General features: G+C 72.9%; 54 protein-coding genes (2 of these 54 cut by a window edge). 19 read left to right on the top strand and 35 right to left on the bottom strand.

All coding sequences use genetic code 11. The annotated features are described in order from the left end of the window. The 5 genes from AB0B02_RS24210 to lanKC all read right to left on the bottom strand — a co-directional run. Window positions 1-135: the start of an ABC transporter ATP-binding protein gene (locus tag AB0B02_RS24210; RefSeq protein ID WP_357303719.1), read on the bottom strand. Its footprint begins 1533 nt before the window's first position; the window shows 135 of its 1668 coding nt (coding positions 1-135); the start codon lies at window positions 133-135; the stop codon falls past the left edge of the window. A 64-nt stretch (window positions 136-199) separates the two neighbouring features. Further along, window positions 200-319 carry a SapB/AmfS family lanthipeptide gene (locus AB0B02_RS24205; RefSeq protein WP_091302793.1) on the bottom strand — a complete coding sequence of 40 codons (120 nt, stop codon included), beginning with the start codon at window positions 317-319 and terminating at the stop codon, window positions 200-202. Between the two features lie 41 nt (window positions 320-360). After that, on the bottom strand, window positions 361-480 hold the full coding sequence (locus AB0B02_RS24200; RefSeq protein ID WP_091302793.1) for a SapB/AmfS family lanthipeptide: 120 nt from the start codon (window positions 478-480) through the stop codon (window positions 361-363). Window positions 481-521: 41 nt separating this feature from the next. Beyond that, the gene (locus tag AB0B02_RS24195; RefSeq protein ID WP_281940840.1) at window positions 522-641 is read right to left on the bottom strand and encodes a SapB/AmfS family lanthipeptide; all 120 of its coding nucleotides are present in this window, start codon (window positions 639-641) and stop codon (window positions 522-524) included. A gap of 75 nt (window positions 642-716) precedes the next feature. After that, complete coding sequence (gene lanKC, locus AB0B02_RS24190) at window positions 717-3266, bottom strand: class III lanthionine synthetase LanKC (protein ID WP_357303714.1); 2550 nt, start codon at window positions 3264-3266, stop codon at window positions 717-719. A gap of 307 nt (window positions 3267-3573) precedes the next feature. On the opposite strand from lanKC, the gene AB0B02_RS24185 reads away from it, so the two are divergent. Then, complete coding sequence (locus AB0B02_RS24185) at window positions 3574-4176, top strand: hypothetical protein (RefSeq protein WP_357303711.1); 603 nt, start codon at window positions 3574-3576, stop codon at window positions 4174-4176. Between the two features lie 51 nt (window positions 4177-4227). On the opposite strand, the gene AB0B02_RS24180 is transcribed toward AB0B02_RS24185, so the two are convergent. The 3 genes from AB0B02_RS24180 to AB0B02_RS24170 all read right to left on the bottom strand — a co-directional run bounded on the left by AB0B02_RS24180 (window position 4228) and on the right by AB0B02_RS24170 (window position 6838). Then, window positions 4228-5400 (bottom strand): helix-turn-helix domain-containing protein, encoded by a 1173-nt coding sequence (locus AB0B02_RS24180; RefSeq protein WP_357303708.1) that lies wholly within the window; start codon window positions 5398-5400, stop codon window positions 4228-4230. After that, a complete protein-coding gene (locus AB0B02_RS24175) occupies window positions 5390-5554 on the bottom strand; it encodes a hypothetical protein (RefSeq protein WP_281940831.1) in 165 nt (54 codons plus the stop codon). The genes AB0B02_RS24180 and AB0B02_RS24175 overlap by 11 nt, the downstream gene beginning before the upstream one ends. A gap of 135 nt (window positions 5555-5689) precedes the next feature. Beyond that, a complete protein-coding gene (locus AB0B02_RS24170; protein WP_281942652.1) occupies window positions 5690-6838 on the bottom strand; it encodes a helix-turn-helix transcriptional regulator in 1149 nt (382 codons plus the stop codon). 597 nt (window positions 6839-7435) lie between these two features. On the opposite strand from AB0B02_RS24170, the gene AB0B02_RS24165 reads away from it, so the two are divergent. Continuing rightward, window positions 7436-7975, top strand: a complete 540-nt coding sequence (locus AB0B02_RS24165; RefSeq protein ID WP_281940829.1) for a hypothetical protein — start codon at window positions 7436-7438, stop codon at window positions 7973-7975. Between the two features lie 88 nt (window positions 7976-8063). Here the strand turns inward: AB0B02_RS24165 and AB0B02_RS24160 are convergent, their stop codons facing one another. The 8 genes from AB0B02_RS24160 to AB0B02_RS24125 form a co-directional block, all read right to left on the bottom strand. Next, a complete protein-coding gene (locus AB0B02_RS24160; RefSeq protein WP_281940826.1) occupies window positions 8064-8501 on the bottom strand; it encodes a VOC family protein in 438 nt (145 codons plus the stop codon). A gap of 73 nt (window positions 8502-8574) precedes the next feature. Continuing rightward, entirely contained in the window at window positions 8575-9990 is a 1416-nt protein-coding gene (locus AB0B02_RS24155; RefSeq protein ID WP_357303703.1) for a DNRLRE domain-containing protein, read from the bottom strand. A gap of 140 nt (window positions 9991-10130) precedes the next feature. After that, window positions 10131-14417 carry a discoidin domain-containing protein gene (locus AB0B02_RS24150; RefSeq protein ID WP_357303700.1) on the bottom strand — a complete coding sequence of 1429 codons (4287 nt, stop codon included), beginning with the start codon at window positions 14415-14417 and terminating at the stop codon, window positions 10131-10133. Window positions 14418-14515: 98 nt separating this feature from the next. Further along, window positions 14516-17401 (bottom strand): discoidin domain-containing protein, encoded by a 2886-nt coding sequence (locus tag AB0B02_RS24145; protein ID WP_281940819.1) that lies wholly within the window; start codon window positions 17399-17401, stop codon window positions 14516-14518. Window positions 17402-17557: 156 nt separating this feature from the next. Continuing rightward, on the bottom strand, window positions 17558-19183 hold the full coding sequence (locus AB0B02_RS24140) for an alpha-amylase family glycosyl hydrolase (RefSeq protein WP_357303696.1): 1626 nt from the start codon (window positions 19181-19183) through the stop codon (window positions 17558-17560). Between the two features lie 58 nt (window positions 19184-19241). Further along, window positions 19242-20129 carry a carbohydrate ABC transporter permease gene (locus AB0B02_RS24135; protein WP_357303692.1) on the bottom strand — a complete coding sequence of 296 codons (888 nt, stop codon included), beginning with the start codon at window positions 20127-20129 and terminating at the stop codon, window positions 19242-19244. 3 nt (window positions 20130-20132) lie between these two features. Further along, window positions 20133-21092 carry a sugar ABC transporter permease gene (locus AB0B02_RS24130; protein WP_281940814.1) on the bottom strand — a complete coding sequence of 320 codons (960 nt, stop codon included), beginning with the start codon at window positions 21090-21092 and terminating at the stop codon, window positions 20133-20135. 57 nt (window positions 21093-21149) lie between these two features. Continuing rightward, window positions 21150-22526, bottom strand: coding sequence for a sugar ABC transporter substrate-binding protein (locus AB0B02_RS24125; protein ID WP_357303689.1), 1377 nt, complete (start codon window positions 22524-22526; stop codon window positions 21150-21152). Between the two features lie 230 nt (window positions 22527-22756). On the opposite strand from AB0B02_RS24125, the gene AB0B02_RS24120 reads away from it, so the two are divergent. Next, window positions 22757-23161, top strand: a complete 405-nt coding sequence (locus tag AB0B02_RS24120) for a VOC family protein (RefSeq protein ID WP_357303686.1) — start codon at window positions 22757-22759, stop codon at window positions 23159-23161. Beyond that, window positions 23158-23439, top strand: a complete 282-nt coding sequence (locus tag AB0B02_RS24115; RefSeq protein ID WP_357303683.1) for a helix-turn-helix domain-containing protein — start codon at window positions 23158-23160, stop codon at window positions 23437-23439. Before AB0B02_RS24120 ends, AB0B02_RS24115 begins: the two co-directional genes overlap by 4 nt. Here AB0B02_RS24115 and AB0B02_RS24110 read toward each other — a convergent pair. Further along, window positions 23436-24446: a LacI family DNA-binding transcriptional regulator gene (locus tag AB0B02_RS24110; protein ID WP_281940809.1), complete on the bottom strand. Its 1011-nt coding sequence runs from the start codon at window positions 24444-24446 to the stop codon at window positions 23436-23438. The genes AB0B02_RS24115 and AB0B02_RS24110 overlap by 4 nt on opposite strands. 218 nt (window positions 24447-24664) lie before the next feature. Between AB0B02_RS24110 and AB0B02_RS24105 the strand changes: the two genes are divergently transcribed. After that, complete coding sequence (locus tag AB0B02_RS24105) at window positions 24665-26683, top strand: glycosyl hydrolase family 28-related protein (protein WP_357303680.1); 2019 nt, start codon at window positions 24665-24667, stop codon at window positions 26681-26683. Window positions 26684-26744: 61 nt separating this feature from the next. Here the strand turns inward: AB0B02_RS24105 and AB0B02_RS24100 are convergent, their stop codons facing one another. From AB0B02_RS24100 to AB0B02_RS24085, 4 genes are all read right to left on the bottom strand, one after another. Next, window positions 26745-27554 carry a SigB/SigF/SigG family RNA polymerase sigma factor gene (locus AB0B02_RS24100; protein WP_357303677.1) on the bottom strand — a complete coding sequence of 270 codons (810 nt, stop codon included), beginning with the start codon at window positions 27552-27554 and terminating at the stop codon, window positions 26745-26747. Between the two features lie 128 nt (window positions 27555-27682). Then, window positions 27683-28288, bottom strand: coding sequence for a GerMN domain-containing protein (locus AB0B02_RS24095; RefSeq protein ID WP_357303673.1), 606 nt, complete (start codon window positions 28286-28288; stop codon window positions 27683-27685). Further along, on the bottom strand, window positions 28285-29634 hold the full coding sequence (locus AB0B02_RS24090) for a HAMP domain-containing sensor histidine kinase (RefSeq protein WP_357303670.1): 1350 nt from the start codon (window positions 29632-29634) through the stop codon (window positions 28285-28287). Before AB0B02_RS24090 ends, AB0B02_RS24095 begins: the two co-directional genes overlap by 4 nt. Then, window positions 29631-30305: a response regulator transcription factor gene (locus AB0B02_RS24085; RefSeq protein WP_357303666.1), complete on the bottom strand. Its 675-nt coding sequence runs from the start codon at window positions 30303-30305 to the stop codon at window positions 29631-29633. Before AB0B02_RS24085 ends, AB0B02_RS24090 begins: the two co-directional genes overlap by 4 nt. 149 nt (window positions 30306-30454) lie before the next feature. Between AB0B02_RS24085 and AB0B02_RS24080 the strand changes: the two genes are divergently transcribed. From AB0B02_RS24080 to AB0B02_RS24050, 7 genes are all read left to right on the top strand, one after another. After that, entirely contained in the window at window positions 30455-30826 is a 372-nt protein-coding gene (locus AB0B02_RS24080) for an STAS domain-containing protein (protein ID WP_281940799.1), read from the top strand. Window positions 30827-30835: 9 nt separating this feature from the next. Beyond that, window positions 30836-31150 carry a hypothetical protein gene (locus AB0B02_RS24075; RefSeq protein WP_281940797.1) on the top strand — a complete coding sequence of 105 codons (315 nt, stop codon included), beginning with the start codon at window positions 30836-30838 and terminating at the stop codon, window positions 31148-31150. Further along, window positions 31147-31683 (top strand): STAS domain-containing protein, encoded by a 537-nt coding sequence (locus tag AB0B02_RS24070; protein WP_281940796.1) that lies wholly within the window; start codon window positions 31147-31149, stop codon window positions 31681-31683. The genes AB0B02_RS24075 and AB0B02_RS24070 overlap by 4 nt, the downstream gene beginning before the upstream one ends. A gap of 23 nt (window positions 31684-31706) precedes the next feature. Further along, window positions 31707-31997, top strand: coding sequence for a BON domain-containing protein (locus AB0B02_RS24065; protein WP_357303753.1), 291 nt, complete (start codon window positions 31707-31709; stop codon window positions 31995-31997). A 135-nt stretch (window positions 31998-32132) separates the two neighbouring features. After that, window positions 32133-33569, top strand: coding sequence for a cellulase family glycosylhydrolase (locus AB0B02_RS24060; RefSeq protein WP_281940794.1), 1437 nt, complete (start codon window positions 32133-32135; stop codon window positions 33567-33569). A 75-nt stretch (window positions 33570-33644) separates the two neighbouring features. Then, window positions 33645-34307 carry a YdcF family protein gene (locus AB0B02_RS24055; protein WP_281940793.1) on the top strand — a complete coding sequence of 221 codons (663 nt, stop codon included), beginning with the start codon at window positions 33645-33647 and terminating at the stop codon, window positions 34305-34307. Window positions 34308-34367: 60 nt separating this feature from the next. After that, on the top strand, window positions 34368-35129 hold the full coding sequence (locus AB0B02_RS24050) for a glycosyltransferase family 2 protein (RefSeq protein ID WP_281940791.1): 762 nt from the start codon (window positions 34368-34370) through the stop codon (window positions 35127-35129). A 66-nt stretch (window positions 35130-35195) separates the two neighbouring features. On the opposite strand, the gene AB0B02_RS24045 is transcribed toward AB0B02_RS24050, so the two are convergent. Beyond that, window positions 35196-37772: a discoidin domain-containing protein gene (locus AB0B02_RS24045; RefSeq protein WP_281940790.1), complete on the bottom strand. Its 2577-nt coding sequence runs from the start codon at window positions 37770-37772 to the stop codon at window positions 35196-35198. Between the two features lie 171 nt (window positions 37773-37943). Further along, a complete protein-coding gene (locus AB0B02_RS24040) occupies window positions 37944-39020 on the bottom strand; it encodes a DUF4037 domain-containing protein (RefSeq protein WP_357303659.1) in 1077 nt (358 codons plus the stop codon). Window positions 39021-39118: 98 nt separating this feature from the next. Here AB0B02_RS24040 and AB0B02_RS24035 point away from each other — a divergent pair, with 98 nt between their 5' ends. After that, on the top strand, window positions 39119-40042 hold the full coding sequence (locus tag AB0B02_RS24035) for a 5'-3' exonuclease (RefSeq protein ID WP_357303656.1): 924 nt from the start codon (window positions 39119-39121) through the stop codon (window positions 40040-40042). A gap of 106 nt (window positions 40043-40148) precedes the next feature. Here the strand turns inward: AB0B02_RS24035 and AB0B02_RS24030 are convergent, their stop codons facing one another. Together AB0B02_RS24030 and AB0B02_RS24025 are read right to left on the bottom strand one after the other, a co-directional pair. Next, a complete protein-coding gene (locus tag AB0B02_RS24030; protein ID WP_357303653.1) occupies window positions 40149-41102 on the bottom strand; it encodes an MHYT domain-containing protein in 954 nt (317 codons plus the stop codon). A gap of 165 nt (window positions 41103-41267) precedes the next feature. Continuing rightward, entirely contained in the window at window positions 41268-44048 is a 2781-nt protein-coding gene (locus tag AB0B02_RS24025; RefSeq protein WP_281940785.1) for a DEAD/DEAH box helicase, read from the bottom strand. A gap of 86 nt (window positions 44049-44134) precedes the next feature. On the opposite strand from AB0B02_RS24025, the gene AB0B02_RS24020 reads away from it, so the two are divergent. After that, entirely contained in the window at window positions 44135-44899 is a 765-nt protein-coding gene (locus AB0B02_RS24020) for an HAD-IA family hydrolase (protein ID WP_281940783.1), read from the top strand. A gap of 99 nt (window positions 44900-44998) precedes the next feature. Next, window positions 44999-45925 carry an EamA family transporter gene (locus AB0B02_RS24015; RefSeq protein WP_357303649.1) on the top strand — a complete coding sequence of 309 codons (927 nt, stop codon included), beginning with the start codon at window positions 44999-45001 and terminating at the stop codon, window positions 45923-45925. On the opposite strand, the gene AB0B02_RS24010 is transcribed toward AB0B02_RS24015, so the two are convergent. Then, window positions 45888-46814 carry a diacylglycerol kinase gene (locus AB0B02_RS24010; RefSeq protein WP_281940781.1) on the bottom strand — a complete coding sequence of 309 codons (927 nt, stop codon included), beginning with the start codon at window positions 46812-46814 and terminating at the stop codon, window positions 45888-45890. The two genes, AB0B02_RS24015 and AB0B02_RS24010, sit on opposite strands and share 38 nt — an antisense overlap. A 95-nt stretch (window positions 46815-46909) precedes the next feature. On the opposite strand from AB0B02_RS24010, the gene AB0B02_RS24005 reads away from it, so the two are divergent. Then, window positions 46910-47656, top strand: coding sequence for a hypothetical protein (locus AB0B02_RS24005; RefSeq protein WP_281940780.1), 747 nt, complete (start codon window positions 46910-46912; stop codon window positions 47654-47656). A 56-nt stretch (window positions 47657-47712) separates the two neighbouring features. Here AB0B02_RS24005 and AB0B02_RS24000 read toward each other — a convergent pair whose 3' ends face one another. Both AB0B02_RS24000 and AB0B02_RS23995 read right to left on the bottom strand, forming a co-directional pair. Beyond that, window positions 47713-48363 carry a fasciclin domain-containing protein gene (locus tag AB0B02_RS24000; RefSeq protein WP_107155602.1) on the bottom strand — a complete coding sequence of 217 codons (651 nt, stop codon included), beginning with the start codon at window positions 48361-48363 and terminating at the stop codon, window positions 47713-47715. 103 nt (window positions 48364-48466) lie between these two features. Then, window positions 48467-49165 (bottom strand): hypothetical protein, encoded by a 699-nt coding sequence (locus tag AB0B02_RS23995; protein ID WP_281940779.1) that lies wholly within the window; start codon window positions 49163-49165, stop codon window positions 48467-48469. A 151-nt stretch (window positions 49166-49316) separates the two neighbouring features. Here AB0B02_RS23995 and AB0B02_RS23990 point away from each other — a divergent pair, with 151 nt between their 5' ends. Next, on the top strand, window positions 49317-50201 hold the full coding sequence (locus AB0B02_RS23990; protein WP_281940778.1) for an ABC transporter substrate-binding protein: 885 nt from the start codon (window positions 49317-49319) through the stop codon (window positions 50199-50201). A gap of 80 nt (window positions 50202-50281) precedes the next feature. Here AB0B02_RS23990 and tatC read toward each other — a convergent pair whose 3' ends face one another. The 5 genes from tatC to AB0B02_RS23965 all read right to left on the bottom strand — a co-directional run bounded on the left by tatC (window position 50282) and on the right by AB0B02_RS23965 (window position 54028). Further along, complete coding sequence (gene tatC, locus AB0B02_RS23985) at window positions 50282-51235, bottom strand: twin-arginine translocase subunit TatC (protein ID WP_281940776.1); 954 nt, start codon at window positions 51233-51235, stop codon at window positions 50282-50284. A 20-nt stretch (window positions 51236-51255) separates the two neighbouring features. Beyond that, a complete protein-coding gene (tatA, locus tag AB0B02_RS23980; RefSeq protein ID WP_281940775.1) occupies window positions 51256-51576 on the bottom strand; it encodes a Sec-independent protein translocase subunit TatA in 321 nt (106 codons plus the stop codon). A gap of 188 nt (window positions 51577-51764) precedes the next feature. Then, window positions 51765-52013, bottom strand: a complete 249-nt coding sequence (locus AB0B02_RS23975) for a hypothetical protein (protein WP_281940774.1) — start codon at window positions 52011-52013, stop codon at window positions 51765-51767. A 9-nt stretch (window positions 52014-52022) separates the two neighbouring features. Then, window positions 52023-53033, bottom strand: coding sequence for a YafY family protein (locus tag AB0B02_RS23970; protein WP_281940773.1), 1011 nt, complete (start codon window positions 53031-53033; stop codon window positions 52023-52025). Further along, window positions 53030-54028: a WYL domain-containing protein gene (locus AB0B02_RS23965; RefSeq protein WP_281940772.1), complete on the bottom strand. Its 999-nt coding sequence runs from the start codon at window positions 54026-54028 to the stop codon at window positions 53030-53032. Before AB0B02_RS23965 ends, AB0B02_RS23970 begins: the two co-directional genes overlap by 4 nt. 126 nt (window positions 54029-54154) lie before the next feature. Between AB0B02_RS23965 and AB0B02_RS23960 the strand changes: the two genes are divergently transcribed. Together AB0B02_RS23960 and AB0B02_RS23955 are read left to right on the top strand one after the other, a co-directional pair. After that, window positions 54155-55144 (top strand): cation diffusion facilitator family transporter, encoded by a 990-nt coding sequence (locus AB0B02_RS23960; protein WP_281940770.1) that lies wholly within the window; start codon window positions 54155-54157, stop codon window positions 55142-55144. 44 nt (window positions 55145-55188) lie between these two features. Continuing rightward, window positions 55189-56274 (top strand): DUF3866 family protein, encoded by a 1086-nt coding sequence (locus AB0B02_RS23955; protein ID WP_281940768.1) that lies wholly within the window; start codon window positions 55189-55191, stop codon window positions 56272-56274. Between the two features lie 20 nt (window positions 56275-56294). Here AB0B02_RS23955 and AB0B02_RS23950 read toward each other — a convergent pair whose 3' ends face one another. After that, window positions 56295-56519: a hypothetical protein gene (locus AB0B02_RS23950; RefSeq protein WP_281940766.1), complete on the bottom strand. Its 225-nt coding sequence runs from the start codon at window positions 56517-56519 to the stop codon at window positions 56295-56297. Window positions 56520-56579: 60 nt separating this feature from the next. After that, window positions 56580-56860, bottom strand: the end of a protein-coding gene (pafA, locus tag AB0B02_RS23945; RefSeq protein WP_107155591.1) for a Pup--protein ligase. Its footprint extends 1078 nt past the window's final position; only the last 281 of its 1359 coding nucleotides appear in the window; its start codon lies off the right edge, out of view — the gene reads right to left on this strand; its stop codon occupies window positions 56580-56582.

Genomic DNA, 56860 nt, shown 5'->3' with positions numbered 1-56860 from the left:
GTCCACCGCCCGACCCAGCACGGCGGGAAGCGCGAGCTGGGCCGCCGCCTCCGTGACGGCGAGCACCGCCAGCACCGGCGTCCACCAGCCGGCGAACGCCACGGCGCGCAACGCGAGCCGGTCGGCGGGGGTCATCGGGCCTCCCACGGGCGCGGGCCCCGGACCGGCGTGAGCCGGCCCGGGGCCAAGCGACTGATCGTCAGTGGCAGGTGGTGACGCTCAGCGAGCTGTCGCCGCAGAGCAGCAGGCTGGCCTGGCTGCCACCACCAGTACGCTCGGCGGCCGGCAGTTCCATCCCCTGGAGGTCGAGCAGAGCCATGTCGCTTCCTCTTTCTCTCGTGACGTCGATGATCGGGTAGGTCAGTGGCAGGTGGTGACGCTCAGCGAGCTGTCACCGCAGAGCAGCAGGCTGGCCTGGCTGCCACCACCGGTACGCTCGGCGGCCGGCAGTTCCATCCCCTGGAGGTCGAGCAGAGCCATGTCGCTTCCTCTTTCTCTCGTGACGTCGATGGTCGGATGGGTCACTTGCAGGTGGTGACGCTCAGCGAGCTGTCGCCGCAGAGCAGCAGGCTGGCGTTGCTGCCACCGCCGGTACGCTCGGCGGCCGGCAGCTCCATCCCCTGGAGGTCGAGCAGAGCCATGTCAATTCACCTCATTCCACGTCTCGGGTGGTGGCTTCGGGTCACCCCGGGGGAACCGGGGGGTTCGGTGGCCGTTCAGTCCGCGCCCGCGACGCGCGTCGCGCCGGGCAGCGGGGTCAGGAACGGCAGGTGGAGCGCGTCGTCCGGCCGGGTGGCGGTGAGCGCGGCGAGCACGCCGGCGGTGCCGGTGGCCAGGTCCATGGAGAGTCGCAGCAGTTGGTCGCCGGGGAACGCGGTCCGGTCCCGGTACGGCAACGCGTGCCAGCCGAGCAGCCGGGCCTGCTCCCGGGCCGCGTCCCGCTCCCCCCGCTCGGCGAGGTACGCGACGATCCCGGCGCGGCCGGCGAAGAGCCCGGACTGCGCGTAGAACGGGAAGTCGGCGCAGCGGCGGATCGCGGTGGCCTGGTCGCGCAGCTCGTCGTCGGGCCGGTGCCGCAGATAGTGATCGAGCACCAGCCCGATGCCGACACTGCCCTCGGCCAGGTAGGGCATGGTCCGCCACCCCTCGTTGACCTCCAGGTGCCCGGCGTCGCGGCGGACGCAGCGGCGGAGATCCTGGCGCAGCGCGGTGCCCGCGTGGTCGAGCAGCTCGGCGTCGCCGTGCCGCTCGTACATCCGCAGCAGCATCAACGCCACGCCGGCCCCGCCCCGGGCCAGCCCGGCGTACGGGTGCCGCCCGCCGCTGATCTCGGCGACCGAGTCGACGTCGCCGAGCCGGCCGACCACCACGTCGACGGCCTGCCGGGCCGCGTCGGCGTAGCGCCGCTCGCCGGTGAGCGCGCCGAAGTGGGCGAGGTTGAGCGCGACGCCGGACAGCCCGCCGGTCAGGTCGTCGCGCAGTTCGGTCCAGGGCTGGTCGAGGCAGAGGTCGAGCAGGCGCAGCGCCTCGTCCCGGTGGCCGAGCAGGTCCAGCACGTACGCGATGCCGTGCAGCCCGTCGTAGAAGCCGAGCCGGCTGCCGGAGGCGGGGTGGCGGACCCGGTCGATCAGCCACCGTTCGTGCGCCGGGTCGGTGCCGGCGCCGCTGACGTGCAGCGCCCAGAGCACCCCGGCCGCGCCGTACGCGAGGTTGAGGCCGCCGTCGGCGCCGGCGAACTGGCGGATGTCGCCGGGGAAGAGCCGGTCGTCGCGCTCCGGGGTGGCGCTGGCGGTGATCGCCTCGGCGAGCCGGTCGCGCAGACCGGGCCAGTCGTCCGGGTCGATCGTGACCGCGCGGCGCAGGTCCGTCGGTCGGCCGCCCCCGATCACGTCGACCGACTCGTCCAGCAGCTCGCGCGGCACCGGGAAGTTCTCGGCGATCACGTCGGCCAGGTGCGCCGCCTTGGCCGGAGCCAGCCGCAGCATCGCGGTCAGCGGCAGGAACAGGGCGAGCCGCAGGCAGGCCAACGCGTACCTGTCGACGTCGACGCCGGTGCGGTCGCGGGGCGCGGCGAACGCCTGGTTGCGCAGCGCGGGCCGGGTCGCCTCGGCGACGTCGGCGGCGACCTCGAAGTCGATGAGCGTCACCGCGCCGTCGTCGCCGACCATGATGTTGAACATGTGCAGGTCGCCGTAGACGACGCCGTGCGCGTGGATGGCGGCGACCGCCTCGGCGACCTGGCGGTGCACGTCGAGCGCCCAGCGGGTGTAGTCGGCCCGGTCGGCGTCGAGGTGCACCAGCGGGTACCGCTCGACCACCACCTGGTTGAGCGGCCGGCCCTCGACGTACGCCAGGGCGAGGAACTCGTGCCCGCCGAACTCGAACTCGTCGTGCACCCGCACCAGGTGCGGCACGTCGGCCAGCCGGCGCAGCGTCTGCGCCTCGCGGCGCAGCCGGGTGACCGCGTCGGTGCCGGTGGCGTCCAGTCCGGCGTGCGGCCGGGCCTCCTTGAGCACCACCCGCTGGTCGGTCCGCGTGTCGCGGGCCTCGTAGAGGCCGCCGCCGTTCGAGAAGTGGATCACCTTCTCGATCCGGTACGGCAGGTCGGTGGTGCTGGCCGCGTTCCGGGCGGCCAGGTGCGGGGCGAGGAAGTCGGGCAGCGTCACCCACTCCGGCACGTGGAACACCGGGTCCCGCCGGTCCGGCACCAGCGTGCCGTCCGGGGTCTCGATCGCCGGCACGGTCTGCCCGTCGTCGGAGACGCAGTAGCGGGCCGCGAAGCCGCCGTAGCGCAGGTGCACCGGGCCGTCGCCGTAGCGCAGGTCGCTGAGGATGTACGGCCCGGTCTCGCCGTCGAGCAGGTCGGCGAGTTCCTTGGCGGTCAGCTCCAGCTCGGCGTCGTCACGCGGGTAGACGGTGACGAACTTCCCGCTGGCGCCGCGCCGGGCGTACTTGCTGTTGCGCATGAGCAGCAGCCGCGGGCCGCGCAGGTGCTTGAACGCGATGCCACGGGGTCGGCAGTAGTCCACCACCCGGGCCAGCACGCGCTCCGCGTTGTCGAGCCGCGCCGACACGTGGATCTTCCAGCCCTGCGCGGGGAGGGTCCCGCCGACCGGGCCGTGGATCAGCCAGTCGTCCTTGACCTCGCACTCCCAGCCCTCCGGCACCGGGCCGGTCGGGTAGGCGTCCGCGTCGGCCGTGGTGCCGGCCAGCGAGTCGTAGAAGAGCGGATCGACCGCGCAGTACGAGTCGTACCGTTCGTCCATTTCGGTTGCCTCCACCGGCTGATCGGTTGACGTCAATCCTGCGGATGGCGGAGGCGCGGGCCCAGTGCGACAAGTCACGACCCACCGATGAGTTTCACCCTGCGAAGTCGTGACAACAGCGGAGTTTGAACTCACGAATGCCGCGTGACCAGTCCCTGCGCGGCCCGCTTTCGTCGATCTTGGACTTGTGGTGCCACGGTTTGCCGGTTTCGCTCCTTATCGGAGGTGCCACAACTCCAAGATCGATGAACGGCTACTGTCCTACCCCAACAACGGCGCCGCACCGAGCGCCGTACGCTCCACGGACGTGACCGCGATGTCGAACACCACCAGAAGACCGTCCCGAGCGTTCGGCGCTGTCGCGCTGCTGGCCACGCTGTTCCTGGCCGCCGGCTGCGCTTCGGAGCCCGCCACGCCACGGACACCGGCGGCCCCGTCGTCACCCGCGCAGCCCGTCCGCAAGCTCCGGATGCCGGACACGCTGCTCGGCCTGCCGAAGAGCATGAGCCGCGTGGCCACCGGCGCGGCCAAGCAACACCTCGACACGTTGAAGCGGGACGTCGCACCCGTGACCAGCGCCGTCGGCTGGGCGTACGGCAACGACGACCCGGACGCCGACATGGTCTACATCACCGGCGTCTCCGGCACCGTCACCGACGGGCCCGGGCTGATCGACCGTTCCCTCCAGCCGTACCGCATCGAGTCACCCAAACCGGTCGAACCAGGGGAACTTGGCGGCACGGCCCGATGTGGCCAGGGACGCTCCGGCGACGGAAGCCATCTCGTCGTCTGCGCCTGGGCCGACGACCAGACCCTGGGCATCGTCGCCTTCGTCTCGTCCCGACCACAGGGCGACCGGACGGCCCAGTTCCACGAGGTGCGCAGCGCCATGACGGAAACGGCCGCGTGACGCCCGGGTAGGCATCGCAGGGAACCACGGTGGTCGGGCTCCCGGACGGGCTCAGCGCATGTCAAGACCGTGCGCGAGTGGTGCGATCACCGGCACCGCATCCGGGTGACAGGCGACCCGCGCGGCCAGGTCGCGCGCCATGGGGCGGTGGCGGATTTCGGCCGGCGCGAGGCGCTCCGCTTGGGCCAGGGCCTTCGCCGCGCGCTCGGCGTCACCCACCATGAGGTACGCCCGCGCGGCGTCCACCAGATGCGCGGCGCGATGCTCCAGCGGCAGCCACCGCCACCCCTCCCCCGCGATCGCCGCCTCGTGCCGGGCCACCGCCTCGGCACCATCGCCCCGCTCCACGGCGGCGACCACCCGCGCCACGTCCACCGCGGCCGGCCCGAACGCGGTCCGACAATGGTCGTGCCCGTCGCCCACCCGGGCGGCCATCTCCGCCGCCTCGTCCAACAGGTCACCGGCGGCACGCCCGTCGCCGGCCCGCGCCGCCGTCAACGCCGCCTGCGCCAGCAGCGTCCCGCACAGCGACAGCTCCTGCGGCGTACCCGAATCGCTGTCGCGCGGCACGACCCGGTACGCGGCGGCCAACAGCACCGACCGCGCCCGCGCCGACGCCCATAGCACCGGCCCGAGCTGCACCGCCGCGCAGGCCAACAGGACCCGGTCCCCCGCCGCTGCCGCCATCGCCCGGTCGGCGGCCAGCCACGCGAGACTGGCCTCGTCCAGCTTGGTCAGCAACGCCGCCGCCACCCGGTACGCGTCCACCACCGCCGTCCGCCCCGCCTGCGGATTCCGCGCCTGCCCGCGCTGAACGTCGGTGAGCAACGCCGGGAGCTGCTCCATGAGCTGCGGATAGCGGGCGTGCCGATAGGTGTCCCAGGCGTGCGCCACGGCCTGAGCCAACCGGTCCGGCGACGTGTCCGGGCCGGCCGTCATCCCGTACGTGGACAGGGCCGCCCGGATGCGCGCCACACCCTCGCCGCGCTCGGCCACCTCGGCCGGCCGGACGTCGTGGCCGAGCAGCGTCGCCGCGTCGACCCGCAGCACCGCCGCGATCTCCCGGATCGTCGACACCCGTTCCAGCGAACGTACGCCGCGCTCCACCTTGTCGACCCAGCTCTTCGACTTGCCCAGCCGGTCGGCGAACGTCTGCTGGGAGAGCTTGCGGCGCACCCGCAGGTAGGCGACGCGTCGGCCGATCGGCACCCGCTCACCGGTCACGACGCCACCGCCGATCCGGCACCGCGCGGGTGGTGTCCTCGACGGGTGTTCGGTCCGCCTCGGCCTGCGCGATGATCCGCTGCCGAGCGGCCTCCTGCTCGGCGGCTTCCGCCTGCTCGCCTCGGCTGTCTCCCTGATCACGTCGGTTGCCCATCGGTGGTCCCTTCGATGAGGGCACGGCGATGGGCTCGCCACCGTCGCGCCGGAAGGAGACGCGAGCGGATCACCGCATCCCTGTGATCGGGACGCTACGGAATGTGTGCGGATCGACTGGAACGCCTACGCACCACTACTGCGTCGTGAGGCTCATTCGTTCACAGAGGCCCCGCAGCTCGGGTGATGCTGCTCCCCTGCGCAGCAACGACCGCGCCGTCTCGCGGGCGGCGACCGACGAGCGAGCGTGCTGCGGGCCGACGCGCTCGGCCGCGAGCAGCATCCGCACCGCCTCACGATCCCGGCCGACCGCCTCGGCAGCACGTCCCATGTCGAGCCAGAAGTACACCTGCCGCACCGGCGGCAGGCCGGTCAGGTCCACTCCGGTCGCCGTCGCCATGGCCGCCTCCGGGCGGCCCGTGTCGAGCAGGAACGCCATTCGCCACAGCGCCACGTTCCGTGGCCCCCAGGCGAGGTCCCAACTGTCCGTCTCCCCGGTGCGCGCGGCGATCAGCCCCGCCTCGACGAGATGGTCCTGCGCGCCGGCGGGGTCACGTAGGCCGGCGAGGTGCAGTGCCCGCGCGAGGTGCAGGAACCCCAGCACATCCAGCGCCCCCTGCGCCGCACTGCCCGCGAGGTCGGCCGCCGCCGCGTCGCACCATGCCCGCGCCGGTCGGTACGCCCCCGAGTAGGCGGACACCCGCGCCCGGTTGGCCGCCGCCACGCCGACCGCGACCGGGTCGTCGAGCAGCCCGGCGGCTTCGGCACACCGCTCCGCCGCCAGCCAGGCATGTGCCGGATAGCTCACGTTGAGCAGTGCGCCCATCGCGACGCCGTACAGCGGGACCATCTCCGTCAACGCGGCCCGGCGATCGGCCAGACCGTGCATGGCCGGCACCAGATCGACGAGCCGCCGCAGCGCGCCCGCGTAGTCGCACCGTCCGTACAGGTCCCGCACAAGGGCTGCCTCACGGCGCACCTGCTCGACCACGGCCGTGGTGTCGGAGCGTACGCCCATGGGATTGTCCATCATGGCCCGCCACAGGCGCTCGGCGTCGATGCGCGCGGCGTCGAGCTGCCGGTCGGCCGGCGTGTACGCCTGCCCGGTCAGGTCGACCGCCGAACATTCGAGCGCGGCGGCCAGATCCACGATCATGTAGCGGTCGGTGCGCTGCTGACCCCGCTCGATCCGGGACCAGGACGTGTGCGAGATGCCGGCGCGGCTGGCCGCGTACCGGATGCTCCACCCGCGCAGCTCGCGGCGGGCTCGGATGCGGTCACCGATCGACGGATCGGCGGGGATCGGACGACGAGGCATCAGCGGCGCTCCCACACGACAAGCGACCATGCCACAACTTGGTGGCGGGCTGGCAACAGTGGACGGTACACCGAATGCGCCGACAAGGGTCACATCCACGCAGTGGTGTGGAGCCGCGAGTCTGTGCCCGTGGAGGGAACCGATGTCGTCGCCGGGTGAAGCTGACGTCTTCGTCGAGGCTAAGGCGGTCGCGATCAGGTTTTCGGAGCGTCGTGGAGGATGGTTACGGCGTGGAACAGCAGGTCACTTAACCCGAATTATCCCGCCAGCCCAGGCAATCATCATCCTCCGTCGCACGCCCGGTGCAACCAACACTATAGGACCAAAAAGAACTCCGCCGAATGGCTTCTTCTGGCCGGCTGAACAACGGTCAGCATTTGATAGCGGGCTTTGGACCAGCAAAGATGTGGGTCGATCATCGGCGAGCCGGATAGGACGGTGTTCTCGCCGCGGCCGTACCGATCAGAATCTATTGCTTTTTCGAAAATGGCGGCGATAGCCTACGTCTCCGATCACGCGCCACGGGGGTCGATTTTTCTCGGGCGTCCACCGACAGGAGATGACGTGCTCAAACGCTTTGCAACCGTCGGAATCGCCCTGCTGGCCTGCCTCACGGCCACCGGCGCGGTAACAATGCCGGCGCACGCCTCGGAACCCGACTGTTCTCTCAACTGCGACGGCGGGGGTGGGGGCGGGACCGGCGATCCGGGCCCCGGCACGCCGCCGCCTCCGTCCTCACCGGCGTACAACCTGCAGGGCGTCATCGAACGAGAGAGCGTCGGCCACGAGGGAGCCTGGCCGTTCCGCGTCGGCGGCGTCAAGGTCCGTGCCTACTCGCGGCTTGCCACCTGGAGCAACGACCGGGTGGACGCCAACTACATCAACGTCCGGTGCTCCGCCACCGTACTCAGCTACTCCACCAACGACTATGACTCGGAGAACAACGGCGCGCTCGTCGACGTGACCTTCTGGTCGCCGACCGTCCCGGTCAGTGGGGTCCCCGCCCAGTCCCGGACGGTCACCGTGAACTGCACCCACCACGCCGAGAAGAACGGTGTCAACTACGACACCACAAGCACCGCCCAGTTCGTCATCCCCGAGTGATCCTCCGGGGTGGCCCGGTCCGGACCGGGCCACCCCGCCGTGCTCGGCAACTCCCCGCCGACCTCGCCCGCTACCACGCACGAGGTCGTCAGAGGACGTCGAACTCGTTGCCCTCCGGGTCGGCCATCGTCACGTGGTCAGGCGTACCGTCCGGTTCGTCCACCCGGAGCACCACCCCGCCCGCCGCCACCAGCTTGTCGACCACCGCCTGGACCCGCGGCCAGCGCACCTCCAACGGTTCCTGCCGGCCGCCGCCGACCTGGATGTCGACGTGCATGCGGTTCTTGACCACCTTCTGCTCCGGCACCCGCAGGAACGACACGCGGGGCCGAACGCCGCCCGGGTCCGCGATGACGGCGGCGTCGTCCCACTCGTCCTCGGGAACCCTGACATGAATCAGCCACGCCTCCCAGGTGTCGAACCCTTGCGGAGGTGAGGCCGGGACGTACCCCAGCGCCAGGCACCAGAACGCAGCCAGTTCGCGCGGACGTGCGCAGTCGACGGTCAACGACCATTGTTCGGACATCGCCACTCTGTAGGGCCGCTGAGTCCCGGTGGAGGCCGGCCAGCCGCTGGTTCGTGAACATGGCTGCCCGGGTTCAGTGGCAGGTGCCGCTGCCGCCGTCGGTGAAGGTCTGTCCGGTGACCGGCAGGAAACGCCAGTCGTATCCGCCGTTGTAGAGGGTGAGCCGCAGGACGCCGTAGGTGGTGCCGTTGCGTACCTCGCTGTTGGGCACCACGGTGCCGAAGTTCGACTGGAGGGAGCGGCCACCGGTGCCCACCACGAACTCTCGGATGCCCCGGGCGGGGTCGGCGGTCCGGTCCGGTGACTGGGGGGCGAACCGTTCGTACTGGTGGGCGTGTCCGTTGAGCACGATCTCGGCGCCGGCGTCGTAGAGCGCCTGGAACAGCGGCAGCACGTTGGGCGCCTGCCGTTCCCCGGAGCTGAACAGGGGGTGGTGCCAGTAGGCCAGGGTGCAGCGGCTGGGGTGGGCGGCGAGGTCGGCGCGCAGCCACCGTTCCTGGGCGGAGCCCGCCTGGCAGCCACCCACCTTGGCGCAGTTGGAGTTCAGCACGACGATGTGCCAGTCGGAGGAACCGGCCAGGTCGTACGAGTAGTAGCCGAGTCCGGCGGGGCCCGCAGCCGCCCCGAAGTAGGCGAAGTAGGGGGCGGCGTTGGCGGTGAGGTACTCGTGGTTGCCCACCGCCGGACGGGTACGGGCCTTGTGCCGTCCCCAGGTCGGCTGGTAGCAGTTGGCGAACTCGGCGGTGGTGCCGGACTCGTAGACCGAGTCGCCGAGCGTGGCCACCGTGCCCGGTTGGCGGTCCAGGATCTGCGCGGTCTCCTCGTCCCGGTTGGTGGTGCAGCCCGCGATGTCCCCGGCGGCCAGCAGGATGTTGTCGGGGCTGGGGGGCACGCCGGTGTCGACCGCGAGCCGCGGCCAGTTCTCGGCGCTCTCCCGGGCGTCGTAGTAGGCGCCGTCCGGGTCGCTGGAGGAGATGGCGAAACTGACCACCATGTTGTTGGTCACCGCGACGGTCACGTCGGTCTCGTACCAGCGGTCGGGCTTGACGATGCCGAACTTCGACAACGGCGCACCGATCGTGGGCGGGCGGTTGGCGTAGGTCAACGTCGTCTCGACCCAGTTCGCGCCGGTGCGCTCGATCGTGCCGCCGGTGAGGCTGCCCGCGTAGCTCGCGCTGCTGGTGTGCATCACCAGCCGGGCGTGCACCACCGGTGCGGTCAGACCGGTGACCGTGAAGCTCACGTACGAGATCCGGGCCGGACCCGCGGCCACCGCCAGCCGCGGCGACGTGTCGTAGTTGGTGGTGGGCGCGGCGGCGTTGACGTAACTGTCGTTGGTGGCGGCGAAGACATGGGTCGTGATGGCGGCCTCGGCGGGCGAACCGATGGTCAGGAGAGCACCGACCATGACCGGGCTGAGGATCGCGGCGAGCAGGACGCGGGGGGTTCCGGTGGTCCGGGACGGAACGAGCCAGGTACGCAGGCGCATCCGTGGAGTACACCCGGACCGCCGTGAGCGGGACGTCACCACGTCGACCGGCCCCGGTGACGCTCGAGTGCGTCCCCGCTGGGCGTGTGAGAAGGGGCCCCTTCTCTGCCGGAGGCGTTAGGAAGGGGCCCCTCCTTACATCAGTTGCGGGTGATGGTGAATGTGGTGGTGGTGTTCTTGATGTCCTGGTAGTTGTCGGTCAGGCGGAGGTTGGTGAAGGTGGCTGCGCCGACGGCCGGGCCCTGGCCCGCCTCGGGCATCTCGTTGACCCAGATGCCGAAGCCGGACTTCGCGTCGAACGCGTCACCGCTGCGCCGCGCCCCGGAGATCGACACGTTGGTGAGCACCGTGTCGGTGATCGGGTTCTCTGGCTGGCTGCCGGTGTACTTCGTCTGGAACATGATCCCCGAGTACGTCGGGTCCACGATGTCCACGTCGCTCACCCGGATGCCCCGGAACTCCTTGGACGCGGAGAACAACCACATCGCCGGGAACGTCTGCGCGCCCCAGAAGTGCCCGCCGGAGCGGATCAGCGAGATGTTCTCGAACCGGGTGGGCGGGCTGGCACCGAACCCGACGAACGGGTAGCCGAAGTCCAGCGAGCTGATGGTGACGCCCGAGTACGTCAACTGGTCGGCGATGTAGAGGTTGCGGAAGATGTTGTCGTAGCCGCCGTACACGGCGAGGCCGGCGGCCCGCCAGGTCAGCGTGGCGGTCAGGTTCTCGAACACGTTGCCGTGGTTGCCGCCGGAACCGCCCTGGTCGGTGGCGGAGAACAACGCGAACGCGTCGTCGCCGTTGGACCGGCCCTCCGTGTTGGTGACAAGCGCGTTGGTGCTGCCGTTTGTCATGTTGACCCCGTCGGCGAACGTGTTGCGGAACCGGCTGTCCCGGATGGTCAGCCCGTCCACGCTCACCCCCCAGTACGCGCAGACGGTGTGCTCCACCCAGACGCTGTCCAACGTCAGGTTGTCGACGTCCTTCAGCTCGCCCCACACCTTGCCGGGTCCGTCGATCCGGTTGGTGTAGTTGCCGAAGAACGCCAGGTGGGCGAAGGTCGACCCGCTGGCCGAGGACTCGACCCGGAACCCGGCGTCGGTGTTCTGCTGGTTCGTCGGGGTCTGGAAGCGGGTGTACCACATGCCCGCGCCGACGACCTTCACCGCCTTGCCGTACACCTGGAGCTTCTGCGCCGTCTCGTAGGTGCCGGCGGGCAGGTAGACGCCGACAAGCGTGCCGGTGGTGTCCATCCGCACCGCGTCCAGCGCGTTCTGCACGTCCTGGTGGCTGAAGCCGGTGGGCACCTTGTACCGGGTCGGGTCCGGGTTGGCGCGCGGCGACACCAGCTCGGTGTTGACGAAGTCGATCGCGTACGTGGTGCTGTTCGCCGGGTCCTTCTGGAGCCGGATCCGGCTGCCCGCCGGGACGGTGGAGTTCAGCAGCACGTTCGCCTCGTCGTACAGGTGCCGGGGAGCGCCCGCGCTGGGCGAGTCGCTGGGAGCGGCCTCCGCGCCGTAGAGCCAGATGTGCTTCGAGGTGAGGCTGATCGGCTTGTGCAGCACCCCGTTGACGTAGACGTTGAGCGTCGAGTCGATCCCGCCGCCGCCGGACGCGTCCGGGATGGAGAAGCGGGTGACGAGCGCGTTCGCGGCCGACTTGGTGGTCCACTCGACGTACGCGCCGGTGGTGTTGAGCGTGACCGCGCGCCGGCCGGACGCCTCGCCGGCCAGGTCGCCGATGGTGCGGTTCGGGCCGATGACCTGCGCGCCGCCGCCGACCGAGCCGTCCTCGGCCTCGTACATGTCGTACGCCAGGTTCGCGCCCCGGCCGACGAACAGTGCCCGGTCACTTGTGTTGTTCTGCCGCTTCACCGGCAGCTCGTTGGCGTCGTCGGCGAGCACCACCCGGACCGTGTAGCGGCCGTTGGCGGCGGTCCAGGTGCCGAGCGACACCGGGCCGGCGGTGGCCCCGGCGGCGATCGTGCCGGAGTACGAGCCGGTCAGCGTGCGGACCACGGAACCGGAGTCGTTGAGCACTGTCAGCGTGATGCCGTGCGCGCCGCTCGCCGACGCGATCGTGCCCTGGTTGCGCAGCGTCACCGCGAAGCTGACCGTGGCGCCGGCGGCCGGCGTGCCGGGCGACCAGGTCACCGCCGAGGCCACCAGGTCGGAGCTGGCCACCGGGCTGACCGTCAACGCGGTCGGGTTGGTGTAGGAGTTGTTCGCCTCGTTCTGCTCGATCACCGTGTTCGACTCGTCGACCTTCGCGGTGAGCTGGTAGCTGCCGGCGTCGCGTGCGCCGATGGTGGCCGAGACGGTGGTGGACGCGCCGGCCGCGAGCGCGCCGACGGCGGCGGTGCCGACCTTCGTCGTACCCAGGTAGAGGTTGACGTTCGTGGCGGCGGACGCGGCGGTGCCGGCGTTGCGCACGGTGGCGGACAGCGTGATCGCGTCGGTCTCGACCGGCGCGGTGGGCGAGGCGGTCAGGGCGGTGACGGTGAGGTCCGGGTTGGCCGCCGGCACGCCGATGACCTGGAACTCCGCGACCTGGCCGTTGGACGAGCCGGAGTTCGCGGTGAACTGCAACCGGACGTCCGCGGCGGTCGCGGAGACCGGGACGGTCACCGTGTTGCTGGTGTTCGGGTTGAAGGAGTACGTCGCGGAGCCGACCAGGCTGGTGAACCCGGACGCGGACTGCTCCCGTCCGAGCACCTGGAACGTCTGGGTACGCGCGCCCCACGCCGGGTCCGGGTTGAGCTTCACCACCACCGCGCTGATGCTGGCGTTCGCGCCCAGCGCCACGGTCAGCGTGCTCGGGTACGCGCCCGGCGCGCCCTCCCAGTAGGTGATGACGTCGTTGTCGACCGCGTTGGCGGCGTTGAACACGTGCACCACCGACGACGCGGTGGCCGGCTTGCCGACGGCCAGGTTGGTGCCGCCGGTGGTGCTGCCGGTGCGGGTGACCGTGTTGCTGTTCGCGGACACGTTGCCGGCGGCGTCGCGGGCCCGTACCTGGTAGGAGACGGTGGCGCTGTCCGGCTGGCTGTCGGTGTACGTCAGCGTGGAGCCGCCGACGGTGGTCCGCAAACTGCCGTTGGCCCACACCTCGTAGCCGGTGACGCCGACGTTGTCGGTGGACGCGGTCCAGGTCAACCGGATCTGCCCGCTCGCCGGCTGGGTGTAGGCGAGGTTGCCGGGCGCGGTCGGCGCGGTGGTGTCCCCGGTGTTGCCGGTGCGGGTCACCGTGTTGCTGTTGGCGGACACGTTGCCGGCGGCGTCGCGGGCCCGCACGTAGTAGGCGACGGTGCTGCCGGCGGGCTGGGTGTCGGTGTAGGTCAGCGTGGTGCCGCCGACGCTGGTGCGCAGCACGCCGTTGGCGTAGATGTCGTAACCGGTGACGCCGACGTTGTCGGTGGACGCGGTCCAGGTCAGCCGGACCTGGTCGGTGGCCGGCTCGGTGAACGCCAGGCTGCCGGGCGCGCTGGGCGCCTGGGTGTCACCGGTCGCCGCGCCGTAGATCTCCAGCTCGGAGAGCTGCCCGGCGGGCCAGGCGCTGTTCGCGGTGAACAGCAGCCGCAGGTAGCGGGTGGACGCGGTGGGCACGGTGACGGTGACCGTGTTGCCGCCGGCCGGGTCGAACGCGTACGACGCGGACGCGACGAGCGTGCCGAACGTGGAGCCGTTGGTGCTGCCCTGCACGGTCAGCGTCTGGTTGCGCGCGCCCCAGCCGGTGGGCAGCCGCAGCACCAGCCGGTTGACGCTGGTGGTGGCGCCCAGGTCGGCCTGGATCCACTGCGGGAACGCGTTGTTCGGGCTCTCCCAGTAGGTGCCCGCGTTGCCGTCGTTGGCGTTGCCGGCCCCGTACACGTCGGAGTGGCCGCTCTCGGCCATCGTCTTGCCGAGCGCCAGGTTGGTCGAGGAGCTGGCGGTGCCGTAGACCTCCAGCTCGGCGAGTTGGGCGGCGGCCCAGCCGGTGTTCGCGGTGACGACGACGCGCAGGTAGCGGGCGTTGGTGGCGCTGAAGCCGAGCGACACCGCGTTACCGGCGGCCGGGCTGAACGAGCGGGCGGCGGACGCGACGACCGTGGTGAAGCCGCTGCCGTCGGCGCTGGCCTGCACGGACAGCGTCTGGTTGCGGGCCTCCCAGGCGGCGGGAAGCTTGAGCACCACCTGGTCGACGGCGCGGCTGGTGCCGAGGTCGACCTGGGCCCACTGGGGCAGCGCGCCGCTGCTCTCCCAGTAGCTGCCCTGGTTGCCGTCGGTGAGGTTGGCGGCCACGAACGAGCCGTTGACGCTGCTGGCGCTGGCGGGTCGGCCGGCGGCGAGGTTCGGGCCGCCGGCGGCCAGGGCCGGCGGGGCCGGCGCCGCGGTGACGGCCAGGCCGACCGCGGCGAGCACCGCGACCATTCTGGTACGGAGTCTGGACATGGTGAACGGACACCTTCTTCCCGGGGGAGGTGGAGAGGCGTTGACGGGGGTGGGGGTGTGGTGCGGCGGGGACCCGGGCGGGTCCCCGCCGCGCCGGGTCAGGAGGCGTAGACCTCGAACTCGGAGAGCTGGCCGGCCGGCCAGCCGGTGTTGCCGGTGAACGTCAGCCGCACGAAGCGGCGGTCACCGGAGGGCAGCGCGATCGACACGCTGTTGCCGGACGCCGGGTCGAACGTGTAACCGGCCGCCGACTTGAGCGTGGTGAACGACGAGCCGTCGGTGGAGCCGAGCACGGCCACCGTCTGGGTGCGGGTCTGCCAGGCCGCCGACGGCGGCAGCTTGAGCACCACCCGGGCCACCGGCCGGGCGCTGCCCAGGTCGACGGTCACCGACTGCGGGAACGCGCTGTTGGCGCTCTCCCAGTAGGTGTTGGCGTTGCCGTCGACCGTGTTGCCGGCGCCGTAGACGTCGGCGTGGCTGGTCTCCGCGACCGGCCGGCCGGCGGCCAGGTTGCCGGTCGGCGGCGCGGTGGTCGGCGGCGGGGTTGACGGCGGCGGGGTGGTGGTGGGCGGCGGGGTGGTCGTGCCGCCGCCGTACACCTCCAGCTCGGAGAGCTGGGCCGCCGGCCAGCCGGTGTTGCCGGTGACGGTGACCCGGACGTACCGGCGGGCGCCGGACGGCAGCGCGATCGAGACGCTGTTGCCGGCCGCCGGGTCGAACACCCGGCCCGCCGACGAGGCGAGCGTGCTGAACGAGGAGCCGTCGGTGGAGCCGAGCACGGACAGCGTCTCGGTGCGACGCTCCCAGCCGGCCGGGAGCTTGAGCACCACCCGGTCGACCGTGCGGGACGCGCCGAGGTCGACGGTCACCGACTGCGGGAACGCGTTGTTGGCGCTCTCCCAGTAGCTGCCCGCGTTGCCGTCGACCGCGTTGCCGGCCGCGTACGTCTGGTTGACGCTGGTGGCGGTCGCCGGCCGGCCCAGGGCCAGGTTCCCGCCGGTCGGCGGCGGCGTGGTCGGCGGCGCGGTGGTCGGCGGGGCCGTGGTCGGGGGCGCGGTGGTCGGGGGCACGCTGGTGGACGGCGGGCTGGACGGGCCGTTGCCCCACTGCGGCTGCGGCCACGGCCCGCAGTACGGGGTGGCCGTGTACCAGCCGGAGTTGCCGGTGCCCTGGGTGATCTGGAAGCCGCTGCCCACGCAGTTGTGCATCGGGTTGGCCTGGGCGATGTTGGTGGCCCGCACGTTGGTGAAGCTGACCTGGCTGGGCGCCTGCACCTGGAGCGCGTACGTGCCCGCGCCGTCGATCCGGACGTTGTTGAACGAGATGCCGCTGGTCTGCCCCTCGATCCAGTGCAGCGCCGCGTACGAGCTGTCGAGGATGTCGGTGTCGGTGACGTTGATGGCCGCGCCCTGGATCGGCTCGTTGAGCGCGGAGAACCAGATCGCGCCGACCCCGAACTGCCAGTTGTAGTCGGAGTTGCCGTTGCGGATCAGTGTGTTACGGGCGACCGTGATGGTGCCGGCCACCGCCGTCGACCCGGTCACCCCGGGATAGCGGTTCGCGACGTGGATGCCACCGCCGTTGGTCACCGAGTCGGCGGTCACGTTGTCGGCGATGGTGATGTCGCGCCCGCCGTAGGTGACCAGGTGGTTCGCCAGGATCGTCACGCCGATGGTGTTGTGGGTGAACGAGTTGCCGACGTTCGGCACGCTCTGCGCCCACATGGCCAGCGCGTCGTCGCCGGTGTTGCGGACGAACGTGTTGGTCACCGTGGAGTTGGTGACGCCCCAGTGGAAGTTCACCCCGTCCGCGGTCTGGTCCAGGATGCGGCTGTTGCGGATGGTGAAGTTGTCCATCGGCCCGTCCATCCAGGCGCCGACCTTGGTGTGCTGCAACCACAGGTTGTCCACCACCGAGTTCGACATCGCGCCGCCGAGCGCGTTGACCTGGTCGTCGTCGATCCGCTCGCGGATGTCGCCGATGATGGCGAAGTCCCGCAGCGTGACGTTGCGGCTCGGCCCGCCGGCCTCGTGCGAGCGGATCTCCCCGGAGTAGCCGCCGCCGGGCACGTACTTGCCGTAGATGCCGGCGGCGCGCTTGCGGTCGGTGGGGTGCCGGCCGCCGAGCACCGAGTACCACGGCCCGGCGCCGCGCAGCGTCACGCCGTCGACCACCACGTGGTCCCAGAGCGTGAACGTGCCGGACGGGATCCACACCGCCTTCCCCTGCGCCTTGCCGGCGTCCACCGCGGCCTGGAACTTCGCGGTGGAGTCGGTGGCGCCGGTCGGGTCCGCGCCGAAGTCGGTGACCACGTCCAGCACGCCGGACGGCTTGCTGATCGGCGCGGCGACCAGCTCGAAGTCGGCCAGGTCGATGGTGAACGTGGGTGACTGCGCGGTCGAGGAGACCTGGAGGCGGATCTTCGTGCCGGCCGGGTAGGTGGTGCCGAACATCGCCCGGGTCTCATCGTAGAAGTGGTGCGGGTTGGTGTCGCCCGGGTTGTTGTTGAACGGGTAGCCGCCGTAGTACCAGCCGTACCGGGAGGTGACCGGCACGGCCTTGACCAGCGTGCCGTTGGCGCGCAGGTCGATGGCGGCGTCCCGGCCGGTGCCGGCGGCGTTGTCCGGCAGGCTGTAGCGGAACGTGACCGCGTTCGCCGGGGCGGCGAGCGTGAACTCGACGTACTCCCCGACCGCGTCGAGCGTGACCGCCTCCCGGCCGGACGCCTCGGACGGCAGCGTGCCGTAGCGTCGGTCGGGGCCGATCTTCGTGCCGTTGTGCGCGGCCTGTTCCGCCTCCTGCTCCCGGAACGGGACGGTGGCGCCGCGGCCGGCGATGTCGAACGGGGACAGCCCGGCGGCCTGCGCCGGGGTGGCGGTGGAGGTCAACGCCACGACGGTCAGTGTCGAGGCGGCGAGCGCGGCGGCGGCCAGGGCCGCCAGCCCGGTGGTGCGGTGGCGGTGCGCGGTGCGGTGCTCGGCCATGCGGGGTGTGCTCCCTTTCGTCGGTGGCCAGGTCCCCCGTTGCGGCGGTGCGGTTCCTTCCTCCCCAGGTGTTCCTGCGGCAGCCGGGACGGGCCGCCGGTGTGGTGCGGCGCGGTGACGCCGACGGCGGGACGGAGCCGCCGGCGCCACCGCGGTTCAGCGCGATCCGGTACGCAGCCAGACCGCGGTGTCCGGTGGCAGCCGGTCGTCGTCGAGTGGGCCGCTGGCCAGCAGCAACCGGTCGTGCGCGGGCAGCGGCACGGCCTCGCGGCCCAGGTTGACCAGGCAGGCGAAGTCCGGTTCGCGGGCAAACGCGAGGACCCCGTCAGGGGCGGGCAGCCAGCGCAACGCGCCGTCGCCGAGCGCCGGTTCGGCCCGGCGCGCGGCCAGCGCCGCCCGGTACAGCTCCAGCATCGAGTGCGGGTCGCCGGCCTGGGCGCGGGCGGTACGGTCCTTCCAGTCCGCCGGCTGCGGCAGCCACGGCGCGGCGGTGGCGTCGTCGGGGCTGAACCCGAACGGCGGCGTGTCGCCCTGCCAGGGCAGCGGCACCCGGCAGCCGTCACGGCCCGGGTCGACCCGTCCGGAGCGTTCCCACATCGGGTCCTGCCGCAGTTCGTACGGGATGTCCTCGACCTCCCAGAGCCCCAGCTCCTCGCCCTGGTAGACGTAGGCGGCACCGGGCAGCGCGAGACTGAGCAGCGCGGCGGCGCGGGCCCGCCGGGTGCCGAGTTCCAGGTCGGTGGGGATGCCCTCACGCTTGGCGGCGAAGCTGAACGTGGTGTCCGCCCGGCCGTAGCGGGTGACGTGCCGGGTGACGTCGTGGTTGGACAGCACCCAGGTGGCCGGCGCGCCGACCGGCGCGTGTGCGGCCAGCGTGCCGTCGATGCTGTCCCGCATCGCGGCGGCGTCCCAGGCGCAGCCGAGGAAGTCGAAGTTGAACGCGGTGTGCAGCTCGTCGGGGCGCAGGTAGTTCGCGAACCGCTGCCGGTCCGGCAGCCACACCTCACCGACCAGCGCCCGCTCGCCCGGGTAGCTGTCGGCGATCCGCCGCCAGGCGCGGTAGACGTCGTGCACGCCGTCCTGGTCGCGGAACGGGTGCGGCCGGTCCGGGTGGACCTCGGGCAGCGTGCCGTCCTTGACCAGCAGGCCGGCCGAGTCGATGCGGATGCCGTCCACGCCCCGGTCGAACCAGAACCGCAGGACGTCCTCGAACTCGGCGCGCACCCGGGGATGGTCCCAGTTGAAGTCCGGTTGCTGCGGCGCGAACAGGTGCAGGTACCAGTCGCCGGGCGAGCCGTCCGGGTCGGTGGTGCGGGTCCAGGTCGGGCCGCCGAACTCGCCGGTCCAGTCGGTCGGCGGCCGGGAGCCGTCCGGGCCCCGGCCGGCCCGGAACCAGAACAGGTCCCGTTCCGGCGCGTCCGGGCCGCCGGCCAGCGCCGCCTGGAACCACGGGTGCGCGTCCGAGCAGTGGTTCGGCACCACGTCGACGATGGTCCGGATGCTCCGCTCGTGCGCCTCGGTGATCAGCGCCTCGACCTCGCCGAGCGTGCCGAAGACCGGGTCGATGTCGCGGTAGTCGGACACGTCGTAGCCGGCGTCGGCCATCGGTGACGGGTACCAGGGGCTGAACCAGATCGCGTCGATGCCGAGCGCGGCGAGGTGGTCCAGGCGGGACCGGATGCCGGCGACGTCACCGATCCCGTCGCCGTTGCCGTCGGCGAAGCTACGCGGATAGACCTGGTAGATCACCGCGGAGCGCCACCACGGGCTAGTGTCGACCATGGACACGGTCACCTGCTTTCTGCGGGTCGGTTCTGATGCGACGGGCGGCGGTGCCCGGTCAGCCCTTGAGTCCGCCGGTGGTCAGGCCGGACATGATGTTCCGTTGGAAGATCAGGAACAGCACGACGGTCGGGATCGCGGCGATCACCGACGCGGCGATCACCACGTTCATCGGTGTGCCGCCGGCGAAGGCGTAGATGCCGACGCTGACCGTGCGCGTCTCCGGCGACGGCATGACCAGCTTCGGCCAGAGGAAGTCCTTCCAGACCGCGGTCACCGCGAAGATCGCGACCACGCCGAGGATCGGACGGGACATCGGCAGCACGATCGACCAGAGCGTGCGCAGCGGCGACGCGCCGTCCATCACGGCGGCCGACATCAGGTCCTCCGGGATCGAGTCGAAGAACCGCTTGAGCAGGAAGATGTTGAACGCGTTGGCGACCAGCGGGAGCCAGATCGCGAACGGTGAGTCGAGCAGGTTGACGTGCACGATCGGCAGGTCGATCACGGTCACGTACTGGGGGACGATCAGCACCATCGCCGGGATCATCAGGGTCGCCAGCATCAGGCCGAGGATCAGGCCACCCAGCACCGGGCGCAGCTTCGACAACGCGTACGCGGCGGCGGTGTCGAACACGAGCTGGAACAGCACCGCGCCGGTGGCGTAGTAGAACGTGTTGAACAGCAGTTTCGCCAGGTCGAGGTTGGTCCACGCGTCGATGTAGTTCTGCGGCTGGGGATCGCGGGGGAACAGTGACGGCGGCGTCTGCGCGATCTCCTGGCCCGACTTCAGCGCGCCGGTGACCATCCAGTAGAGCGGGCCGAGGAAGACCAACGTGAACACCGCCACCACGACGGCGAGCACGGCCCAGTAGAGGACCCGGCCACGTCCGCGCCGCAGTTGGGCCGGGGAGATGAGGGTACGGGTGGTGGAGTCGACTGCCATGTCCTAGTCCTGCCTCGCGGTCAGTCGCACGTAGACGGCGGAGAACCCGGCCAGCACCACCAGCATGATCACGCCGAGCGCGGCGGCGCCGTTGAGGTCGTTCTGGAAGAAGCCGTGCTGATAGATCAGGTACGCCACCGACGTCGCCGAGTCCTGGGTGCCGGCCCCGTTGGCGAGGATCAGCGGCTCGATGAAGAGCTGCATGGTGGCCACGATCTGGAGCATCGCCAGCAGCGCCAGGATCAGCCGGGTCTGCGGGATCGTCACGTGCACGATCCGCCGCCACACGCCCGCGCCGTCGATCTCGGCGGCCTCGTACAGCTCGCCGGGGATGTTCTGCAACGCGGCCAGGTAGATCAGCACCGCGCCGCCCATGTTCATCCAGGTCGACGCCAGCACCATGGCCGGCATCGTCATGGTCGGCGACTGCATCCACTCCGAGGTGGGCAGCCCCAGCGCGGTGAGGACCGCGTTGAACAGTCCCGCCTCGCTCGGGTCGTACGCGTAGAACTTGAACAGGAACAACGCGGACGCCGGCGGCAGCATCACCGGCAGGTAGACCAGCACCCGCAGGTAGCCCTTCGCGTGGCGCAGCTCGTTGAGCAGGATCGCCACGAAGAACGGCACCGCGTAGCCGAGCACGAGCGCGAGGCCGGTGAAGACGAACGTGTTCTTCCAGGCGGTCCAGAAGCTCGGGTCGGCGATGATCCGGGTGTAGTTGTCCCAGCCGACCCAGGTGGTCTCGCCGCGCCGGGTGCGCTGGAAGCTCATCACCACGCCACGGACCATCGGGTACCAGGAGAAGACGGCGAAGCAGGCGACCGCGCCGATGAGGAACGTGTGCCCGGTCAGGTTGTCCCGTACCTTCCGGCCGAGCCCGGCGCGGCGCGCGGCGGTCTGCCGCGGCGGCGGTGCGGGACGGCCGGGCCGGCGGGTGGCACCCGGGGCGGTGGTGAGCGCCAAGGCAACTCCTGCGGTAGTGGGTGGGGGCCGGTGCGGCCGGCCCCCACCCCGGTCGGGTCAGCTACCGGCGGCGAGGAGCTGGTTGACCTTGTCCTCGGCGGTCTTGAGCAGGGCGTCGATGTTCGCGTTCGGGTTGGTCAGCACCCCGGACATCGCGGCGTCGAGCACCGCGTAGATGGCCTGGGCGTTGCGCGGCTCCCCCTTGATCGGCACCGGGTTCGCCTCGAAGGCCGTGAAGTTGGTGGTGTCCACGTTGGCGTTGGCCTTGCGGAGGTCCAGTTCCTGCTTCTGCGCGTCGCTGCCGTTGGTGAACAGCAGCGGCTGGGGCAGGCCCACCGGGTAGTTCTGCGGCTTGGCCCGGACGTAGTCGAACTGGCCCTTGCCGGGCGTGAGCTTCTGGTAGGCGATCCACTTCAGACCGGCCTTGACCTGCTCCGGGCTCAGGCCCTTCTTGAAGAAGTAGCCCTCGCCGCCGCCGAGCGTCGCCTTGGCCGGCCCGTCCTGGCCGGGCAGCGGGCCCATCGCCCAGTCCTGGTACTTGCCCTGGAACTGGCTGACGATCGCCTGGGTGGCGTCCGGCGCGCCGATGAACATGCCGACCTTGCCGGCCCCGGCGTTGGTGAGCAGGTCACCCCACTGGAGAAGCTGCCGGCTGCCCATGCTGTTGTCGCCGTAGCGCATGTCCTTGAGGTTCTGCAGGACCTGCTTGCCCGTCGGGTTGTTGAAGTCGGCCTTCTTGCCGTCGGCGGACAGCACCTGACCGCCCTGCGAGTAGAGCAGCGAGGTGAAGTGCCAGCCGCCGGTGTTGCCGGCGCTGTACTCCGAGTACCCCGCGACGCCGCCGCCGAGCGCGGAGATCTTCTTGGCCGCGGTCCGCACCTCCGGCCACGTCTTCGGCGGGTTGGCCGCGTCGAGCCCGGCGCGCTGGAACAGCGCCTTGTTGTAGATCAGGCCCATCGAGTAGTTCTTCACCGGGACGCCGTAGAGCTTGCCGCCGTCGGTGAAGACCTCCTTGAGCGCCGGGTCCACGCTGTCCCAGGTCGGGATCGTGTCCTTGGTCGCGTACTCGGTGATGTCCATCGCCTGGCCGGAGTCCAGCACCTGCTGGAGGTCGGTCATGTAGCCGTAGAAGACGTCGGTGACGGTGCCGCCGGCGAGGCGGGCGGTGAAGTCCGGCGGGTTGTTGCACTGCTCGCCGACGCTGACGCTCTTGACCACGATGTTCGGGTTCTGCCGCTGGAACTCGGCGACGTCGTCGTTCCAGTTCTTCAGCAGTTCCTTCTGCGCGCCGACCGGCTGGCAGTCGACCGTGATGGTGACCTTGCCGCCGGCGTCGGCGGAGTCGTCGCTCTTGGTGGAGCACGCCGCGAGGCTGAGCCCGAGGCCGGCCGCGAGCGCCGCCGCCGCGACCTTCCGATATTGCGGTACGGACATCTGTCCATCCCTTCGGGAACGGTTATATCGATGACCTGCACTGGTGTGGGTGACCCCCGGTGAGTGGAGTCAATGTAGCGACGCCGACTCTTAACGGCAAGGTTTCAACGTGATGACGAAAGAACACGACTTGATGACGGATGATCGGGACGACAGCCCGGGGCAGGCCGAGCCCCGCGCGGGACGCGTGCCGCTTGACGGGCTACTTGCATTTTGCAAGCATGGTCCCCATGAGCCTCTTCATCACCTGCCCGGTCGAGAGCGTCGAGCGCGCGACCGCCTTCTACACCGCCCTCGGCTGGGCCCTCAACGCCGAGATGTCCGACCACAACGTGTCGTGCTTCGCGATCGCCCCCGAGCAGTACGTCATGCTCGGCAGCCGCGAGATGTACGCGAGCGTCGGCGGAGTCGAGGAGCTGGTCGGCGGAGTTCAGACGCCCTCGAAGGTCACGGTCTCGTTCGACCTGGGCAGCCGCGAGGCGGTCGACGAACTCGTCGAGCGCGCCGCCACCGCCGGCGGGCGGATCGGTGACACCGACGACTACCCCTTCATGTACCAGCGCCAGTTCGACGACCCCGACGGCTACCACTACTCACCGTTCTGGATGAAGACGGACGCCGATCCGACCGCGTGAGCGACCTCGCCGCGGCCCTCGACATCGTCGGAGCACGGTGGGCCCTGCTCATCGTGGAACGGCTGCTCGACGGGCCACAACGCTACGGCGATCTGCAGCGCGACCTCGGCGTGCCGACGAACATGCTCGCGACCCGCCTGCGCGAACTCGAAGCGGCCGGCGTGCTGCTCCGCCTGCCCCTTCGACACAACACCCGGGCCTATGCGCTGACCGATCGCGGGTTCGCCTTGCGCGAGGCGATCGTCGCGCTCGGCAACTGGGGCAGGAACGACGCCTAGGCAGCGCCTCTGCGGGGTACCGGGGCGGTGGAGCCGCGCACCACCAGCTCGGGCTCGAAGAGCAGCTCGTCGCGCAGGACGCCGGCGCCCTCGATCTGGGTGACCAGCAGGTCCACCGCGGCCTGTCCCATCGTCTCGATCGGCTGCCGGACCGTGGTCAGCGGCGGATCGGTGCAGGTCATGAACGCGGAGTCGTCGAAGCCGACCACCGACACGTCGGCCGGCACCGCGCGGCCGAGCCGGCGGGCCGCCCGGATGGTGCCGAGCGCCAGCACGTCGCTGGCGCAGACGATGCCGGTCACCCCGCGCTCGATCAGTTTGGTGGCGGCGACCCGCGCCCCCTCCATGGAGAAGCTGGAACGCTCGACGAAACGGCGCTCCGCGCCCCAGTCGGCGGCCCGGACCATGGCGTCCAGCTTGCGCCGCGAGGGCACGTGGTCCTCCGGGCCCAGCACCAGGCCGATCCGCTCGTGCCCGAGCGAGCGCAGGTGCCCGTACGCCTGCTCGACCGCGACCGCGTCGTCGGTGGACACGCGCGGGAAACCCAGCTCCTCGACGCCGGCGTTGACCAGCACCACGGGCAGGCCCCGGTCGGTCAGCCGCCGGTAGTGCTCGTGCGAGGCGTCGGCGAGCGCGTACGAGCCGCCGGCGAAGATGACGCCACTGACCTGGTGGTCGAGGAGCATCTCCACGTAGCCGGACTCCGGCACGCCACCGATGGTGCGGGCGCAGAGCGCCGGGGTGAAGCCCCGTTGGGCGAGGGAGCCGGTGACCACCTCGGCCAGCGCCGGGAAGATCGGGTTCTGGAGTTCCGGCAGGACCAGCCCGACCAGTCGGGCCCGCTCCCCGCGCAGCTTCGTCGGGCGCTCGTAGCCGAGCACGTCGAGGGCGGTCAGCACGGCCGTCCGGGTCGCCTCGGACACGCCACCCCGACCGTTGAGCACCCGGCTCACGGTCGCCTCGCTGACGCCCGCCTTGCGGGCCACTTCCGTCAAGCGCTTCGTCACGGCGGCATCGTACGTCAGATTCTTGCAAGAAATGAACAGCGACTCGGCATCCTGCCGGTCAACCGCCACGGTCGCTGCCTCGAAAGATCCGAGCAGTTCCATGCTTGAAACACGACAAGTACCAGGAATAACATGAGGCACCTTGTCGGCGGGCACCCCTCGCCTCCGCCGAGGCCCCGTCCCTCCTCGCGAAAGTGGGTGCTCCGATGCAGCGGAGCGTGGAGAGCAGGTCGGGCCGTCGCCCGTCCCTGCCGAGAATTCTCGCGGTGGCGGTCACCGCCGCCGCCCTCGTCGTACCGCCGGGTGCCGCCACCGCCGCGACCAGGTCGCCCGACCCGGCGCCGGTGGTGACCCGGGCCGCCCTCGACCCGGCGCTGACCGCCGGTCGCGGCGCCACCGTCGACTACGTCGAGCAGGAGGCGGAGAACGCGCGGACCACCGGCACAGTGATCGGCCCCGACCGCTCCGCGTACACGCTCGCCGGCGAGGCGTCCGGCCGCCGCGCCGTGCGCCTGCTCCCCGGCCAGCACGTCGAGTTCACGCTGCCCCGGGCCACCAACGCGCTGACCGTGCGGTACAGCATCCCGGACGCGCCGGGCGGCGGCGGCATCACCGCGCCGCTGCGGGTCGACGTCGGGCGCGCGCCCGCCCGCACGATGCGGCTCACCTCGGCGTACGCCTGGCTCTACAACCAGTACCCGTTCACCAACGACCCCGACGCCGACCTGCTGCACCCGGACTGGTGGATCACCGAGTGCTCCTGCGTGCCGGCCGCCACCACACCCGCCCCGGTGATCGCCAAGCCGTTCCGGCCGCACCACTTCTACGACGAGCAGCGACTGCTGCTCGGGCGCACCCACCGGGCCGGCGAGGTGGTCCGACTGACCGCGCCGACCGGGACGGCCGCCGCCTGGACGGTGATCGACCTGCTGGACGCCCACCTGATCGCCCCGCCCCGGGTGGTGCCCCGCGCGGTCAACGTGCTCGCCTTCGGCGCCGACCCGACCGGGCGGCGGGAGTCCGCCGACGCGTTCGACCGGGCCGTCGCGTACGCCCGGCGGGTGGACCGTCCGCTCTACCTGCCGCCGGGCCGGTTCCAGGTCAACCGGCACGTGATCGTCGACGACGTGACGATCGTGGGCGCCGGAAGCTGGTACACCGTCGTGACGGGACGCGAGGTCGCCCTGGACACGCCGGCGCCGGACGGCTCCCGGCACACCGGCGTCGGCTTCTACGGACGCGACGCCGCCGACGGCGGCAGCCGCGACGTCCACCTCTCCGGCTTCACCGTCGAGGGCGACGTCCGCGAGCGGATCGACACCGACCAGGTCAACGCGCTCGGCGGCGCGCTCAACCACAGCACGATCGACGGCCTCTACCTGCACCACACCAAGGTCGGCATGTGGTTCGACGGGCCGATGACCGGGCTGCGTGTCACGAACACCGTCATCGCCGACCAGATCGCCGACGGCCTCAACTTCCACACCGGCGTCACGCACTCCTCGGTGACCAACTCGGTGGTCCGCAACAGCGGCGACGACGCGCTGGCCATGTGGTCGGAAGGGACCGCGAACGCGGGCAACACGTTCGCGTACAACACGGTGCAGTCCCCCGTGCTGGCCAACGGCATCGCGCTGTACGGCGGCGCCGACCTGACCGTGGCGCACAACCTGGTCGCCGACCCGGTACGCGAGGGCAGCGCGATCCATGTCGGCGCCCGGTTCGGCGCCGAGCCGTTCGCCGGCCGCATCCGGATCACCGGCAACACCACGGTCCGGGCCGGCACCTACGACCTGAACTGGAACATCGGCCTCGGCGCGATCTGGTTCTACGCGCTGGACCGCAGCATCGACGCCGACATCCAGGTGACCGGCGACGCCTACCTGGACAGCACCTACAACGCGATCATGCTGGTCAGCGACTGGCCGGTGAAGGACCAGGTCCGCATCGACGGCGTCGTGTTCCGCGACGTCCGGGTCGACGGCACCGGCACGTCGGTGGTGAGCGCCCGGACCGCCGGCGGCGCGAGCTTCGCCGGCGTGGACGCGCGCAACGTGGGCGCGGTCGGGGTCAACAACTGCGGCTCGTTCCACTTCACCCCGGCCGGGTCGGAGTTCACCGTGACCGACCTCGGCGGCAACGACGGCGGATGGCTCGCCCCGTGGCTGCTGCCCAACACCATCACCTGCGACGACCGCCCCCCGGTGGTGCCGCCGCCCCCGCCCTCGACCTGGTGATCGGCCGCTGACACGCGCTGATGCCGCCACCTCGGCGAGGTGGCGGCATCAGCGCGGTGGATCAAACCTCGGTGAGCTGGCCCCGCAGCTTGGTCAGGGCGCGGGCGAGCAGCCGCGACACGTGCATCTGGGAGACACCGACCTTGGCGGCGATCTCGCTCTGGGTCAGGTTGCCGTAGAAGCGGAGCGTGAGGATCTTCTGCTCCCGCTCGTCGAGCGTGGCCAGCGCCGGGCCGAGCGAGGCGCGCAGGTCGGCCAGCTCGTACTCGTTGTCGTCGATGCCGAGCGTGTCGCCCAGCTCGGTGGCGCTGTCGCCGTCGCCGATCGGGGTCGAGAGCGAGACCGCGTTGTAGGCGCGCGCGCCCTCCAGGCCCTCCAGGACCTCTTCCTCGGTGACGCCGAGGTGCGTGGCGATGTCGGCGACGGTCGGCGCCCGGTTGAGCGTCTGGGTCAGCGAGCTGTTCGCCTCGGAGATGCGCAGCCGCAGCTCCTGGAGGCGGCGCGGCACCCGGATGTTCCAGGTGCGGTCGCGGAAGTGCCGCTTGATCTCGCCGAGGATGGTCGGGATGGCGAAGCCGGCGAAGTCGACACCGCGGGAGGCGTCGAACCGGTCCACCGCCTTGATCAGGCCCAGCGCGGCCGTCTGCGCGAGGTCACCGGCCGGCTCGCCGCGACCGCTGTAGCGGGCGGCCAGGTGGTTGGCCAGCGGCAGCCACGCCTCGATGACCTGGTTACGCAGGGCGGCCCGCTTCGGGTGGTCCGCCGGCAGCTCGGCGAGCGCCGCGATCAGCTCGCTGGCACGGGACTCCTCACCGGTCTGCGGCGCGCGGTGCACCTCGGTGGCGGACGGTGCCATGGTCATCGTGGTCATGCTGCCCTTCCTGTCCTCGAAGAACGGGTGGGACCCCCACACCGGTCGTGGGAGCAACACTAGACCAAAGTTCACCAGCAAATCAACCGAACGGACGATGGATGTTTGCCGCATAAGTGGACAAAAAATCAGCGCGGCAGCAGCGGACGGTAATCAGCGGCGGTCAGCGGCAGTGCCGAGACGCTTCCGTCGGCACGGGGCACCTCCAGCGGCTCGCCGTCCCGGCGGAACGCGACGCTGTCCACGTCCGGTCGCTGGGTCAGGCTGCACACGATCTGCCCGAACGCGAGCACCTCGTCGTTACGGCCGGTCTCCTCGCCGGCCTGCCGCACGTCGACCGTGGCGACGGTGCCGGCCAGCGCCGCGCCGGCCACCGTCACCGTGCCCGGCAACGCGGTGGCCAGCCCTCGCCCACGCTCCGTCTGGTCCGGCCCGGCCAGCAGATGTTGGAGGTGGGCGTCCACCCCGGGCAGGCCGTCCACCCGGCGGGTCACCACCGCCAGCCCGTCGTCGCGTACGAAGCAGAACGGCTCGTCCACCCGCCCGTCCGGGTCGGCCATGGTGGTGCCCGCCGGCGTCGGGAACCGCCCGGGCGGCGGCTGCACCAGCCGGGGCTCGTCGTCGACCGGCACGCCGCAGCCGGCCAGCAGCACGACCGCGAGCAGCGCCGGAACCAGCCGTCGAACGGTCGGACGCCCGACGGCGGCGCGACCCGCAACCACGCGCCGCGTCATCGGACCGCTCCCGGCAGCTCGACCCGGAACCGGGCGCCCCGCTTCCGGTCCAGCACGGTGGCCGTGCCGCCGTGCGCGGCGGCGTGCTGGGCCACCAGGGCCAGCCCGAGGCCGGTACCGTCGGTGCCGGCCCGGGCGTGCGCGGCCCGACCCCGGACGAACCGGTCGAAGATGGCCTCCCGGTCCGCCGGCGGCACCCCCGGCCCCTCGTCGTCGACCTCCAGGACGCCCACCCCGTCCGCCGCGCCGAGGCGGACCGCGACCGGGCCGCCGCCGTACCGCTCGGCGTTCTCCAGCAGGTTCAGCAAGACCTGGGCGAACCGGCGGCGGTCGATCCACCACTGGTGCGGCACCCCGTCGGCCACCTCCACCAGGCTCTCCGGCAACGACCGTTCCCGGCAGGCGGCCCGCGCCAGCTCGGCCACGTCGACGGTCTGCCGGTGCGCGGGCTGCTCGGTGCGGGCGAGCTGGATGAGATCGTCGACCAGCCGCTGGAACCGGGCCACCTCGTCGGCGACCAGGCCGGCCGCAGTGGCGGTGCGCTCGTCCTGGTGCTCCTTACGACGGTTCAGCACGCTCGCCGCCGCGGCCAGCGTCTGGAGCGGGGAGCGCAGCTCGTGGCTGACGTCGGCGGCGAACCGCCGGTCCCGGTCGATCCGCTGCACCAGCTTGTCGACCATCTCGTTGAACGAGCTGGACAGGCGGGTGAGATCCGGGTCGGTGGTCGGGTCCAGTCGGGTGGCGAAGTCGCCGGCCGCGATCCGCTCGGCGGCGTCGGCGACCGCGGTGAGCGGGCGGAGGCTGTTACGGGTGGCGTACCAGCCCAGCGCCGCGCCGGCCCCGGCGATCATGATGGCCACCGCGGTCAGCGCCAGCCCGACCACCTGGAACGTGTCCTCCACCTCACGCAGCGAGGTCAGCTCGTAGTAACCCAGCTCGCCCGGGAGCGGCACGCCGACCAGCAGCGTCGGCTGCCCGTCGAGGCGGATCCGCTGCACGGCGGGCTGCCCGTCGGCGACCACGCGTTGCAGTTCCGCCGGCACCGAGCTGGCGCCCACGTCGGCGGTGCGGGCGTACCAGCCGGTGCGCAGGTGCAGCAGCGGACGCCGGGCGCTGCCGGTGTCCAGCGAGCGCAGCACCGCCACCACGTCCGGCGCACCGGTGTCCAGCCCCGACCGGACCACCGCGGCGTCGTAGTACGCGGCCCGGACCGCGGTGCGCTCACGCTCGTCGAGCAGCGAACGACGGGTCAGGTCGTACGAGAAGAGCGCCATCAGCGCGGCCAGCAGCAGGGCGCCGACGGCGAACGCGGCGGTGACCCGGGCGCGCAGTCCGGGTCGACTCATCGTTGCAGCTTGTAGCCGAGGCCCCGGAGCGTGACCAGGTGGCGGGGGTTGGCCGGATCCGGTTCGATCTTCTGCCGCAGCCGACCCACGTGCACGTCGACCAGCCGCTCGTCACCGGTCTCGTAGCCCCAGACGCGGCTCAGCAACTGCTGCCGGGACAGCACCCGACCGGCGTGTTCGGCCAGCTCGCAGAGCAGCCGGAACTCGGTGCGGGTCACCGGCACCGAGTGACCCGAGCGGCGCACCTCGCCGGCCTCCGCGCTGATCTCCAGGTCGCCGAAGAACTGGGCGGGGGCGGGGCCGGCCACGGTCCGGGCCCGCCGGCGCAGCGCCCGCAGCCGGGCCGACAGCTCCTTGATCGCGACCGGCTTGACCACGTAGTCGTCGGCGCCGGCCTCCAGCGCGGCGACGATGTCGTGGGTGTCGTCGCGGGCGCTGATCACCACGACCGGGACGTCGTCGTCACGGCGCAACTGTCGGATGCAGTCGAAGCCGTCGATGCCGGGCAGCATCAGGTCGACGAGCACGTAGTCGGCCGGGTTCTCCCGCTGCCGACGCAGCCCTTCCTCCGCGGTCGCCGCCCCGTCGGCCTGGTAGCCCTCCTCCTCCAGCGCGAGCTGGAGCGCGAGCCGGATACGGTCGTCGTCCTCGATCACCAGTACGGCCGTCATATGGGCATCATGACCGGCCCAGCACGGGTCGCCCAATCGCGCCGGCCGTTCGTGGCTTTTGTCATCGAACCGTCATCCAACCGTCCGGCGACCTCCACGGTCACCGCCCAGAGTGGGAGCGGACCGGAACCCGTCACGGAAGCGATCTGATGACCACCAGCCTGCCGCCCTCCCCGCCGGAGCCCACCGTGCCGCACGTCCGGGTGGAGATCACCGAGGAACTGGGCCTGGCCGGACTGCCCGAGGTCACCCACGTGCTGGATCAGATCCTGGCGCTGCGCCCCCGCGCGGTGACGATCGACCTGGCCGAGTGCCGGCACGTGGACGCCGCCGCCATCGCGCTGCTGCTGGACGTGCACCACCAACTCACCCGGCGTGACGGGACTCTCACGTTGACCAACCCGCATCCCCGGATCCGGCGCATCCTGGCCACCGCCGGGCTCGGCGCGACCGTCCCCATCGTCGACACGCCCCGCCCGGCCGCACGCGGCCGGGCCCGGGTCTCGTCCGCGCCGCGCTGAGGAGGAGTGGTGACCGTCAGCACGCTCGTCGGGGCGCTCGTCGTGGGACTCGCGGTGGGCGGGCTGGGACGTCTGGCCGTCCCGGGGCGAAAGGCCGTACCGGTCTGGTTGACCCTCGCGCTCGGGGTGGCCGCCGCGCTGCTCGGCGCGATCGTGACCGGGTTGGTCGACCGACGGCCGGACGGCGCCGTGCTGGTGTCCCTGCTGGTGCAGTGCGGCTTCGCCGCCCTGGCCGTCATCCTGGCGGTGCTGGCCGCCGGCCGGCCCGGGGCGGAACGGTCCGCGCCGCCCGACCCGGGGGCCCGGCGGAAGGAGGAGGTGTGACGGTCGTACCGGCGGAACACCTGATGATGCTGATCTGCGACGCCTGCGGCGACAGCGTGACCGGCACGGGCGCCACGCTGCCGGACGCCGAGGTGGTGTGGACGCTGGTCTTCGAGCACGACTGGGTCGGTTCCCCGTTCGCCTCCGGACCGCACCACTGCCCCCGGTGCAGCGCCCGGGCGGTGGTCGCCGACGACGGGCTGGGCCTGGACGACCTGGAGCAGGTCGGGGGGCAACCGGCCGCGCCGGAGACGGACTCCGCCGAGGCGGTACGCCGGGCGCTGACCGACCGGCACGTCCGGGGCGAGCGGGTGCTGGTCGACCTCGCCGGCCTGGAGGTGATCGACTCCGTCGGCCTCGGCCTGCTGGTCCGCGCGCACCAGGAAGCCCGGCGGGACGGGCGGCGGCTGTGCCTGGTGGCGCCGTCGCGGTTCGTGCTGACCGTGTTGCACACCATGCGGCTCGACGGCGTGTTCTCCGTCGTCGACGACCGCGTCCCGGCGTCGGGTGCCGCACCCGACCCGAGGTCATGAGCGAGCAGAAGGAGCCTCCCGCAGTGATGATGCCCTGGCCGTACCCCGATTTCCCGTTCGCCGGCGACGGGCCGGACCCCGACGGCGCGGACGTGCGGCTGGCCTCCCTGGTCGCCCAGCGGCTCAGTGCCGACTGGACCACCCGGCGGCAGCAGATCACGGTCACCGTGCAGAACCGGGTGGTCATCCTCGCCGGCCTGGTCGCCGATCCGGAGACCCGCCGGGTCGCCGCCGAGCTGGCCTGGGACGTGCCCGGCGTGTTCGACGTCTGCAACGCGCTGCGGCTGTACGGCGGGCGACGCTCCCGGCGCTGATCCGCCGGTTGCACGTATCGGCGTACGCCTCTACCCTCTGCGTGGGAGCGCTCCCCAGGCCGCCACGTCGGGCTTTCCGGGCAGGTTGACGACGGGCATCGTCCGATCACCACCCACCAGATGGGACCTTCCCGCATGTTCTCGACTTCCCGCCCGTCCCGGCGGCATCTGCTCGTCGGCGGCGCGGTCGGCGCGCTCGCCCTGGCGGCGACCGCCGTCATGCCGACGACGGACGCGATGGCGGCGACCGGCTGCGCCGTCACCTACACCACCAACTCCTGGCAGGGCGGCTTCACCGCAAACGTGACCGTGAAGAACCTGGGCGACCCGGTGAGCAACTGGACGCTGGGCTTCAGCTTCCCCGACGGCGGCCAGCGGGTGGTGCAGGGCTGGTCGGCCACCTGGCAGCAGAGCGGCGCCGCGGTGACCGCGCGCAGCCTGGACTACAACGGCGCGCTCGGCACCGGCGCCAGCACCACCGTCGGCTTCAACGGCTCGTGGACCGGGTCGAACCCGAACCCGACCTCGTTCACGCTCAACGGCACGGTCTGCACCGGCGGCACGAGCACCCCTCCGCCCACCACGCCGCCGCCGACCACTCCCCCGCCGACCACCCCGCCACCGCCCACCGGCACCACGCCGGTCGCGATCAACGGGCAGTTGCGGGTCTGCGGGGTCAACCTCTGCAACCAGTACGGCCGCCCGATCCAACTGCGCGGCATGAGCACGCACGGGTTGCAGTGGTTCGCCAACTGCTACACCGACGCCTCGCTCACCGCGCTCGCCGACGACTGGCAGGCCGACCTGCTGCGCATCGCGATGTACGTGCAGGAGCAGGGCTACGAGACGAACCCGGCCGCCTTCACCAACCAGGTGAACACGCTCGTCGACAAGGCCGAGGCCCGGGGCATGTACGCGCTCATCGACTTCCACACGCTGACGCCCGGTGACCCGACCTACAACCTGGACCGGGCCAAGACGTTCTTCGCCAACGTGTCGGCGCGCAACGCGGCCAAGAAGAACGTCATCTACGAGATCACCAACGAGCCCAACGGGGTGAGCTGGTCGACCATCCGCAACTACGCCGAGCAGGTCATCCCGGTGATCCGGGCGAACGACCCGGACGCCGTGATCATCGTCGGCACCCGGGGCTGGTCCTCGCTCGGCGTGTCCGACGGCGGCAACTCCGACGAGATCGTCAACAACCCGGTCCGGGCGGAGAACATCATGTACACGTTCCACTTCTACGCCGCGTCGCACAAGGACAACTACCGCAACGAGGTGCAGCGGGCCGCCGCCCGGCTGCCGCTGTTCGTCACCGAGTTCGGCACGGTGACCTACACCGGTGACGGCGCGGTCGACACGGCCAGCAGCAACGCCTGGCTCGACCTGCTCGACCGGCTGAAGATCAGCTACGCCAACTGGACGTTCTCGGACGCGCCCGAGGGCAGCGCGGCGCTGCGGCCGGGCACCTGCGCGGCGGGGAACTTCACCGGCACGGCGGTGCTGACCGAGTCCGGCGCGTACCTGCGCAACCGGATCCGTACCCCGGACAACTTCCCCACCTCCTGACCGGGCGGCCGGCGGCGGCCCTCCCCCCTTCGGGCCGCCGCCGGCCCGCCCCCGCCCGGGCCGTAGCGTGAGCACATGACGCCGACCGCGACCGTGCTGCTGGTCTTCGGCCGGGGGGTGGTCGCCGACGACCACGGTTACCGGCTCACCGCCGAGGGTGTCGCCCGCACCCGGGCCGCCGTCGCGTACGTCCGTGCCCACGCGGCCGAGTTCCGGGCCGCGCCCGACGCGCGGGTGGTGTTCACCGGCGGCTGGCCGCACGGGCCGGCCGGGGCGCCGGACCCGCCGGCGGGCTGCCGGGAGGGTGAGCTGATGCGGGCGCTCGCCCGCGACGCCGGCCTCGACGCGTACGCCCGGCTGGACGCCGAGACACGCTCCCGCACCACGTTGCAGAACCTCGCGCTCACCGTCCAGGACGGACTGCTCGGCGCGGCCGGGTTCACCCCCGCCCATCCGCTCGGGCTGGTCTCCCATCCGTGGCACCTGCCCCGCATCCGGCTGCTCGCCGCGCGGGCGCTCGGGCTGCGCGGCGCGCAGTTGCTGGACGTGCCGGTGACCGGCCCGGACGCGGTGCCGGCCGGACGTGAACGGGCGGCCCGGGTGGCCTGCCGGATCGGCTATCTGGGCCTGCGTACCCCGGAGGCGCTGTTGCGCCGCGAACGTGGGCTGACCCGCGCCGCCCACCGGGTGGAACGGCTGCTCGGCACGCGGGGATTCGCGGCCCGACGCGCGGGGTAGAACGCTCGTCGATCCACCCGGCGGGCCGCGCCGGCGGACGACGCCACCCCGGGAGGTTCCGTGATCGTGCTGGTGCCGGTGTACCGGCCGGGTGACCGGCTGCCGCCGCTCGTCACCGACCTGACCGCCGCGTTGCCCGGGGCGTCCGTGCTGGTCGTTGACGACGGCAGCGGCCCGGACGCAGCCGCGGTGCTCGCCGACGCCCGTGCCCGGGGCGCGACCGTGCTGCGCCGCCGGGTCAACCGGGGCAAGGGCGTGGTGCTGCGCACCGGTTTCCGGTACGCCCTGACGCACCGCCCGGGCGACGACGTGGTCTGTGTGGACGCCGACGGCCAGCACCTGGTCTCCGATGTGGTCCGGGTGGTCGACCGGATGCGGGACACCGGCGCCCAGACGCTGGGGGTGCGCCGGTTCGACGGCGAGGTCCCGGCCCGCAGCCGGTTCGGCAACGCCGCGACCCGGGCCGCGTTCCGGCTGGCCACCGGCCGGGACGTGCGGGACACCCAGACCGGTCTGCGCGCCTACCCGGCCGGGCTGCTGCACCGGCTCACCACGGTCCCCGGCGACCGCTTCGAGTACGAGATGAACGTGTTGCTGGACGCCGTCCGGGCCGGGTTGCCGATCGAGCAGGTCGACATCGCCACCCGCTACCACGCCGGCAACTCGGGATCGCACTTCTCCGCGCTCGCCGACTCGGTCCGGATCTACCGCCCGCTGGTCGGCTTCGCCGCCGCGCGGGCGCTCTCGCTCGTCCCAGCGGGGGTGGACGCGTCCGGCGAGCGCGCGGCGACGGCCGACCCGGCGCCCGCCCGGACGCGCTGAGCCGGCGGCGGCCGGAGATCCCGAGCCGGAGGGGCGGCCGGCGCGTGCCGGCCGCCCCGGGTCCGGTCAGGGATAGCTGACCACGTTGACCGGCACGGTGTTCGTGCCCTGTGCCGGGCCACCGGTGTCGTTGATGACGTGGGTGATCGACCCGTTACCGCCCAGCGAGACGGTGAGCAGGTCGTGGAACCGCACACCGGCCCGGGTCGGGGCCTCGAAGGCGTGGTAGGCGGCGATGGTCGGGTCCACGTTGAAGTAGCAGTAGCTGCCCATCCCCCAGCCCTCGAACGACGTGACCGAGTCGGCGACCTTGAACGCCGCGTACCCGACCCGGGAACCGTTCGTCCAGGCGGCGGCGTTCGGCGGGTCGTACGGCAGCTCGTTCTGGAAGAAGATGGTGCGCCCGTTCTCGCCGTTCCAGATCACCTCGTGCTTCTGGTAGTGCTCGACGAAGAGCCCGAGCGCGGTGACGTTGTCGCCGTTGACGATCAGGCCGGTGTCGGCGGTGTTCACCGTCCAGCCGATGCCGGTGCCGTGGTCGCCCCGCCAGGCCCAGATGTGGTCGATCAGCGCGTCGTCCTGGTTGACCACCAGGCTGGTGGTCGCCTTTCCGGCGTGCGCGCCGCCGATGCGGAAGAACACGTCCTGCACGGAGGTGGGGTCGGCGGTGTGGCGGGCCGCCGAGCCGGCGGGGCCGACCTGCAACAGCACCGGCGAGTTCACCGCGCCGGCGTCGAACAGCAGCCCGGCGAGCCGGACCCCGTCGACGTCGGCGACCGTCATCGGCACCACGCCGTTCTGCGGCACCAGCGTCGGGTAGCCGATGCCGAGCACGACCGTGCCGGGCCGGTTGACCGCGATGGTCTGGTCGACGGCGTAGACGCCGGGCGTGAACAGCAGGTTCAGCCCCTGGGCCAGCGCGGTGTTGATGGTGGCCGCCGAGTCACCGGGCTTCGCCACGTAGAACTGGCTCAGCGGGATCGAGGTGCCGGGCGTGGCGCCGCCCAGCCAGGACGCGCCGACCGCGTTGGTCCGGGTGGACGGCACGAACACCTGGTACGCGCCGCCGCTGTCGAGGTAGAGGTAGGGCACGTCGCGGCTGACCGGGGTCTGGGCCAGCGTGGTGTACGGCGGGTTCGGGAAGCTGGTCGCGGGCGCGCCGACCACGCCGGAGTTGGTCACGTTCCAGACCGCGTTGAGGTAGCCGCCCACGTTGCTGTCCCGGGTGTACCACTGCTGCTGGGAGTACGGCTGGACCACGCCGGTCACCCGGCTGTCCGCGATGTAGCCACCGCTGGCCCAGCCGTAGCCGTTCGGGGCCAGGTTCAGGTCGCCCTGGATGTCCATCCGGCGGAACGGCGCGGCCTGCGACACCGCCCAGCGGGTGAACCCGGCCGACGGGAAGACCTGCATGTTCGACGCCGAGCGCCAGAAGTTCTGGGTGGCGTTGCCGCCGAACCAGCCGGCGTCGACCGTGACGTCGCCGTGGATGCGCACGTCACCGGGGTTCCGGCCGAGCCCCATGATCGAGGTGTAGAAGCCGATCTGCGCGTTGATGCCGGAGTAGTCGCCCGGCTTGAACATCAGCGCGTACCGCTCGGTGCCGAACTGGTTCGACTCCTGGGTGCGGAAGACGGCGTCGAGCTGGGTCTGGATGGTGGCGGCGGACATCGACGGGTCGAACGTGAGCACGTTGGGCCCGAGCGGTCCGCCGCCGGGCACGGTGCCGCCGCCGGTGGTGTTGACGACGAGTTCCCAGAGCGAGTAGCCGTAGCCGGTGGCCCGCGCCGTGCCGTACACCCGCAGGTAGCGGCCGGAACCGCTGACGGTCACCGCGTCGGTGCCGCCGTCGCCGCTGGTGGTGCCGTAGACCGAGGTCCAGGTGGTGCCATCGGTCGAGGTCTGGAGCTGGTACGACCGCGCGTACGCGGCCTCCCAGGTCAGCACCACCCGGCAGAGGGTGCGCACGCTGCCCAGGTCGACCCGGAGCCACTGCGGGTCGGCGGCGGCGCTGGCCCAGCGGGTGCCCGGGTTGCCGTCGACCGCCGCCGAGGCGGGGGTGCCGGCGTTCTCGGTCGACGAGGCGGTGGCCGGCCGGCCCTGGGCCGCGTTCGTCGCGGTGTCGCAGCCGCTGCCGCCGCCGGTGGTGCCGTAGACCTGGAACTCCCAGAGCGAGTAGCCGTAGGCGGTGGCCCGCGCGGTGCCGTACATCCGCACGTAGCGGCCGGTGCCGCTGACCGTCAGGTCGTCGGTGCCGCCGTCGCCGTTCGTGGTGCTGAACACGGTGGTCCAGGTGGTGCCGTCGGTGGAGGTCTGCACCTGGTATGCCCGCGCGTACGCCCCCTCCCAGGTCAGGCTGACCCGGGAGACGGTGGCGGTCGCGCCGAGGTCGACCTGGATCCACTGGGGATCGGCGAACGCGCTGGACCAGCGGGTGCCGGTGTTGCCGTCGGTGGCGTTGGACGCCGGACTGCCGGCGTTCTCGGTCGAGGAGGCGGTGGTGGGCCGGCCCTGGGACAGCAGCGGGTCGGCGGCGCGGGCCGGCCCCGCCGGGGCGGTCAGCGCTCCGGCGGCGAGCAGCGCGGCCAGCGCGGCGAGCAGCCGGCGGACCGGCCGGCGGCGGACGGGCGGAAGGGGTGACATGGGCAGCTCCGGGACGGGTGGAGTGCGGGGAACGGGCACGGGCGTGCCAGGGTGGCCGCCCGTGCGGTGGACCATCCCCGCACGCAGTGGCGCATGTCAATTCCCGGCAGCGACTTCCCCTGCTTTTTTCGCACCTTGTGAAAAGTCCGGAACAAAGCAGCGGTCGCGCCCTCACCCGGTCGCGGCCACCGCCGCCGCGACCCGCCGGACCCGGTCCGGGTGGGTGAGCACGTCGACGTTGTCGACGTACTGGTCCACCGCGCCGACCGGTGGCCGCCCGCGCAGCTCCGGGTCGTCGATCGCCGCGCGCAGCGCCTCGACGAACCGCCCCGCGTGCAGCACCAGGAACGGTCGGTCGTGGAACGGACGGGCGGTCGGGTCCACGGGCGCGGCCAGCCCGGCGTCGTTGGTCCAGGCCGCCACCGTCTCCAGGGCCCGTACCAGACCGGCCTGCCGGGCCGGCCAGTCGCCGGGCCCGAGCGCGACCGCCAGCGCGTCCCGGACCGGCGCCGCCGCCGGCAGACCGGCGAAGACCGTGCCGAGCCACTTCGGGTACGGCGGCCAGCGGCGGTGCAGCACCAGGCCGAGGCGCATCAGGTCGCGGGCCAGCCCGGCGACGACGATCCGGCTGCCCAGGTCGTCGCCGACCTCGGCGCACCGGCCGGCCAGGTGCTCGGCCTGCGCCACCCGCTGCCAGCCGGCCAGCAGCACGTGCCGCCACACGTCGTCCGGGTACCACGCCAACCGCGCGCGGACGGCGGTGAGCGCCCCGTCCAGCCCGTCGTGGAACACCGCGCCCCCGGTCAGCTCGGCGAGCCGCTGCGTCGGCGTGGCCAGCCAGTCCGCCGCCGTCAGGCCGGCCCGCGGATCGACACCCAGCCGGTCCCGCAACCACGCCCCGAGCTCGTCGACGCTCACCCCGTGCCGGTCACCGTCCGCCCGGACCACCCCGAGCCGGACCGTCGGGCCACCGGCGAACCGGGCCGGCCAGCCGAGGAACTCCCCCGGCAGCTCCGCGTCGAGCACCGCACGCACCTCGGGCACCCGCGCCGCGTCCGCCACGAACACCTGGGTACGCGGACCCCAGTCGTGGTCGGTGGAGCGGGGCGTGTCGAGGCCGAACAGCTCGGAGCCGCCGTCGAGCAGGCCGGCGGCGTACCGCAGGCCGGGCAGTCGGCGGGCCAGCAGCGGGGCCACCACCTCGTCGTGGAACCGGCGGGCCAGGATCAGACCGGGTACGAAGCTCACCGGGCCAGTCTGCGCGCACCGGCGCTCGCCGGGCCGCCCGTTTTCGGCCCACGGGTGCGTCCCCCACCTCGTCGGTGGGCTGTGCCACCCTGGTCGGCGTGGCACACCGACCCCCGATCCTGCTGATCGACTCCCCCAGCCTCTACTTCCGCGCCTACTTCGGCATTCCCGAGTCGGCCGCGAAGACGGGCGACGGCCAGCCGGTCAACGCCGTACGCGGCTTCCTCGACATGCTCGCCCAACTGGTGCGCACCCGCCGGCCGGACCGGATGATCTGCACGCTGGACCACGACTGGCGGCCGGCCTGGCGGGTGGAGCTGCTGCCGTCGTACAAGGCGCACCGGGTCGCGCCGCAGGGCGGCGAGGTCGTGCCGGACACGCTCTCCCCGCAGGTGCCGATGATCCTCGAGGTGCTCGACGCGCTCGGCGTCCCGGCGGTCGGCGCGACCGGCTACGAGGCCGACGACGTGTTGGGCACGCTCTCGGTGACCCAGCCGGGGCCGGTCGAGGTGGTCTCCGGCGACCGCGACCTGTTCCAGCTCGTCGACGACGACCACCCGACACGTCTGCTCTACGTCGGGCGGGGCGTGGCCAAGCTGGACGACTGCGACGACGCCGCGGTGCGGGCCCGCTACGGCGTGCCCGCCGACCGGTACGCCGACTTCGCCGCGCTGCGCGGCGACCCGAGCGACGGCCTGCCGGGCGTTCCCGGGGTGGGTGAGAAGACCGCCGCCCGGTTGATCGACCGTTACGGCGGCCTCGACGGCATCCTGGCCGCGCTCGACGATCCCGCTTCCGGCTTCGCGCCGGGCCTGCGCGGCAAGCTCGACGCCGCCCGCGACTACCTGGCCGTGGCGCCCAAGGTGGTCCGCGTCGCCACCGACGTGCCGCTGCCCGAGCTGGACCCGACGCTGCCGACGGCCCCGGCCGACCCGGACCGACTGCTCGACCTGGCGCAGCGCTGGAACCTGGCCGGCTCCTGCCGACGCCTGGTCGACGCGCTCGCCACCCCCCGCCCCTGACCCACCCCTCCCGCCCCACGCTGTTTGACGGAAAGAGTGGCCATTCCGAGCGGGATGGCCACTCGTTCCGTCAATCAGTGCCCCGGGCACTGGGGGCGGGGGCAGGTCAGGGGCGTCGGTCGGTGTTGCGGCGGGAGGGGAACTGCGCGCCTGGCTGGGCCAGCGTCGACCGGGCCCGCAGGCCGACCGGGTCCGGCGTCGCGGGGGGCGGTGTCGAGGAGGCCGGTGCCGACCGGGCGCGCAGGCCCACCGGGTCCGGCGCCGGTTCGGCCTCGGCCACCGGCGACGCGCCGTCCAGCCGTGCCGCCACGTACGCGGCACCGGCCCGGTCGTCGTCGGACGGCGCGGCGAGCAACGCGTAGACCAGCCCGACCACGCCGAAGACCACCGCGAGCACGATCGGCACCAGCAGGCCGCTGACCTCGGTGCCGCCGGTGGCCACGCCCCGGCCCTCGTGCAGGTGCACCGACAGCGCGCTCATGCCGGTGAAGTGCATGCCGTTCACGGCGATGCCCATGACCAGCGCGGAGGCGATGATGGCGACGCCGCGCCGGACGGTCATCGCCAGCCAGAGCGCCACCGTGGCGGCCACCAGCGCGATCACCACGGAGAGCGTCACCCGCAGCGGGTCGTAGCCGAGCGTGCCGTCCAGCCGCATCGCCGCCATGCCGGTGTAGTGCATGGCGGCCACCCCGGCGCCGGTGAAGAAGCCGCCGGCGAGCAGCCGGGTCGCGGTGAGCCGGCCGGTGCCCACGACGGCCAGGCCGATGCCGACCGCGCCCATCGCGATCACCGTGCTGGCGGCGGTCAGCGGCACGTCGTAGCGGATCCGGGTGCCGGTGACCGCGAAGCCGAGCATGGCCATGAAGTGCATCGCCCAGATGGCGGTGCCGCCCAGCGCCCAGGCGGCGAGCAGACCCCACCAGGCCCGCTGGCCGGCGCCGGTGGCGGTCCGGATCCGCCCCGCGCAGACCAGTCCGAGCGCCGAGCCGAGCACGGACAGCGCGTAGCTGAGCGCGGGTGTGATCCACCCGTACTCGAAATGATTGATCTCGCCCACGGTGACCTTCCCCCGATCCGCTGCCGACGCGTGACCCGACGCGCCCCGGCAATGATCCGGCAGCGTCTGACCAGGCATGACGGCGGCCCCCTCATGTTCGAGGGGTGCCGTCGCGACGACGCAGCGATGCGTCGATTTCCTTCCGGCGGTGACCGAAAGTGATCGTCAGGCGGAGGCGTGATAGGCCAGGACGCCCCGGTTCACGGCCGAGATCGCCTGCCGCGCGGTGGACCGCAGCCCGGTCGACGCGCCGCCCGAGTCGGCGAGCTGGCCGAGCAGGTCGACCACCTGCCGGGCCCACCGGACGAAGTCGCCGGCCGGCATCTCGCCGTCGATCTGGTGCCCGCTGGCGAGCACCTTGGCCAACGCCTCCCCGCGCGCCCACCGGTAGATCGGCCAGGCGAAGCCGAGATCCGGCTCGCGGGTGACGGCCAGGCCGCGGGCCGCCTCGTCCGCCTCGATGTCACCCCACAGCTTCAGCGTCTCGTCGACCGCGTCGCCGACCGCGCCGCGCGGCAGCGACGCCCGCTCGTCGACGTCCCGCCGGGCCTCGAAGACCACCACCGACACGGCGGCGGCCAGCTCGGCCGGGGACAGCCCGTCCCACACCCGGCGGCGCAGGCACTCGGCGACCAGCAGGTCGGCCTCGGTCCAGATCCGGGCCAGCATCCGGCCGGCGTCGGTGACCTCACCGTCGGGGGCCAGGTAGCCGCGCGCGGTCAGCAGCGCCACGATCCGGTCGAACGTCCGGGCCAGGGAGCCCGTCCGCCCGCTGACCCGCTGCCGCAGCTCCTCGGTGTCGCGCTCCAACCGGCGGCGGCGCTCCGCCCAGCGGGCGTGCTCCTCCCGGTCGGGGCAGGCGTGGCAGGGATGCCCGCGCAGCTCGACGCGGAGCTGGCTGAGCCGGTGGTCCTCCCCCACCGCCTGGCGGGACCGACCGCCGCGCCGGCCGCCGTGCCGGTCCAGCCCGGTGCCGCTGACCGCGGCGGCCAGGTCGCGCCGGGCCGCCGGGGACCGGTGGTTGAAGTGCTTCGGGACCCGGATCCGGGTGAGCACCTCGGCCGGGGTGGTGAAGTCGCCGGGGCTGACCCGGCCGGCCCAGCGGTCCTGGGTGAGCACCAGCGGGCGCGGCTCCCCGAACCCACCGGTCGCCGGGTCGAGGACCACGGCCAGGCCGGCCCGCCGCCCGGACGGCACCCGGATCACGTCACCGACCCGCAGCCGCTCCAGCGACGCGACGGCCGCCGCCTTGCGCTGGGTCTGCCCCTGCCGGGCGATGGCCCGCTCCCGGTCGGCGATCGCCACCCGCAGCGCGAAGTACGCGTCGAAGTCGCCCTGATGGCAGGTCGCCTCCGCGCCGTACGCCTCGATCGTCTCGGTGTTGCGCTGCACCTGCCGCGCCAGGCCGACCACCGAGCGGTCCGCCTGGAACTGGGCGAACGAGGACTCCAGCAGCTCCCGGGCGGGCGCCGCGCCGACGCTGCCGACCAGGTTGACGGCCATGTTGTAGGACGGCCGGAAGCTGGACCGCAGCGGATAGGTGCGGGTGGAGGCGAGGCCGGCCACGTGCCGGGGGTCGGTCTCCGGCGACCAGACCACCACCGCGTGCCCCTCCACGTCGATGCCCCGCCGGCCGGCCCGGCCGGTGAGCTGGGTGTACTCCCCCGGGGTGAGGTCGACGTGGGCCTCACCGTTGAACTTGACCAGGCGCTCCAGCACCACGCAGCGGGCCGGCATGTTGATGCCCAGCGCGAGCGTCTCGGTGGCGAAGACGGCCTTGACCAGGCCGCGGACGAACAGCTCCTCGACGACCTCCTTGAACGCGGGCAGCATGCCGGCGTGGTGGGCGGCGAGCCCACGCTCCAGCCCGTCGAGCCACTCCCAGTAGCCCAGCACGGACAGGTCCTCACCCGGGATCGCGGTGACCTTGGACTCGACCACGCGGCGGATCTCGGCGCGCTCGTCGGGCGAGGTCAGCCGCAGCCCGGCGGCGAGGCACTGCTGCACGGCGGCGTCGCAGCCGGCCCGGCTGAAGATGAACAGGATGGCCGGGAGCAGCCCTTCCCGGTCGAGCCGGTCGACGATGTCCGGGCGCATCGGGCCCCGCCAGCGGGGGCCACGCCGCCCGCCGCCGGGGCCGGCGCTGCGTCCCTCACCCAGTTCCAGCCGGCGCACCGTGTCCCGGGTGTGACGCAGCAGCTCGGGGTGGACGTCGTGCTTGCGGGCCGCGTCGGCGTCGTGGAACAGGTCGAACATGCGCTTGCCGACCAGCATGTGCTGCCAGAGCGGCACCGGCCGGTGCTCGGAGACCACCACCGCGGTCTCGCCGCGCACGGTGACCAGCCAGTCGGCGAACTCCTCGGCGTTGGAGACGGTGGCCGACAGCGAGACCAGGGTCACCGACTCCGGCAGGTGGATGATCACCTCTTCCCACACGCCGCCCCGGAACCGGTCGGCCAGGTAGTGCACCTCGTCCATCACCACGTAGGCGAGGCCCTCGAGCGTGGCCGAGCCGGCGTAGAGCATGTTGCGCAGCACCTCGGTGGTCATCACCACCACGGGCGCGTCCCCGTTGATCGCGTTGTCGCCGGTGAGCAGGCCGACCTGCGCGACGCCGTAGCGGTCGACCAGGTCGTGGTACTTCTGGTTGGACAGCGCCTTGATCGGCGTGGTGTAGAAGCACTTGCGCCGCACCGCCGGCCCGTCACCACCAGGGGTGCCGCGCAGCGCCAGGTGCACGGCGAACTCGCCCACCACCGTCTTGCCGGCGCCGGTGGGCGCGCAGACCAGCACGCCGCTGCCCCGCTCCAGGGCCTCGCACGCCTCCCGCTGGAAGTCGTCGAGGTCGAACCCGAGATCGCGGGAGAATTCGTCCAGGGCCGGGAAGGCGGAGGCCTGCGCGGCCCGGCGGCGCGCCGCGGCGTACCGCTCGGCGGGGCTCGACATGCATCCAAGATTAATCGGTACCGCCGACGACCACCGGTCAAGGCCGTCCGGCAGGGCCGTCGGAGCGGGTCGGTAGGGTGCACGACGTGCCGGACCGTACCGAACTGCCCCACGCCTCGCGCGGCGCCGACGACGCCGTCCGCCCGAGCCCGTCCCGCCGCCCCGTGGAGGCGGTGCTCTTCGACTTCCACGGCACCCTCGCCCAGGTGGAGGAGCCGCTGGCCTGGGTGCGCGCCGCCGCGGCCGCCTGCGGGGTCGAACTGGACCGGATCAAGGCCACCTCGCTCGCCGACCGGCTGCTCACCGCCGGCCGGGCCGGCGGTCCGCTGCCGGCCCGGGTGCCGCCCCGGCTGGCCGAGCTGTGGGCCGACCGCGACCTCTACCCGCACGCCCACCGGGAGGCCTACACCGGGCTGGCCGAGACCGTCGACGCCGGCATCGACGGGCTCGCCGACGCGCTCTACGAGCGGGTGCTGGTGCCCGAGGGCTGGCTGCCGTACCCGGACACCGCGCCGGTGCTCGGCGCGCTGCGGGCCGCCGGGGTCAAGGTGGCGGTGGTCAGCAACATCGGCTTCGACCTGCGACCACTCTTCACCGCCTGGGACCTCGACGCGCTTGTCGACGCGTACGCGCTGTCGTACGAGGTGGGGCGCTGCAAGCCGGACCCGGGCATCTTCCTGCGGGCCTGCGGGCTGCTCGGCGTCGACCCGGAGCACACGCTGATGGTGGGCGACACCCCGGCCGACGCCGGCGCGGTGGCGGCCGGCTGCGGCGTGCTGGTGCTGCCGTGCGCCGAGCCCGGCCGGCCGAACGGGCTGGGCGCGGTGCTCGACCTGGCCGGCATCCGGTGACCGGCCACGCGTCGGGCCGTCAAGCTGGCCGCGCGGCGGAGCGTCGGGCCGGCCGCCCTGCGGAGCACCGGGGCCGACGTGCCCGGCCCGATGTCCGGCATGCCGGCTGAGGTCAGCGGCGGCACCGCCCGGCACCCCCCACCGCCGGGCCGGCTCGGTGGGGTGGCGCTGGTGCTCGGTGGGGCGTTGTCCGTGCAGTTCGGCTCCGCGCTGGCCGCGTCGTTGTTCCCGCGTACCGGGGTGGCCGGGGCGGTCACGCTGCGGCTCACTCTCGGCGCGCTGCTGATGCTCGTCGTGTGCCGGCCCCGGCTGCGCGGGCACCGGCGCGGCGACTGGGCCGCCGTGGTCGCGTTCGGGCTGGCCCTGGCCGGCATGAACTCGATCTTCTACCAGGCGATCGAACGGATCCCGCTCGGGCCGGCCGTGACGCTGGAGGTGCTCGGACCGTTGGCGCTCTCCGTGGTCGGGGCGCGCCGGGTCGCCGCGTGGTGCTGGGCCGGGCTGGCGCTGGCCGGCGTCGCCCTGCTCGGGCAGGGCGGCTTCGACCGGCTGGACCCCGTCGGCGCGGCGCTGGCGCTGGCGGCGGGCACGATGTGGGCGGCGTACATCGTCTGCTCGGCCCGGGTCGGCGCGCGGTTCCCCCGGGCCGACGGGCTGGCCCTGGCCCTCACCGTGGCGGCGCTTGTCACCCTGCCGATCGGGCTGGTCGACGCGGGCGGTCGGCTGACCCACCCGGCGGTGCTGGGGCTCGGCGCCGGGCTGGCGCTGCTCGCCTCGGTGCTGCCGTACAGCCTGGAGCTGGCGGCGCTGCGGCGGCTGCCCACCGCCACGTTCGCGGTGCTGATGAGCCTCGGACCGGCGATCGCCGCGCTGGCCGGCTGGCTGGTGCTCGGTCAGGCGCTGCACCCGGTCGAGGTGCTCGCCATCGCGCTGGTGGTGGCCGCGAGCGCGGGCGCGGTCCGCGCCGCCGCCCCACCACCGGCCGTGGTCAGCGCAGCAGCCGCAGCGCCGCCGGCACGGCGGTGACGGTCACCGGCAACGGGAACGCCCGCTCGCCGTCCACGTACGTGGTGATGCCGTCGGCGACCAACTCCACCGTCCGCGCCCGGTAGGTCCGCACCAGCGGGTGCGTGACGTGGGTGCCCCGGTAGATGCGGGGCTTGACCCGCATCAGCGTGCGCCTGTCGAAGCGACCGCCCACCACCACGTCCAGCAGCCCGTCGGTCGGGTCGGCGTCCGGGCAGATCCGCATGCCGCCGCCGTAGCTGGCCGCGTTGCCGACCGCGACCAGCACCGCGTCCACCTCGTGCGGCACGCCGTCGAGGGTGAGCCGGTAGCGGCGGGGGCGCAGCCGGGCCAGCTCGACCAGGATCGCCAGGTCGTAGCGGCGCCGACCGCGCGGCCAGCGCATCCGGTTGGCCCGCTCGTTGACGATCGCGTCGAAGCCGGCCGCGAGCACCGCACCGAACCAACGGTCGTCGTCGCCGGGCCGGGACAGCCGGGCCAGGTCCACCGGGCGGGTCCGGCCGGCGGCCAGCGCGGCGGCGATCACGTCGACGGCGGCGAGCGGGTCGGCCGGGTAGCCGGTGTCCACCGCGAAGTCGTTGCCGGTGCCGGCCGGGACCGGCCCGAACGGCACCGCCGTGCCGGCGACCGCCTGCACCGCACGGTGCACGGTGCCGTCGCCGCCGACCGAGACCAGCGCCCCGGCGCCGCCGGCCACCGCGGCGTGGCACGCCGCCTCCGCCTCCCCGGCGGTACGCGCGCGCAGCAGCTCCACAGGGCGGCCGGCGGCACCGAGGCGCGCCAGGACCTCCGGCAGCAGGCCCCGGTGCCGGCCCCGGGCGGCGGTCGGGTTGGCGAGCACGGCCACCGGGCCGGGCGGAACATGATCGGGCGCGGTCACGGCGAGCACGGTACGACACCGGGCGCACCGCCCACCAGGGGAGACACCGACGTCGGTGATCGACGGGGCCGCGGCGCGAACGACCGTACGGCATACTCCGCGCCATGCGTTCCCGCACGCTGATCGCCGTCCTCGCCCCGTTCGCGCTGGCCCCGTTCGTGCTGGCCGCCGGGCTGTGGTGGGCGCACCGGCCGGGCGAGACGCCCTGGCACGACAGCGCGGTCGCCGACGCGACCGAGACGGTCGACCGGCTGGAGAGCCGGTTCGATGTCGACCACCTCTACCAGGCCGACGAGTTCGTGCACGCCGCCGGGCAGGAGGAGGCGGTGGAGGTGCTCCAGGTGCGCGGCGAGACGCACTGGCAGACCGGGGTGACGTTGGTGCTGCGGGTGACCGGGCACGGCGTCGGCGTCAACGACTGGGGCGAGCGGGTCGAGGGCACCGAGCCGGTCTGCTTCCGGCTGAACCTCGGCCCCGAACGGGACGACCGCGACGACGACATCGACTGCCCCACCGGCGACCCGCTGCCGGTCCCCCGGGACCCGTCCCTCACCGGCGTCGACGCCCGGCTCCGGGCGGCGCTCACCCGGTCCGGCCCCGACGAGGCCGCGGTCCGTGCCGCCGTGGCCGGCCTGGAACTCGACCCGGCCGTGCGGCAGGAGATCGCTGTGCGGGGCGGCACGGTCGGCGTGGCGCTGCGGGCCAGCCAGTACGACTGCCTACTCGCCCGCGTCGGCCCGACGGGCGCCGCCGAGACGTGGCGGCCCTCCCACGTCCAGCTCGCCCCCGGTGAGCTGAGCTGTTCCGCCGGGCTGGCGTTGAGCAGCCAGTTCGGCCACTCCGTCCGCTGACCGGCGACACGACGACGGCGCCCGGCACGGAGCCGGACGCCGTCGGAAGGGCGCTGTCAGGGCAGGTCGACCGGGCGCAGCACCCGGTCCACCGCGTGGGCGATCTGCTTGTTGCCCTTGTTGATGTCGTAACGGACCACCCGCGCGTCACGGTCGTTGGTGTCCGCGTCGACCAGGCGCACCTGCTTGCCGTACCAGCAGTGCCGCACGTCGACCTCGACGGAGGCGCCGAGCGCGGTCGACAGCTCCGCGCCGTCGGCCTTCAGCGCCGCCTTCCGGTCGATCGTGGCGCCCGGCACCACGTGGTAGAGCAGCACGTTCTCCACGGTGTCCACACCCAGGCCGGCGACCCCGTCGAACGCGGCCTTCTCGCTCGGCAGCGTGCGCGCGTGGGTGATGTCGCGGACCAGCTCGCGGAACGCGTAGTCGTTCGGCACGAACGCGGTCAGCGCGACCGTGCCGTCGGTGAGCACCTTCACCGGCGAGTTCGGCTTCGCCTCCAACACGGTCAGGACCGCCTTGGTGAGCACGTCGAAGTCCCGCGCGTTGCGGTCGAAGCCGCTCTTGTCGGCGGTGAGCACCGCGGCCAGCGAACGCGTACCGGGCTGCTTCGCGCCGGCCTGGGCGGGCGCGGCGGCGACGGCGGTGGCCACCGCCGCGGCCGTGGCACCCACGGCCAGCCGGGCGGCGAGACGAGCGATGTTCATCGGGGAGCCTTTCGTCGAGGCGACCAGGTCCGTGACTGTCGTCACGACCCTTGCTTCGCCCGCACCGTCCCCGATGGATGCACCCGCGTCGCAACTCCTCCGATCAGCGCACCACCAGCCGCCTGCTCACCGACGGCACCCCGTCGCCCTTGACCTTGAGCGTCCAGTTCCCGGCCGCGCCCAGGGCCACCACCGTCTCGGCGGTGCCGTTCGGCTCCGCCTTCAGCTCGGCGATCCGCTTGCCGTCCGGATTGAGCACGTACAGCGTCCGGGCACCGGCGGTCTTGTTGGTCACCTTCAGCGAGAGCTTCTCGCCGGGCTCGGCGATCAGCCCGTCCGCGCCGGTGAGCGTGTCACCGGTCAGCTCGATGGCGACCGCCCGGTCGTACGCGGTCTCGGCCGCGGCGCTGGCCACGTTCCCGTCGTCGGAGACGGTGATCCGGGTCCGCACCCCGTCGCCCTGCCGGCCCGGCTTGCAGGCCACCTCGTAGGAGCCGGTGGCGAGCGTGGCGCGCAGGTCGCCGCTGCGGCCCGCCGGCACGTCGGCCACCTCGGCGATCACCTTGGTGAAGCCGTCGCCCTCCCGTCCGTAGACGTAGACGCCGGTGGCCTGCTGCCCCCGGTTGGTCACGGTGAAGGTCACCGTGCCGGGGGTGAACAGCGTGGTGGTGACCTCGCAGCTGGTGTCGGTGGCGGTCACCGGGACCTGCTCGCCCTTCGGCGCGGGCTCGTCGTCGCCGCAGGCGGTCAGCGCGGTGGCGGCACAGAGGACGGTCAGGACGGCGGCGGTACGGCTTTTCATCGGGGCTCTCCGGAGCGGAGGTCAGCGCGCTGACCGGGACGGGGCGTGGGACTCGGCGAAGTCAGCAGAGTCTAAGCGGGCCGGCGGCGGCGGCAAGGCCCGAGGGCGACTCGAATGTGCAGCCGCGCGCCGGCCCGGCATGATGGGCGGCATGCGTCTGGTCTCCCTGCTCCCGTCCGCCACCGAGATCGTCTACGCGCTGGGCCTCGGCGACGACCTGGTCGGGGTGACGTTCGAGTGTGAGGTGCCGCCGTCGTACCGGGCCGGCGTCACGGTGGTGGTGGGTGGTCGGGACACCCGCGGCATGAGCCCCGGTGAGATCGACGCGTACGTCCGGGAACGGGTCGCCGCCGGCGACGACCTGTACACGTTGCACGCCGGCGCGCTGGCCGGGTTGGACCCGGACCTGATCCTCACCCAGGACCTGTGCCGGGTCTGCGCGCTGCCGTCCGGCCGGGTGGCCGACGCCGTCGACCATCTCGGCGCGCGGGCGGAGGTGCTGTCGCTCGACCCGTACACGCTCGACGACGTGCTGGGCACGATCCGCGCGGTGGGCGCGGCGGCCCGGGTGCCGGACCGCGCCGAGGCCCTGGTGGACGGCCTGCGCGCCCGGCTGGCGGCGATCCGGTCGGCGGTCGCCGGCCGGCCCCGGCGGCGGGTCGCCGTGGTCGAGTGGGTGGACCCGCCGTTCGGCGCCGGGCACTGGATCCCGGACCTGGTGGACGTCGCCGGCGGCGAGCCGGTGGCCACCAGTGCGGGGGCCCGGTCCACGCCGACGACCTGGGCGGAGCTGCGTGCCGCCGAGCCGGAGGTGGTGCTGGTCGCGCCGTGCGGCTTCCGGCTGGACGGGGCCGCCGACCAGGCCGGCGCGGTGGCCGGGCACTTCCCGGGCGCGGAGGTCTGGGCGGTGGACGCGGACGCGCTCATCGTGCGGGCCGGTCCCCGCCTGGTCGACGGCGCCGAGGCGATCGCCGCGATCCTGCACCCCGACGCCGTCGCGCCGCTGTCCCCCACCGCCGCCCGCCGGGTGGCCTGAGCCCCGATCCACCCCATCTCCCGCAACGGGCGAACGCCGCCCCCGAGCAGCGGGGACGGCGTTCGGGACGGGCGGAAGGGTCAGGTCATGTCGTCGTAGCGGCGCTCGATCGGCGCCGGCGCGGCGACCGGCTCGGGGGCCGCGACCGGGGCGGACGCCTCGATCCGGGCGCCGGTCGGCACCGGCTCGTCGGACAGGTCCAGCGGCGACACCTCGTCGTCGTCGATGCCTGCGTAGACCTCGCGCCCACGTCCACGCCGTTTGTCGTTGAGGAACGCCAACCCCACCGCGCCGAAGTAGAGCGCGGAGAGGCAGAACGCCAGCGCCGTCATGCCGAACGGGTCCGGCGTCGGCGTGACCACCGCGGAGAACGCGAAGAACACGAAGATCGCCACACGCCACCAGCTCAGCAGCCGCTTCGCGCTGGCCAGGCCGACGAAGTTGAGCATCAGCACGATCAGCGGGAACTCGAACGCCACCCCGAACAGCAGGATCAGGTTGGTGACAAACCCGATGTAGCGGGTGATGTCGAGCGTGGTGGTGACGTCACCGCCGCCGGAGACGTCGAGCAGGAACTCCAGGCCCTTGGAGGTGACGAAGAACGCCAGCACCGCACCGGCCGCGAACAGCGGCGCCGCCAGGGCGGTAAAGAAGTAGGCGTAGCGCCGCTCGTGTCGGTGCAGGCCAGGCGCGATGAACGCCCAGAGCTGGTAGAGCCAGATCGGTGCCGCGATGATCAGGCCGACCCAGAGGGAGACCTTCATCTGCAGCAGGAACAGGTCGGCGGGACCGAGCTGCACGAAGTTGCAGTCGCCGTTGATCAATCGCGCCTTGGGCAGGTCGCAGTAGGGCTTCTGCAGCAGGTGCATCACCGGCCCGGACAGCCAGACGCCGAAGCCGAAGCCGAACAGGATCGCCAGTGAGGCCCGGAACAGGCGGTTACGCAGCTCGCGGATGTGCTCGATGAGCGTCATCGAGCCGTCGGCGGCGCGCGCGAACGTGCTCGGCCCGCGCTTCTTCAACCCGAAGGCCACGGTGATGAGGCCCCTTCGGATCAGTTCTCGCGGACGCGCTGCACCGGGTCGACCGGCGGGGCGACCGGCTGCTGCGGCTGCGGAGCATACTGCTGCTGGGGCTGCGCGTACTGCTGCTGGCCCTGGACCGGCTGCTGCGGCGGGAGAGGCTGGTAGGCGGCCTGCGCGTCGGCCTTCTCGGCCAGGTCACGGTCGTCGTCGTGCAGGCTCTTCGTCTCGGCCTTGATGATCCGCAGCGAACGGCCCAGCGAGCGGGCCGCGTCCGGGAGCCGCTTCGCGCCGAACAGCAGGATCAGCACGACCACGAGTACGGCGATGTGCCACGGCTTGAGGGCACCCATGGGAAGCTCCAGTCGCTCTGTGTCGGTGGTGAGGTGGGTCGCCGCCCATCGTACGTGCGTCGCAGCGGCTTGCCACCCCTGCCGGGCCCGCTGGTGCCGACCCGGTCGGTGAAGTCTCGGCCAACCCGAAGTGTCCCGTCAACCACCCGTCCCGGCGCATTCGGGTGGGAAACGGCACGCGTCGATCACTACTCCCCGCGCTTGGCCTTGATCAACGTGATCCGCTCCTGCGCGACGGTCGCCCGCTCCTGGAGCGCCTCGGCCCGCGCCTGCAACTCCTCGGCGGCCGAGCGCAGCGACTCCGCCTCGACGGCCCGGCGCTGCAACGCCACCGCCGACCGGCGCAGCCGGGACAGCCGGGCCACCACCGGGCGGACCGCCAGGGCCAGCACGACCAGCGCGAACAGCACGACCCCGAGCACGATCCACATCACCACGCGGTCAGCCTATCGGGTGACGCCGGTGGCCGCCGGATCGGCGGTGCCGGTCGGGACCGCGTACGCGTCCAGCGCGGCGACCGCCTGCGCGCGGACCTGCTCGGCCAGCTCGGCCGGGGCCACCACGGTCGCGTCCGGGCCCAGCCCGAGCACGAACCGGCGGGCCCAGCCGAGGTCGGTGACCCGCAGCGACACCAGCCACTGCTCGCCGTCGGCCTCGACCCGCTCGCACGGATAGTATTCGGTGATCCACCGCTCGCCCCGGCCGATCCGCAGCGTGATCAACGGCAGGTCGGCCGACGGCCGGAACACGCCGTCCCGCAGGTCGTGCGGGCGGGCCTGCGGCGGCACCACGGCCCGCTCCGGCAGCTCGGTGACCGCGTCGATCCGGTCGGCCCGGAACAGCCGGACCGCCTCGGCGCGGCGGCACCACGCCTCCACGTACGCGCGGCCGCCCACCGACAGCATCCGCAACGGGTCGATGGTGCGTTCGGTGGACTCGTCCCGCGCCGGCGTGTAGTAGGTGATCCGCAGCGCGCGGCCCCGCTCGACCGCGGCGCGCAGCTCCCGCACCCGGTCGGTGTCGCCGGGCAGCAGCACCTCCACCGGCGCGCCGCCCAGGTCACCGGCCGCGCTCTCGATCTTCGCCAGGGCCCGCTCCACCGCCTCCCGGTTGGCCACCCCGGGCGTCTCGGCGAGCATCCGCAGCGCCACCACCAGGGCCAACGCCTCGTCGGGGGTGAGCCGCAGCGGCCGGTCGATGCCGGCGTCGTAGGTGATCGTCACCCGGTCACCGTCGAACGCCATGTCGATCAGGTCACCGGGGCCGTAACCCGGCAGCCCGCACACCCAGAGCAGCTCCAGATCCTCCCGGAGCTGCCGCTCGGTCACGCCGAGGTCGTGCGCCGCCTCGGCGATCTCGATGCCGGGCCGGGCCAGCAGGTAGGGCACCAGGTTCAGCAGCCGGGCCAGCCGGTCGGCCGAGGCACGGCCGGCGCGGGCCGCCGCCGGCCGGGTCACCGGGCACCCCCGGCCACCGCCAGCTCGTCGTGCCGGGCCGCGACCTCCTTCAACCGTTGGATGACCGCCTCCCGGACCTCCGGCGGCTCCAGCACCCGCACGTCCGGGCCGTACCCGACGATCTGGCCGGCCAGGAACTCGGCGTCGGCGTACGGCAGCACCAGCCGGTCCCCGTCCGGCCCGGCGTGGCTCTCCACCGCCCAGCGGCGCAGTCCGGCGGCGCGGCCCGGCGTGACCAGCACGGTCGCCCGGCCGGTGCGCTCCACCGGCCCCGACCAGCGGGCCACGTGACTGATCAGGTCCACCCCGGCGGGCGGCTGGTAGGCCCCCGGCTCGCCGGTCGCCCGGACCGCGCCGACGACCCGGGAGAGCCGGAAGCAGCGGGTCGCCGCCCGGTCCAGGTCGTGACCGACCACGTACCACCGGCCGCGCCAGCACACCACGCCCCACGGCTGCACCCGGCGGCGGGTCGGCGCGTCCCGGTCCGGCACCCGGTAGTCGAAGGCGACCTCCCGGCGGTCCCGCGCGGCGGCGGTCAGCGGCGCGAACGCCGGGTCGACCGTCACCATCGGCTCCAGACCCAGGGTGGCCTGCGGGTCCACGTCGATGCCGGCGGCGCGCAGCTTCGCCAGCCCCGACGAGGCGGCGGCGGCCAGGCCGGCGTGCTGCCACAGCCGGGCCGCGATGCCCACCGCGGCGGCCTCGTCCGGTTCGAGCGGGATGTCGGGCAGCGCGTACTCCCGGTGGGCGATCCGGTAGCCCGGCTCGGCGTCGAAGACGCTTGCCGTGCCGGTCTCCAGCGGCACGCCCAGCTCCCGCAGCTCGGCCTTGTCGCGCTCGAACTTGCGCTGGAACGCCTCGTGGTCCTTGGCGTCGTCCGGGTCGTGCTCGTAGCCGGGCACGGTCGCGGCGATCTGGGCGGCGGTCAGGAAACGCCGCGTCGACAGCAGGCAGATCACCAGGTTGACCAGGCGTTCGGTACGGGTCCGGGACACGTACCGAACGCTAGCAGCCCGCGCGTCCGACGCGGGCACCCACGCGGGCGCGGCGCGCGGTCACCACCCGAGCGGCCCCTCCCGCCTCACCGCGCGGCCCCTCCGGACCGGCCATAGGGTGAGCCCATGGCGGAACCGGAAGTCAAGACCGAGAGCGTCGGCACCGTCGTGGTGGCCGGCGCGGCCAACCTCGCCATCGCGATCGCCAAGCTGGTCGCGGGCCTGCTCTCCGGCTCCGCGGCGATGCTCTCCGAGGCCGCCCACTCGGTCGCCGACACCACCACCGAGGTGCTGCTCTACCTGGCGCTGCGTCGCGGCGCGCGGCCCGCCGACCCCCGGCACCCGTTCGGGTACGGCAAGGAGAGCTACGTCTGGGCGTTCCTCGCCGCGCTGTTCACGTTCGTGGCCGGCGCCGGTTTCGCCATCACCCACGGCGTCACCACCATCCTCGTGCACGAACACACCGGCGACTACCTGGTCGCGTACGTGGTGCTGGCGATCTCGTTCGCCATCGAGTCGGTGTCGCTGGCCCGGGCCGTCCGGCAGGTGCGCGGCGAATCCCGGCGCTGGCGCACCACTCCCCGCCGCTACCTGCGGCTCACCGCCGACACCACGGTCAAGGCGGTCTTCCTGGAGGACAGCGCCGCGCTGATCGGCCTGCTCATCGCCGCCGCCGGGCTCACCCTGTCCCACCTCACCGGCGACGAACTCTACGACGGCGTCGCCTCCATCCTCATCGGCGTGCTGCTGCTGGTGGTCGCCGCGATCCTGGCCCACAGCAACATCTCGCTGCTGGTCGGCCGCGCCGTCTCGGAACGCACCCACCGGCAGATCGAGCAGGAGCTGGCCGCGCTGCCGACGGTCGACCGGGTCGACACGCTGATGACCATGTTCCTCGGCCCGGAGGACATCCTCGTCGCCGCCAAGGTCGACTTCCGCGACGACGCCACCGGCGCAGAGATCGAGGCCGCCGCCGACGAGGCGGAACGCCGACTCACCGGGCGGTTCCCGGAGATCGCGTACGTCTTCCTCGACCCCACCCGGTCCCGCGCCACCGGCCGGCGCGCCCGGACCACCCAGGACGAACCCGGTCGACCCGTCGACCAGGACGCCTGACCCGGCCGTCGCCCGCCCCGCCGCCGGCCGATAGGTTGCCGGTCATGGTGCGATGGCGGTCCGGCACGGTCACGACGGTACGACGACGGTGGGCCGGCGCCGTGGAACTCGACGTCGACCTGCCCGACGGTGCCCGGATGCGGGCCCTGGCCTACCCGGCGCTGGTCGGCGACCCGGCGCCCGGCGACCGCGTGCTGCTCAACGCCGGCGCGCTGCTGATGGGCCTCGGCACCGGCGGTTACGCCCTGGTCGTCGCGCTGCCCGACCGGCTCCCCGCCGACCCGCCGCAGGCCGGCGATAGCCGCGACGCCGGGCACCTCGTCAAGGCCCGCTACACGCCGCTGCAACCGATCCTGCTCGGCGTCGACGAGGAAGCCTCCCCGCACCACCACCGGCTGGCCACCGCCGAGTCCGTCGACGGCATGCCGGTGGTCACCGCCGACCTGCACTCCGCCCTGCCGGCGATCCTGGCCGGCGTGCACGCCGACGCCCCGCACGCCCGGGTCGCGTACCTGCTCACCGACGGCGGCGCGCTGCCCGCCTGGTTCTCCCGGACCCTCGCCGGCCTCGCCGGCCACCTCGCCGGCACGGTCAGCGTCGGCCAGGCGTTCGGCGGCGACCTGGAAGCCAGCACGCTGCACAGCGGCCTGCTCGCCGCCCGGCACGTGCTCCACGCCGACCTGGCGATCGTCGCCCAGGGGCCGGGCAACCTCGGCACCGGCACCCGCTGGGGCTTCTCCGGCGTCGCCGTCGGTGAGGCCGTCAACGCGGTCGCCACGCTGGGCGGACGCCCGGTCGGCTCACTGCGGATCTCCGACGCCGATCCCCGCCCCCGGCACCGCGGCGTCTCCCACCACAGCCTCACCGCGTACGGCCGGGTCGCGCTGGCCCCCGCGGAGCTGGTCGTGCCCGACGGCCTCGACCCGGAACTGGCGGCGGACGTGACGGCGGCGCTGGCACCACTCGCGGACCGGCATCGCGTCGTCACCGTGCCCACCGACGGCCTCGACGCGGCGCTGCGCGCCAGCCCGGTCGGGCTCTCGACGATGGGCCGCGGCCTCGATGCCGAGCACGCCTACTTCGTGGCCGCCGCCGCCGCCGGCCGGTACGCCGCCGGCCTGCTCGGCTGAGCCACCCCGCCGGCCCGGCCTCAGCCGAAGAAGACGATCAGCCCGATCCAGGCCGCCACGATCACCACCAGCGCGACCGCCATCGCCCACGTCGGCACCTTGTGGTCGCCGCGGCGGTTGCGCGCGATCTCGGCGCGGATCTTCTCCCGCCGCCGGTCGATCCAGTTGAGTTTCTCGGCGCCGCCGTCCCGCTCGCGGCCGGAGGTCTGGCCGCGCTCGCGGCCCTGCGGTTCGGAAGTGTCCATGGCCGGGCCAGCCTACCGGGGCCGCGGCGGCCGGCACCAAGGCACCGGCCGCCGCCGCGCTCACATGCTGGCGATCAGCCGCTCCACCCGCTCGTCGTACGCGCGGAACGGGTCCTTGCAGAGCACCGTGCGCTGCGCCTGGTCGTTCAGCTTCAGGTGCACCCAGTCGACGGTGAAGTCACGCCGCTTCTCCTGCGCGTGCCGGATGAACTCACCACGCAGCCGCGCCCGGGTGGTCTGCGGCGGCGTCTCCTTCGCCTCGAAGATCTCCGGGTCGTTCGCCACCCGGTCCACCTCGCCCCGGCGCTCCAGCAACCCGTACAGCCCCCGGCCACGGCGCA

It is taken from the genome of Micromonospora sp. NPDC049240 (genome assembly GCF_040647835.1).
Classification (GTDB): Bacteria; Actinomycetota; Actinomycetes; order Mycobacteriales; family Micromonosporaceae; genus Micromonospora.
The sequence above is the reverse complement of the archived record's forward strand: the minus strand, read 5'-3'. Positions and strand labels throughout refer to the sequence as shown.

Coding starts and splice junctions, on each gene's coding strand:
- AB0B02_RS24080 (WP_281940799.1), top strand. CDS start 30,455: ATGACCACCAGCCTGCCGCCCTCCCCGCCGGAGCCCACCGTGCCGCAC.
- AB0B02_RS24195 (WP_281940840.1), bottom strand. CDS start 641: ATGGCTCTGCTCGACCTCCAGGGGATGGAGCTGCCGGCCGCCGAGCGT.
- AB0B02_RS24025 (WP_281940785.1), bottom strand. CDS start 44,048: ATGTCGAGCCCCGCCGAGCGGTACGCCGCGGCGCGCCGCCGGGCCGCG.
- AB0B02_RS24135 (WP_357303692.1), bottom strand. CDS start 20,129: ATGGCAGTCGACTCCACCACCCGTACCCTCATCTCCCCGGCCCAACTG.
- AB0B02_RS24005 (WP_281940780.1), top strand. CDS start 46,910: ATGCGTTCCCGCACGCTGATCGCCGTCCTCGCCCCGTTCGCGCTGGCC.
- AB0B02_RS24125 (WP_357303689.1), bottom strand. CDS start 22,526: ATGTCCGTACCGCAATATCGGAAGGTCGCGGCGGCGGCGCTCGCGGCC.
- AB0B02_RS24155 (WP_357303703.1), bottom strand. CDS start 9,990: ATGCGCCTGCGTACCTGGCTCGTTCCGTCCCGGACCACCGGAACCCCC.
- AB0B02_RS23955 (WP_281940768.1), top strand. CDS start 55,189: ATGGTGCGATGGCGGTCCGGCACGGTCACGACGGTACGACGACGGTGG.
- AB0B02_RS24205 (WP_091302793.1), bottom strand. CDS start 319: ATGGCTCTGCTCGACCTCCAGGGGATGGAACTGCCGGCCGCCGAGCGT.
- AB0B02_RS23990 (WP_281940778.1), top strand. CDS start 49,317: ATGCGTCTGGTCTCCCTGCTCCCGTCCGCCACCGAGATCGTCTACGCG.
- AB0B02_RS24085 (WP_357303666.1), bottom strand. CDS start 30,305: ATGACGGCCGTACTGGTGATCGAGGACGACGACCGTATCCGGCTCGCG.
- AB0B02_RS24200 (WP_091302793.1), bottom strand. CDS start 480: ATGGCTCTGCTCGACCTCCAGGGGATGGAACTGCCGGCCGCCGAGCGT.
- AB0B02_RS24055 (WP_281940793.1), top strand. CDS start 33,645: ATGACGCCGACCGCGACCGTGCTGCTGGTCTTCGGCCGGGGGGTGGTC.
- AB0B02_RS24175 (WP_281940831.1), bottom strand. CDS start 5,554: ATGGGCAACCGACGTGATCAGGGAGACAGCCGAGGCGAGCAGGCGGAA.
- AB0B02_RS24100 (WP_357303677.1), bottom strand. CDS start 27,554: ATGACCACGATGACCATGGCACCGTCCGCCACCGAGGTGCACCGCGCG.
- AB0B02_RS23995 (WP_281940779.1), bottom strand. CDS start 49,165: ATGAAAAGCCGTACCGCCGCCGTCCTGACCGTCCTCTGTGCCGCCACC.
- lanKC (WP_357303714.1), bottom strand. CDS start 3,266: ATGGACGAACGGTACGACTCGTACTGCGCGGTCGATCCGCTCTTCTAC.
- AB0B02_RS24150 (WP_357303700.1), bottom strand. CDS start 14,417: ATGTCCAGACTCCGTACCAGAATGGTCGCGGTGCTCGCCGCGGTCGGC.
- AB0B02_RS24160 (WP_281940826.1), bottom strand. CDS start 8,501: ATGTCCGAACAATGGTCGTTGACCGTCGACTGCGCACGTCCGCGCGAA.
- AB0B02_RS24145 (WP_281940819.1), bottom strand. CDS start 17,401: ATGGCCGAGCACCGCACCGCGCACCGCCACCGCACCACCGGGCTGGCG.
- AB0B02_RS23950 (WP_281940766.1), bottom strand. CDS start 56,519: ATGGACACTTCCGAACCGCAGGGCCGCGAGCGCGGCCAGACCTCCGGC.
- tatA (WP_281940775.1), bottom strand. CDS start 51,576: ATGGGTGCCCTCAAGCCGTGGCACATCGCCGTACTCGTGGTCGTGCTG.
- AB0B02_RS24000 (WP_107155602.1), bottom strand. CDS start 48,363: ATGAACATCGCTCGTCTCGCCGCCCGGCTGGCCGTGGGTGCCACGGCC.
- AB0B02_RS24140 (WP_357303696.1), bottom strand. CDS start 19,183: ATGGTCGACACTAGCCCGTGGTGGCGCTCCGCGGTGATCTACCAGGTC.
- AB0B02_RS24045 (WP_281940790.1), bottom strand. CDS start 37,772: ATGTCACCCCTTCCGCCCGTCCGCCGCCGGCCGGTCCGCCGGCTGCTC.
- AB0B02_RS24120 (WP_357303686.1), top strand. CDS start 22,757: ATGAGCCTCTTCATCACCTGCCCGGTCGAGAGCGTCGAGCGCGCGACC.
- AB0B02_RS23960 (WP_281940770.1), top strand. CDS start 54,155: ATGGCGGAACCGGAAGTCAAGACCGAGAGCGTCGGCACCGTCGTGGTG.
- AB0B02_RS24060 (WP_281940794.1), top strand. CDS start 32,133: ATGTTCTCGACTTCCCGCCCGTCCCGGCGGCATCTGCTCGTCGGCGGC.
- AB0B02_RS24090 (WP_357303670.1), bottom strand. CDS start 29,634: ATGAGTCGACCCGGACTGCGCGCCCGGGTCACCGCCGCGTTCGCCGTC.
- AB0B02_RS24015 (WP_357303649.1), top strand. CDS start 44,999: ATGCCGGCTGAGGTCAGCGGCGGCACCGCCCGGCACCCCCCACCGCCG.
- AB0B02_RS24095 (WP_357303673.1), bottom strand. CDS start 28,288: ATGACGCGGCGCGTGGTTGCGGGTCGCGCCGCCGTCGGGCGTCCGACC.